The organism is Amycolatopsis sp. La24 (genome assembly GCF_029087445.1).
GTDB lineage: Bacteria > Actinomycetota > Actinomycetes > Mycobacteriales > Pseudonocardiaceae > Amycolatopsis > Amycolatopsis nivea.
The window spans coordinates 1-55,485 of the sequence record NZ_JARACH010000021.1 but is presented as its reverse complement, the minus strand read 5'-3'; the positions used below and the strand labels follow the sequence as shown (position 1 = coordinate 55,485).

Annotated in this window: 62 protein-coding genes; 49 read left to right on the top strand and 13 right to left on the bottom strand. The window is 67.8% G+C overall.

The features are described from left to right. The first annotated feature begins 4 nt into the window (after window positions 1-4). Complete coding sequence (rplA, locus tag PUT80_RS20965) at window positions 5-724, top strand: 50S ribosomal protein L1 (protein ID WP_037816302.1); 720 nt, start codon at window positions 5-7, stop codon at window positions 722-724. A 69-nt stretch (window positions 725-793) separates the two neighbouring features. Continuing rightward, window positions 794-1,603 (top strand): alpha/beta hydrolase, encoded by an 810-nt coding sequence (locus PUT80_RS20960; protein WP_275293178.1) that lies wholly within the window; start codon window positions 794-796, stop codon window positions 1,601-1,603. A gap of 3 nt (window positions 1,604-1,606) precedes the next feature. On the opposite strand, the gene PUT80_RS20955 is transcribed toward PUT80_RS20960, so the two are convergent. Beyond that, on the bottom strand, window positions 1,607-2,590 hold the full coding sequence (locus tag PUT80_RS20955) for a hypothetical protein (RefSeq protein WP_275293177.1): 984 nt from the start codon (window positions 2,588-2,590) through the stop codon (window positions 1,607-1,609). Window positions 2,591-2,909: 319 nt separating this feature from the next. Between PUT80_RS20955 and rplJ the strand changes: the two genes are divergently transcribed. The 13 genes from rplJ (at window position 2,910) to PUT80_RS20890 (ending at window position 15,910) form a co-directional block, all read left to right on the top strand. After that, window positions 2,910-3,464, top strand: coding sequence for a 50S ribosomal protein L10 (gene rplJ / locus PUT80_RS20950; RefSeq protein WP_037816297.1), 555 nt, complete (start codon window positions 2,910-2,912; stop codon window positions 3,462-3,464). Between the two features lie 50 nt (window positions 3,465-3,514). Then, complete coding sequence (gene rplL, locus PUT80_RS20945; protein WP_037816296.1) at window positions 3,515-3,901, top strand: 50S ribosomal protein L7/L12; 387 nt, start codon at window positions 3,515-3,517, stop codon at window positions 3,899-3,901. A gap of 457 nt (window positions 3,902-4,358) precedes the next feature. After that, window positions 4,359-5,540 carry an ABC transporter ATP-binding protein gene (locus tag PUT80_RS20940; protein WP_037816295.1) on the top strand — a complete coding sequence of 394 codons (1,182 nt, stop codon included), beginning with the start codon at window positions 4,359-4,361 and terminating at the stop codon, window positions 5,538-5,540. Window positions 5,541-5,572: 32 nt separating this feature from the next. Beyond that, window positions 5,573-6,325: an ABC transporter permease gene (locus PUT80_RS20935; protein WP_051165981.1), complete on the top strand. Its 753-nt coding sequence runs from the start codon at window positions 5,573-5,575 to the stop codon at window positions 6,323-6,325. A gap of 2 nt (window positions 6,326-6,327) precedes the next feature. Continuing rightward, window positions 6,328-7,164, top strand: a complete 837-nt coding sequence (locus PUT80_RS20930; protein ID WP_037360186.1) for an ABC transporter permease — start codon at window positions 6,328-6,330, stop codon at window positions 7,162-7,164. After that, window positions 7,161-8,492: an MCE family protein gene (locus tag PUT80_RS20925; RefSeq protein ID WP_275293176.1), complete on the top strand. Its 1,332-nt coding sequence runs from the start codon at window positions 7,161-7,163 to the stop codon at window positions 8,490-8,492. The genes PUT80_RS20930 and PUT80_RS20925 overlap by 4 nt, the downstream gene beginning before the upstream one ends. Next, window positions 8,489-9,517, top strand: coding sequence for an MCE family protein (locus PUT80_RS20920; protein WP_037360189.1), 1,029 nt, complete (start codon window positions 8,489-8,491; stop codon window positions 9,515-9,517). The genes PUT80_RS20925 and PUT80_RS20920 overlap by 4 nt, the downstream gene beginning before the upstream one ends. After that, the gene (locus PUT80_RS20915) at window positions 9,514-10,500 is read left to right on the top strand and encodes an MCE family protein (RefSeq protein WP_134733102.1); all 987 of its coding nucleotides are present in this window, start codon (window positions 9,514-9,516) and stop codon (window positions 10,498-10,500) included. Before PUT80_RS20920 ends, PUT80_RS20915 begins: the two co-directional genes overlap by 4 nt. Next, window positions 10,497-11,678: an MCE family protein gene (locus PUT80_RS20910; RefSeq protein WP_037360193.1), complete on the top strand. Its 1,182-nt coding sequence runs from the start codon at window positions 10,497-10,499 to the stop codon at window positions 11,676-11,678. The genes PUT80_RS20915 and PUT80_RS20910 overlap by 4 nt, the downstream gene beginning before the upstream one ends. 10 nt (window positions 11,679-11,688) lie before the next feature. Further along, window positions 11,689-12,909, top strand: coding sequence for an MCE family protein (locus tag PUT80_RS20905; protein ID WP_037360389.1), 1,221 nt, complete (start codon window positions 11,689-11,691; stop codon window positions 12,907-12,909). Next, window positions 12,909-14,171 carry an MlaD family protein gene (locus tag PUT80_RS20900; protein WP_275293175.1) on the top strand — a complete coding sequence of 421 codons (1,263 nt, stop codon included), beginning with the start codon at window positions 12,909-12,911 and terminating at the stop codon, window positions 14,169-14,171. Before PUT80_RS20905 ends, PUT80_RS20900 begins: the two co-directional genes overlap by 1 nt. A gap of 36 nt (window positions 14,172-14,207) precedes the next feature. Next, window positions 14,208-14,816 (top strand): hypothetical protein, encoded by a 609-nt coding sequence (locus tag PUT80_RS20895; RefSeq protein WP_037360197.1) that lies wholly within the window; start codon window positions 14,208-14,210, stop codon window positions 14,814-14,816. A gap of 26 nt (window positions 14,817-14,842) precedes the next feature. Beyond that, complete coding sequence (locus tag PUT80_RS20890; protein ID WP_275293174.1) at window positions 14,843-15,910, top strand: hypothetical protein; 1,068 nt, start codon at window positions 14,843-14,845, stop codon at window positions 15,908-15,910. 16 nt (window positions 15,911-15,926) lie between these two features. On the opposite strand, the gene aroQ is transcribed toward PUT80_RS20890, so the two are convergent. Beyond that, window positions 15,927-16,397, bottom strand: a complete 471-nt coding sequence (gene aroQ / locus PUT80_RS20885) for a gamma subclass chorismate mutase AroQ (protein ID WP_275293173.1) — start codon at window positions 16,395-16,397, stop codon at window positions 15,927-15,929. Window positions 16,398-17,331: 934 nt separating this feature from the next. Here aroQ and PUT80_RS20880 point away from each other — a divergent pair. Together PUT80_RS20880 and PUT80_RS20875 are read left to right on the top strand one after the other, a co-directional pair. Next, window positions 17,332-20,835, top strand: coding sequence for a DNA-directed RNA polymerase subunit beta (locus PUT80_RS20880; protein WP_134733106.1), 3,504 nt, complete (start codon window positions 17,332-17,334; stop codon window positions 20,833-20,835). A gap of 155 nt (window positions 20,836-20,990) precedes the next feature. Further along, a complete protein-coding gene (locus PUT80_RS20875; protein WP_275293172.1) occupies window positions 20,991-24,902 on the top strand; it encodes a DNA-directed RNA polymerase subunit beta' in 3,912 nt (1,303 codons plus the stop codon). Between the two features lie 61 nt (window positions 24,903-24,963). Here the strand turns inward: PUT80_RS20875 and PUT80_RS20870 are convergent, their stop codons facing one another. Genes PUT80_RS20870 through PUT80_RS20855 form a run of 4 tightly spaced genes read right to left on the bottom strand, consistent with a single transcriptional unit; the run spans window position 24,964 to window position 27,769 of the window. Next, window positions 24,964-25,779 (bottom strand): hypothetical protein, encoded by an 816-nt coding sequence (locus PUT80_RS20870; RefSeq protein WP_275293171.1) that lies wholly within the window; start codon window positions 25,777-25,779, stop codon window positions 24,964-24,966. A gap of 3 nt (window positions 25,780-25,782) precedes the next feature. Next, window positions 25,783-26,844: a hypothetical protein gene (locus PUT80_RS20865; protein ID WP_275293170.1), complete on the bottom strand. Its 1,062-nt coding sequence runs from the start codon at window positions 26,842-26,844 to the stop codon at window positions 25,783-25,785. A gap of 8 nt (window positions 26,845-26,852) precedes the next feature. Further along, complete coding sequence (locus tag PUT80_RS20860) at window positions 26,853-27,188, bottom strand: hypothetical protein (protein ID WP_134663737.1); 336 nt, start codon at window positions 27,186-27,188, stop codon at window positions 26,853-26,855. After that, window positions 27,188-27,769 carry a YbaB/EbfC family nucleoid-associated protein gene (locus PUT80_RS20855; RefSeq protein ID WP_037816282.1) on the bottom strand — a complete coding sequence of 194 codons (582 nt, stop codon included), beginning with the start codon at window positions 27,767-27,769 and terminating at the stop codon, window positions 27,188-27,190. The genes PUT80_RS20860 and PUT80_RS20855 overlap by 1 nt, the downstream gene beginning before the upstream one ends. A 196-nt stretch (window positions 27,770-27,965) precedes the next feature. Between PUT80_RS20855 and PUT80_RS20850 the strand changes: the two genes are divergently transcribed. Further along, window positions 27,966-28,604, top strand: coding sequence for a zinc ribbon domain-containing protein (locus tag PUT80_RS20850; protein ID WP_238608650.1), 639 nt, complete (start codon window positions 27,966-27,968; stop codon window positions 28,602-28,604). A gap of 4 nt (window positions 28,605-28,608) precedes the next feature. On the opposite strand, the gene PUT80_RS20845 is transcribed toward PUT80_RS20850, so the two are convergent. The 6 genes from PUT80_RS20845 to PUT80_RS20820 all read right to left on the bottom strand — a co-directional run bounded on the left by PUT80_RS20845 (window position 28,609) and on the right by PUT80_RS20820 (window position 33,824). After that, entirely contained in the window at window positions 28,609-29,619 is a 1,011-nt protein-coding gene (locus PUT80_RS20845; protein ID WP_275293169.1) for a hypothetical protein, read from the bottom strand. Between the two features lie 141 nt (window positions 29,620-29,760). After that, window positions 29,761-30,108: a hypothetical protein gene (locus tag PUT80_RS20840; protein WP_275293168.1), complete on the bottom strand. Its 348-nt coding sequence runs from the start codon at window positions 30,106-30,108 to the stop codon at window positions 29,761-29,763. Between the two features lie 14 nt (window positions 30,109-30,122). After that, the gene (locus PUT80_RS20835; RefSeq protein ID WP_275293167.1) at window positions 30,123-31,601 is read right to left on the bottom strand and encodes a hypothetical protein; all 1,479 of its coding nucleotides are present in this window, start codon (window positions 31,599-31,601) and stop codon (window positions 30,123-30,125) included. Window positions 31,602-31,733: 132 nt separating this feature from the next. After that, complete coding sequence (locus PUT80_RS20830) at window positions 31,734-32,897, bottom strand: hypothetical protein (protein WP_037816278.1); 1,164 nt, start codon at window positions 32,895-32,897, stop codon at window positions 31,734-31,736. A gap of 13 nt (window positions 32,898-32,910) precedes the next feature. After that, complete coding sequence (locus tag PUT80_RS20825; protein WP_043827665.1) at window positions 32,911-33,246, bottom strand: hypothetical protein; 336 nt, start codon at window positions 33,244-33,246, stop codon at window positions 32,911-32,913. After that, a complete protein-coding gene (locus tag PUT80_RS20820) occupies window positions 33,243-33,824 on the bottom strand; it encodes a YbaB/EbfC family nucleoid-associated protein (RefSeq protein ID WP_275293166.1) in 582 nt (193 codons plus the stop codon). The genes PUT80_RS20825 and PUT80_RS20820 overlap by 4 nt, the downstream gene beginning before the upstream one ends. A 619-nt stretch (window positions 33,825-34,443) precedes the next feature. Here PUT80_RS20820 and PUT80_RS20815 point away from each other — a divergent pair. From PUT80_RS20815 to PUT80_RS20795, 5 genes are all read left to right on the top strand, one after another. Beyond that, window positions 34,444-36,306, top strand: coding sequence for a hypothetical protein (locus PUT80_RS20815; protein ID WP_275293165.1), 1,863 nt, complete (start codon window positions 34,444-34,446; stop codon window positions 36,304-36,306). 60 nt (window positions 36,307-36,366) lie between these two features. Beyond that, window positions 36,367-38,127, top strand: a complete 1,761-nt coding sequence (locus tag PUT80_RS20810) for a hypothetical protein (protein WP_275293164.1) — start codon at window positions 36,367-36,369, stop codon at window positions 38,125-38,127. Window positions 38,128-38,168: 41 nt separating this feature from the next. Beyond that, a complete protein-coding gene (locus tag PUT80_RS20805) occupies window positions 38,169-38,558 on the top strand; it encodes a hypothetical protein (protein ID WP_275293163.1) in 390 nt (129 codons plus the stop codon). Window positions 38,559-38,576: 18 nt separating this feature from the next. Further along, entirely contained in the window at window positions 38,577-38,810 is a 234-nt protein-coding gene (locus PUT80_RS20800; RefSeq protein ID WP_043827661.1) for a hypothetical protein, read from the top strand. A gap of 65 nt (window positions 38,811-38,875) precedes the next feature. Beyond that, window positions 38,876-39,361 (top strand): MmpS family transport accessory protein, encoded by a 486-nt coding sequence (locus PUT80_RS20795; RefSeq protein ID WP_275293162.1) that lies wholly within the window; start codon window positions 38,876-38,878, stop codon window positions 39,359-39,361. Here PUT80_RS20795 and PUT80_RS20790 read toward each other — a convergent pair. Further along, window positions 39,354-39,842 (bottom strand): GNAT family N-acetyltransferase, encoded by a 489-nt coding sequence (locus tag PUT80_RS20790; RefSeq protein WP_275293161.1) that lies wholly within the window; start codon window positions 39,840-39,842, stop codon window positions 39,354-39,356. The genes PUT80_RS20795 and PUT80_RS20790 overlap by 8 nt on opposite strands. Window positions 39,843-39,916: 74 nt before the next feature. Here PUT80_RS20790 and PUT80_RS20785 point away from each other — a divergent pair, with 74 nt between their 5' ends. The 26 genes from PUT80_RS20785 (at window position 39,917) to rplO (ending at window position 55,306) form a co-directional block, all read left to right on the top strand. Continuing rightward, a complete protein-coding gene (locus PUT80_RS20785; RefSeq protein ID WP_101436018.1) occupies window positions 39,917-40,069 on the top strand; it encodes a hypothetical protein in 153 nt (50 codons plus the stop codon). 801 nt (window positions 40,070-40,870) lie between these two features. After that, window positions 40,871-41,245 (top strand): 30S ribosomal protein S12, encoded by a 375-nt coding sequence (gene rpsL / locus PUT80_RS20780; protein ID WP_003102113.1) that lies wholly within the window; start codon window positions 40,871-40,873, stop codon window positions 41,243-41,245. Then, on the top strand, window positions 41,245-41,715 hold the full coding sequence (rpsG, locus tag PUT80_RS20775) for a 30S ribosomal protein S7 (RefSeq protein ID WP_007031033.1): 471 nt from the start codon (window positions 41,245-41,247) through the stop codon (window positions 41,713-41,715). Before rpsL ends, rpsG begins: the two co-directional genes overlap by 1 nt. Before the next feature lie 63 nt (window positions 41,716-41,778). After that, on the top strand, window positions 41,779-43,878 hold the full coding sequence (gene fusA, locus PUT80_RS20770) for an elongation factor G (protein WP_043827659.1): 2,100 nt from the start codon (window positions 41,779-41,781) through the stop codon (window positions 43,876-43,878). A 127-nt stretch (window positions 43,879-44,005) separates the two neighbouring features. Continuing rightward, window positions 44,006-45,199, top strand: a complete 1,194-nt coding sequence (gene tuf, locus PUT80_RS20765) for an elongation factor Tu (protein WP_037816270.1) — start codon at window positions 44,006-44,008, stop codon at window positions 45,197-45,199. 401 nt (window positions 45,200-45,600) lie between these two features. Continuing rightward, window positions 45,601-45,906: a 30S ribosomal protein S10 gene (gene rpsJ / locus PUT80_RS20760; RefSeq protein WP_003102098.1), complete on the top strand. Its 306-nt coding sequence runs from the start codon at window positions 45,601-45,603 to the stop codon at window positions 45,904-45,906. Window positions 45,907-45,936: 30 nt separating this feature from the next. Then, the gene (gene rplC, locus PUT80_RS20755) at window positions 45,937-46,587 is read left to right on the top strand and encodes a 50S ribosomal protein L3 (protein WP_037816269.1); all 651 of its coding nucleotides are present in this window, start codon (window positions 45,937-45,939) and stop codon (window positions 46,585-46,587) included. Between the two features lie 2 nt (window positions 46,588-46,589). Further along, a complete protein-coding gene (gene rplD, locus PUT80_RS20750; protein ID WP_037816268.1) occupies window positions 46,590-47,279 on the top strand; it encodes a 50S ribosomal protein L4 in 690 nt (229 codons plus the stop codon). Then, window positions 47,276-47,587, top strand: coding sequence for a 50S ribosomal protein L23 (gene rplW, locus PUT80_RS20745; protein WP_009072304.1), 312 nt, complete (start codon window positions 47,276-47,278; stop codon window positions 47,585-47,587). The genes rplD and rplW overlap by 4 nt, the downstream gene beginning before the upstream one ends. Window positions 47,588-47,602: 15 nt before the next feature. After that, a complete protein-coding gene (rplB, locus tag PUT80_RS20740) occupies window positions 47,603-48,436 on the top strand; it encodes a 50S ribosomal protein L2 (protein ID WP_037816266.1) in 834 nt (277 codons plus the stop codon). Between the two features lie 18 nt (window positions 48,437-48,454). Further along, the gene (gene rpsS / locus PUT80_RS20735) at window positions 48,455-48,736 is read left to right on the top strand and encodes a 30S ribosomal protein S19 (protein ID WP_003102083.1); all 282 of its coding nucleotides are present in this window, start codon (window positions 48,455-48,457) and stop codon (window positions 48,734-48,736) included. A 28-nt stretch (window positions 48,737-48,764) separates the two neighbouring features. Beyond that, complete coding sequence (rplV, locus tag PUT80_RS20730) at window positions 48,765-49,178, top strand: 50S ribosomal protein L22 (RefSeq protein ID WP_037816265.1); 414 nt, start codon at window positions 48,765-48,767, stop codon at window positions 49,176-49,178. After that, window positions 49,178-50,023: a 30S ribosomal protein S3 gene (gene rpsC, locus PUT80_RS20725; protein ID WP_037816264.1), complete on the top strand. Its 846-nt coding sequence runs from the start codon at window positions 49,178-49,180 to the stop codon at window positions 50,021-50,023. Before rplV ends, rpsC begins: the two co-directional genes overlap by 1 nt. Window positions 50,024-50,026: 3 nt before the next feature. Beyond that, entirely contained in the window at window positions 50,027-50,443 is a 417-nt protein-coding gene (gene rplP / locus PUT80_RS20720) for a 50S ribosomal protein L16 (RefSeq protein WP_009072313.1), read from the top strand. Beyond that, window positions 50,443-50,688: a 50S ribosomal protein L29 gene (gene rpmC, locus PUT80_RS20715; RefSeq protein WP_009072314.1), complete on the top strand. Its 246-nt coding sequence runs from the start codon at window positions 50,443-50,445 to the stop codon at window positions 50,686-50,688. Before rplP ends, rpmC begins: the two co-directional genes overlap by 1 nt. Next, complete coding sequence (gene rpsQ, locus PUT80_RS20710) at window positions 50,685-50,963, top strand: 30S ribosomal protein S17 (protein WP_037816263.1); 279 nt, start codon at window positions 50,685-50,687, stop codon at window positions 50,961-50,963. The genes rpmC and rpsQ overlap by 4 nt, the downstream gene beginning before the upstream one ends. Window positions 50,964-51,038: 75 nt before the next feature. Beyond that, window positions 51,039-51,407 (top strand): 50S ribosomal protein L14, encoded by a 369-nt coding sequence (rplN, locus tag PUT80_RS20705; RefSeq protein ID WP_004558867.1) that lies wholly within the window; start codon window positions 51,039-51,041, stop codon window positions 51,405-51,407. A 64-nt stretch (window positions 51,408-51,471) separates the two neighbouring features. Then, window positions 51,472-51,786: a 50S ribosomal protein L24 gene (rplX, locus tag PUT80_RS20700; RefSeq protein ID WP_009072317.1), complete on the top strand. Its 315-nt coding sequence runs from the start codon at window positions 51,472-51,474 to the stop codon at window positions 51,784-51,786. A gap of 1 nt (window position 51,787) precedes the next feature. Then, window positions 51,788-52,351 (top strand): 50S ribosomal protein L5, encoded by a 564-nt coding sequence (gene rplE / locus PUT80_RS20695; RefSeq protein ID WP_037816262.1) that lies wholly within the window; start codon window positions 51,788-51,790, stop codon window positions 52,349-52,351. A gap of 4 nt (window positions 52,352-52,355) precedes the next feature. After that, a complete protein-coding gene (locus tag PUT80_RS20690) occupies window positions 52,356-52,541 on the top strand; it encodes a type Z 30S ribosomal protein S14 (RefSeq protein WP_020662790.1) in 186 nt (61 codons plus the stop codon). Between the two features lie 106 nt (window positions 52,542-52,647). Further along, complete coding sequence (rpsH, locus tag PUT80_RS20685; RefSeq protein WP_020662789.1) at window positions 52,648-53,046, top strand: 30S ribosomal protein S8; 399 nt, start codon at window positions 52,648-52,650, stop codon at window positions 53,044-53,046. 16 nt (window positions 53,047-53,062) lie between these two features. Further along, a complete protein-coding gene (gene rplF / locus PUT80_RS20680) occupies window positions 53,063-53,602 on the top strand; it encodes a 50S ribosomal protein L6 (protein WP_037816261.1) in 540 nt (179 codons plus the stop codon). Next, complete coding sequence (gene rplR, locus PUT80_RS20675) at window positions 53,602-54,003, top strand: 50S ribosomal protein L18 (RefSeq protein ID WP_037816260.1); 402 nt, start codon at window positions 53,602-53,604, stop codon at window positions 54,001-54,003. Before rplF ends, rplR begins: the two co-directional genes overlap by 1 nt. A 31-nt stretch (window positions 54,004-54,034) precedes the next feature. After that, entirely contained in the window at window positions 54,035-54,676 is a 642-nt protein-coding gene (gene rpsE, locus PUT80_RS20670; RefSeq protein ID WP_009072328.1) for a 30S ribosomal protein S5, read from the top strand. A gap of 1 nt (window position 54,677) precedes the next feature. Next, window positions 54,678-54,863, top strand: a complete 186-nt coding sequence (rpmD, locus tag PUT80_RS20665) for a 50S ribosomal protein L30 (RefSeq protein WP_004558875.1) — start codon at window positions 54,678-54,680, stop codon at window positions 54,861-54,863. Further along, window positions 54,860-55,306: a 50S ribosomal protein L15 gene (gene rplO, locus PUT80_RS20660; RefSeq protein ID WP_009072329.1), complete on the top strand. Its 447-nt coding sequence runs from the start codon at window positions 54,860-54,862 to the stop codon at window positions 55,304-55,306. The genes rpmD and rplO overlap by 4 nt, the downstream gene beginning before the upstream one ends. Window positions 55,307-55,485 lie beyond the last annotated feature (179 nt).

The following is a 55,485-nucleotide window of genomic DNA, read 5'->3' as shown; positions in this document are numbered from 1 at the left end:
AAGCATGACCAAGCACAGCAAGGCCTACCGCCAGGCCGCCGAGCTGATCGACAAGGCGCGTCTGTACGCGCCGCTCGAGGCCGTGAAGCTGGCGAAGGAGACCTCCAAGACGAAGATGGACGCGACCGTCGAGGTCGCGATGCGTCTCGGGGTCGACCCGCGCAAGGCCGACCAGATGGTCCGCGGCACCGTGAACCTGCCGCACGGCACCGGTAAGACCGCCCGCGTCATTGTTTTCGCCGTCGGCGACAAGGCCGCTGAGGCCGAAGCCGCCGGCGCGGACGCGGTCGGCACCGACGAACTGATCGAGCGCATCCAGGGTGGCTGGCTCGACTTCGACGCCGCGATCGCGACGCCGGACCAGATGGCCAAGGTGGGCCGCATCGCCCGCATCCTCGGCCCGCGCGGCCTCATGCCGAACCCGAAGACCGGCACGGTGACCCCCGCGGTCGAGAAGGCCGTGAAGGACATCAAGGGCGGCAAGATCAACTTCCGCGTCGACAAGCAGGCGAACCTGCACCTGGTGATCGGCAAGGCGTCGTTCGACACCGAGAAGCTGGTGGAGAACTACGCGGCCGCGCTGGACGAGATCCTGCGCGCCAAGCCGTCGTCGGCGAAGGGCCGCTACGTCAAGAAGATCACCTTCACCACGACGATGGGCCCGGGCATCCCGGTCGACCCGGCGCGGACCCGCAACCTCCTCTCCGAGGAAGCCGCGGTCTGAGTCGCACATCACGCGAAAGGGTGGTCACGCTTCGTGCGTGACCACCCTTTTTTCGTGTCTCATGGACGTATGCCAACGACGTTCCTCGCCCCCGACGGGCTCCAGCTGAGCTACACGGTCTGGGAGGGCGACGGACGGCACCGGCGGCCCGTCGTGCTGCACCACGGTTTCGCCGCCGATTCCCAGGTGAACTGGGTCAATCCCGGAGTCGTGGACGCACTGGTCAAGGCCGGGTTCACGGTGATCGCACTGGACGCGCGCGGACACGGCGAGTCGGAGAAACCGCACGACCCGGTGGCCTACGGCGAGGACATCATGGCCGCGGACCTGACCGCGCTGTTCGACGAACTCGGCCTGGACGAGGTGTGCCTGGCGGGCTATTCGATGGGCGCGATCGTCTCGCTGCTGGTGGCTACGAGTGACCGGCGAGTCCGCTGCCTCGCCGTCGGCGGCGTCGGCGCGGGAATCGTGGACTTCGGCGGGGTGGACGCCCGGGTCATCAACCGCAGCCAGATCGCGGACGGACTGCTGGCCGAGGACCGGTCGCAGGTGCCCCCGGCGGCCCGCCCGTTCCGCCGCCTGGCCCGCCGCGCGGGCGCGGACGTCGAAGCACTGGCCGCGGTCATGCACGCGACCCCGCACGGCCCGATGCGACTCACGAACCTGTCGGCGGCGACGCTGATCCTGGCCGGGGAGTCGGACGAACTGGCGACCCAGCCGGAACGCCTCGCCGCGGGAATCGCGGGCGCGCGGTTGGTGCGGGTGCCGGGGAACCACATGGAAGCGGTGGCACACCCGGCTTTCGCGGCGTCGTTGGTGGACTTCTTCGCGTACTCGGACACGGGGGAGACCCGGTTGCCGATCAGCTCGCCTGCCTGACGGTCAGCCCGGGGTGGAGGTCGCCGTCGGTGGCGTGCACTTTTCGGGTCCGCGTTTATGCCCGACGATCAGCCACTGTCCTTTTTCGACCTGCTTGACGGTGAAGTCGCCGAGAGCCGGGCCGCCGGTGATCGCGAAGTCGCACGACTTGATCACCACGTCCTCGCCCGGCGGCCATCCGGAGCGCTTCGAGATCGACTCGGCGTAGGCGTCGACTGAACCGGGTGCCCGGTCAAGCCGGTCGTGCAGGCCCTGCACCGCGACGGCGCAGTCCGTGAAACCGAGATCGGTCGCGAACTTCTGTTGCGTTGCCTGGTCGAAAAGGCCGCAAACGTGGTCGACCATGCTCTTCGGCCCGGGGCCGTGCTGAGCGATCCCGTCGTAGACGCGGCGCACTGATTCATAGGGCGAGGCCGTCGTGAGGATCTGGTTCGTGTGGTAGGTCCCGCCGCCCTCGGCGGCGATCTGGGCCGAGGTTTTGCCGTCGTCGCTGGGGAAGATCTGGTGGTATCCCCAGTTGACCAGGATCCCGAGGATGACCAAGGCGATCACCCAGCCCAGGATCTTCCCGCCGAGCCGCTTCACCCAGCGCGGGACCGGGCGGCGGTTCTTCGGCGGTTCTTCGTACTCCGTCAGCGCGCCCGGGTGGTTCGGCGGCGCAGGCGGCTGGCCACCGGCCAGCGGTTGCGGCTGGCGGTTTCCGGCCGGGACCAGACCAGCGTCGGGTGCCGGAGTCGGTTCGGCGCCCTGCTGGGACTGGGTGAACCGCAGGTACTCCTGGAACCGCTGGAATTCCTGGAACTGGCGCAGTTGCTCCGGATCCAGCTGAGGCTCGCTCGCCGCTGGTTGCGCGGGAGTGCGCGGCGCGACCTCGGCCCCGCCGGGCTGGGGCAACGCAGGCGGTTGCGCGGGCGGTTGTGTCGAGGATCCGCCCGAACCGGGAGAGGGGGTTTCTTCCGGCTTTCCGTGATCACGCTGTTCCGCCACGTCACCAATGATGCCCGCTCCGGCGCGATTTCCCGAGACTGCCCCGGTTCTCGCAGTTCAGCAAGGGGGTGCCCGCGAACGGCGAACAACCCTCCCGTATGCTGGTCGACGGTTCTACCAAAGACCGCTGGTTCTCTCCGGATTCCCGGGGAGCGAAGGTTCGCCCGCAACGGCGACGGCCCGCGCAGGAGGAACGAGGCTTTCACCCCAGTCTTCATGGCTGGGCAACGCCCCGCGTCTGACTGCGCGTGGGCGTTTTTTCGTTCGGGGGCGCCTCCGCCGAAGCCAGTGGTGACACTAGCCAAGAGAGGAGGCGACCATGGCGAAGCCCGACAAGGTGGCGGCCGTCGCCGAGATCGCGGAGAGTTTCCGCAGCAGCTCGGCCACCGTCGTTACCGAGTACACCGGCCTCTCCGTGACTCAGCTGTCCCAGCTGCGCCGCGCTCTCGGCACCAGTGCCAAGTACCGGGTCGCGAAGAACACCCTCGTCAAGCGTGCCGCTGAGGACGCCGGCCTCGAGGGGATCGAGGACCTGTTCGTCGGCCCGACCGCGATCGCTTTTGTGCACGGCGAGGCAGTCGACGCCGCGAAGGCGCTTCGCGACTTCGCGAAGGAAAACAACGCGCTTGTCATCAAGGGCGGCTACATGGACGGCAAGTCGCTGTCCGTGGACGAGATCACCAAGATCGCCGATCTCGACAGCCGCGAGGTGCTGCTCTCCAAGGCGGCGGGCGCGTTCAAGGCGAAGCTTTCCCAGGCCGCGGCGCTGTTCCAGGCGCCTGCGTCCCAGGTTGCCCGCCTGGCTGCCGCGCTGGAGGAGAAGCAGCGCAACGCCACCGGTACCGAAGCAGCCGAAGCACCCGCCGAGAGCTGAACCACCCCACCCCCCGAACGTCTCGTTCGTTTTTCTGAGAGGAAGCCATCATGGCGAAGCTGAGCACCGCCGAGCTGATCGACGCCTTCAAGGAGCTGACCCTTCTTGAGCTGTCCGAGTTCGTGAAGGAATTCGAAGAGGTCTTCGACGTCACCGCCGCCGCCCCGGCCGCCGTCGTCGCCGCCGCCCCGGGCGCCGCGCCCGCCGAGGCCGCTGCGGAGCAGGACGAGTTCGACGTCATCCTCGACTCGGCCGGCGACAAGAAGATCCAGGTCATCAAGGTCGTCCGCGAGGTCGTCTCCGGTCTGGGCCTGAAGGAGGCCAAGGAGCTGGTCGAGGCCGCTCCGAAGGCGCTCCTGGAGAAGGTCGACAAGGAGGCCGCCGAGGCCGCCAAGGAGAAGCTCGAGGCCGCTGGCGCCAAGATCTCCATCAAGTGATCCCGGGCGCGCAAGCGCCTGTTGCACCACCTCGAAAGGGGCGGACACCCGACACGGGTGCCCGCCCCTTTCGCTGTCCGGACAAAAAAGACGCACAGTCGCCGAGCCGGTCCCGCGACACCCTCGTTCAGGCGAACAAACCGTGCGTCCGGCGACGCCGGGTCACCCCCTGTTTGCCGCGTTTCCGCCGGTTAACCCGTCAGGGTGAGCGGAAGTCGGCCATCTGGATCTGCGCTCGAACGTGACGTGCACTACCGTGCTGCCAGCGGTCGCCGTACTGGATCCCCGTCGCGTGAGGTGTGCACGGGGGCTGGCCAGAGAACAAAACTGGTGAGTAACCTGTTCGCGCTCAGCTCGTTGCACCTGGTTGAAGCGGAGTTCGCCGCGCGAGCTCCGCCGCTGCCAGCGGTGACGGGGCGGCGGTGCGCGACGACGCGGAACAGCTCCTGGAGGTGCGATGGGTGCCGAGGTGGTCATCGAAGGTCTGACGAAGTCCTTCGGAAAGCAGACCATCTGGCGGGACGTGACGCTGACCCTGCCTCCCGGCGAGGTCTCGGCGATGCTCGGCCCGTCCGGAACCGGCAAGTCCGTGTTCCTGAAGTCGATGATCGGCCTGCTCAAGCCGGACCGCGGACGGTGCGTCATCAACGGCGTCGACATCGTCACCTGCTCCGAGCACAAGCTGTACGAGATCCGGAAGCTCTTCGGCGTCCTGTTCCAGGACGGCGCGCTGTTCGGCTCGATGAACCTCTTCGACAACGTGGCTTTCCCGCTGCGGGAGCACACGAAGAAGTCCGAGACCGAGATCCGCCGCATCGTGCTCGAGAAGCTCGAGATCACCGGTCTGGCCGGCGCGGACAAGAAGCTCCCCGGCGAGATCTCCGGCGGTATGCGCAAGCGCGCCGGCCTCGCCCGCGCCCTCGTGCTGGACCCGGAGATCATCCTGGTCGACGAGCCGGACTCCGGTCTCGACCCGGTCCGCACGACCTACATCTCGCAGCTCTTCCTGGACGTCAACGCCCAGATCGACGCGACGTTCCTGATCGTGTCGCACAACATCAACCTCGCCCGCACGGTGCCGGACAACCTCGGCATGCTGTTCCGCAAGGAACTCGTCATGTTCGGCCCGCGCGAGGTGCTGCTGACCAGCGACGAACCGGTGGTCGAGCAGTTCCTCAACGGCCGCAAGCTCGGCCCGATCGGCATGTCCGAGGAGAAGGACAGCGCCCAGATGGCCCGCGAGCAGGCCGAGGCCGAGGCGGGCCACGGCGACGTGCTCAACGAGGACGTGCGCGGCGTGGTGCCGCAGATGCAGGTCAGCCCGGGCGTGCCGGAGCGGGCCGGGGCGAAGCGGCGGATGGACCGCGTCATGCGGATCCTGCACACGCTCCCGCCGAGCGCGCAGGAGGGGATCATCGAATCCCTGACGCCCGAGCAGCAGCGGCACTACAACGTGCGGCCCAACCCCGGTGCCTTCCACCACCAGCCAGGTCCCGAGGACACCCAGCAGCTGCCTCCGGTCAGCTCTCCGGGTCCAGTGCCCAACCAGCACCAGGGACAGCTCCCCGCCGACCAGGTCGCGCGCATCCCCGGCGCCGCCGACCGCCGGTCGCCCCGGCACGGGCAGGGTGGCGCGTGACCACCAGCACGGCCAAGATCCCCGGCTACGGAATGCTGCGGGAGACCGGGAACCTGTTCGCGCTCGGCCTCGACATCATCCGCGGCATCTTCCAGCGCCCGTTCCAGTTCCGCGAGTTCATCCAGCAGGCCTGGTTCGTCGCGAGCGTGACGATCCTGCCGACCGCGCTCGTCGCGATCCCGTTCGGCGCGGTCATCTCGCTGCAGTTCGGCGCGCTCGCCCGCCAGCTCGGCGCGCAGTCCTACACCGGTGCCGGTTCGGTGCTGGCGACCGTGCAGCAGGCCAGTCCGCTGGTCACCGCGCTGCTGGTGGCCGGCGCGGGCGGCAGCGCGGTCTGTGCGGACATCGGCGCGCGGACCATCCGCGAGGAGATCGACGCGATGGAGGTGCTGGGCGTCTCCGCGGTCCAGCGCCTGATCGTGCCCCGCACGCTCGCCATGATGCTCGTCGCGCTCCTGCTCAACGGCATGGTCAGCGTCATCGGCGTGCTCGGCGGCTACTTCTTCAACGTCGTGCTCCAGGGCGGCACCCCTGGCGCGTACCTGTCCAGCTTCTCCGCGCTCGCGCAGCTGCCCGACCTCTGGGTCGGCGAGATCAAGGCGCTGATCTTCGGCTTCATCGCGGCGGTCGTGGCGGCTTACCGCGGCCTGCACCCGAGCGGCGGCCCGAAGGGCGTCGGCGACGCGGTGAACCAGTCGGTGGTCATCACGTTCCTGCTGCTCTTCGTCGTGAACTTCGTGATCACGCTGATCTACCTGCAGCTCGTGCCCGGAAAGCTGGACTGATCATGACGTTCCTCTCGGGGGCGAAGCGGATCGCCAACCGCCCGCTGGAGACCCTGGACACGCTCGGCGACCAGATGTCGTTCTACGGCAGGGCTCTGCTGTGGACGCCGCGCACGCTGCGCCGCTACACCAAGGAAGTGCTGCGGCTGCTGGCCGAGGTGAGCTTCGGTTCCGGCTCGCTCGCGGTCATCGGCGGCACGGTCGGCGTGATGGTCGGCCTGACGCTGTTCACTGGTGTCCTCGTCGGCCTCCAGGGCTACTCGGCGCTGAACTCGATCGGCACGTCGGCCTTCACCGGCTTCCTCACCGCGTTCTTCAACACCCGCGAGATCGCGCCGCTGGTCGCCGGGCTGGCGCTGTCGGCGACGGTCGGCGCGGGCTTCACCGCGCAGCTCGGCGCGATGCGGATCTCCGAGGAGATCGACGCCCTCGAGGTGATGGGCGTGCCGAGCCTCCCGTACCTGGTGACCACGCGGATCATCGCCGGGTTCGTGGCCGTGATCCCGCTGTACGTGATCGGCCTGTTGAGCTCGTACCTCGCCTCGCGGCTGGTCGTTATCTATATCTACGGACAATCCGCGGGTACCTACGACCATTACTTCGACCTGTTCCTACCACCGCAAGACGTGCTCTATTCGTTCATCAAGGTGCTGATCTTCAGCGTTTTGATCATTCTTTCGCACTGCTACTTCGGGTACCGGGCCAGCGGCGGGCCCGCCGGGGTGGGCGTGGCCGTCGGCCGCGCGGTGCGGCTTTCCATCGTCACGGTTTCGGTCGTGAACTTCTTCATCGGTTTCGCGATTTGGGGAACCGACGTCACGGTGAGGATTGCGGGATGACCACACTACGGCGCAGGTTGCTCGGCCTGCTGCTGGTGGCGGTGCTCGTCGGCGGGATCGCGCTCAGCATCGCGATGTACGACAAGGCGTTCAGCAAGTTCGTCACCGTGAAGCTCGACGCGGGCCACATCGGCAACCAGCTGCTCAAGCAGTCGGACGTGAAGGTCCGCGGTTTGATCGTCGGTTCGGTGCAGGACATCAAGGCCACCGAGAACGGCGCGGAACTGACGCTGGCGATGGATCCGGAGTCGGTGAAGCTGATTCCGGAGAACGTGTCCGCGCGATTCCTTCCCAAGACGTTGTTCGGCGAACGCTATGTGTCGCTGCAGATTCCGCAGGACCCGTCGAGCAAGACGCTTTCCCAGGGCGACGTGATCACCCAGGACCGCACTTCCGGCGCGGTCGAACTGGACCAGGCGCTCGAACACCTGATGCCGGTGCTGCAGGCGGTGCAGCCGCAGAAGCTGTCCAGCACGCTCACCGCGATCTCGACCGCGCTGCAGGGCCGCGGCAAGCCGCTCGGCGAAACGCTTTCGCAGCTCGGCCAGTACATCGGCGAGCTGAACCCGCACGAGCCGGAGCTGCAGCACAACCTCCAGGCGCTCGCGGAGTTCTCCGGCCACCTGAGCAACGCGACGCCGGATCTGGTGCAGAGCCTGGACAACCTGAGCACGACCACCCGCACCGTGGTCGCCGAGCAGGCGAACCTGTCGAGCCTCTACGGCAACCTCACCACCGCGTCGCAGGACCTGCAGTCGTTCCTCGAGGCGAACTCGCAGAACCTGATCAGCCTCGCCAGCACCGCGCGCCCGACCGCTGAGCTGCTCGCCAAGTACTCGCCGGAATACCCGTGCGTGCTGAAGCAGATGGCGAAGGTCGTGCCGGTCGCGGACGCGGCGCTGGGCAAGTACAACGGCAAGCCCGGCCTGAACGCGACCATCGAGGTCGTCGTCAACCGCGGGCCGTACAAGCCGGGCGAGGAACCGCGGTTCGAGGACAAGCGCGGCCCGCGCTGCTACGACCTCAACCCCGCGCCGGACCCGTTCCCGCAGCAACCGCCGGACGGCCCGTTCAAGGACGGCACCAAACAGGGCGCGGCTCCGAAGACCGTGGGCGAGGGCGTCAACCCGGCCAACTTCAAGGCAGACGCGGCCGGGGTCAACGGCGGCGGCACGTCGGGCGGCAACCCGGTCAACACCGCGGCCGAGAACAACTTCCTCGCCGCGCTGGTCAGCCCGGAGATGGGGATTTCGCAGAACCAGTTCCCGGGCTGGGGCTCGCTGCTCGTCGGCCCGCTCTACCGGGGCACGGAGGTGACGGTCAAGTGAGGGGACTCGCCGCACCGCTGATCAAGCTGACGATCTTCGTGGTCGTCACGGTGCTGTTCACGACAGTGCTCGGCATCAGCATCGCGAACATCAACACCACCAGCACGAGCGCCTACTCCGCGCGGTTCACCGACGCCACGCTCCTGCTGCCGAACGACGACGTGCGCATCGCCGGCGTCCGCGTCGGCCAGGTCAAGGACGTGAAGATCGTCGACAAGCGCCAGGCGCAGGTGGACTTCGAGGTCGACTCAGGGCGCAAGCTCCCGGCAGGCGTCACCGCGCAGATCAAGTTCCGCAACCTGGTCGGCCAGCGCTACGTCTCGCTCGGCGAGGGCGACGACACCAGCGGCGCGACGCTCAAGCCGGGCGACACCATCCCGCTCGAGCGCACCACGCCCGCGCTGGACCTGACCGAGCTGTTCAACGGTTTCAAGCCGCTGTTCACCGCTCTGAACCCGGCCGACGTCAACAAGCTGTCGTACGAGGTCATCCAGGTGCTGCAGGGCGAGGGCGGCACGGTGGAAAGCCTGCTGTCGCACACCGCTTCGCTGGCCACCACGATCGCCAACAAGGACCAGGTGATCGGCGAGGTCATCGACAACCTCAACTCGGTCCTCGACACGGTCAACCAGCACACCCCGCAGCTCAACGACCTGATCGTGAAGCTGCAGCAGCTGGTGTCCGGCCTCGCCGCGGACCGCAAGCCGATCGGCGACGCGATCGAGGGGCTGGGCAACCTGGCCAACACGACCGCCGGTCTGCTGACCGACGCGCGGGCTCCGCTGAAGGACGACATCGCCGCTCTGGGCAAGCTCACCACGAACCTGAACCAGAACGAGCCGCTCGTCGAGCACTTCATCCAGTTCATGCCGAAGAAGGTCAGTGCGCTCACCCGCACCGGCGACTACGGCTCGTGGTTCAACTTCTACTCCTGCGAGATGACCGGGACGGTGGGCGTGCCAGGGCTGCTGCCGCCGACGGACTTCACGCTCGCGCCGGTGAACCGGGACAGGTGCAAGCCATGAAGTCCTTCCAGAAACGCAACCCGATCCCGATCGCGCTGGTCGGCATCGCGGTCATGGCGCTCGGCCTCGTCGCCGCCATGAATTCCGAGGACCTGCCGGTGATCGGCGGCGGCACCACCTACAGCGCGGACTTCTCCGAAGCGGCCGGGCTGCAGAAGGACAACGACGTGCGGATCGCGGGCGTGAAGGTCGGCAAGGTGTCCGACATCAAGCTCGACGGCCCGAACGTCAAGGTGTCGTTCAAGGTCAAGGACGCCTGGATGGGCGACAAGACCACGGCGGCGATCAAGATCAAGACGCTGCTCGGCCAGAAGTACCTCGCGCTCGACCCGCAGGGCAACGGCAACCTCGACCCCGGTTCGCCGATCCCGCGCGACCGGACGATGTCGCCGTACGACGTGCTCGACGCGTTCCGCGGCCTGTCGCAGACGGTCGACGCGATCGACACGAACCAGCTGTCGAAGAGCTTCGAGGCGATCACCCAGACGTTCTCGAACACGCCGCAGGACGTGAAGGGCGCGCTGTCCGGGCTGTCGAAGCTGTCGGACACGATCGCCAAGCGCGATTCGCAGCTGGCGAACCTGCTGGCCAACACGCGCCAGGTGTCGCAGACCCTGGTCGACCGGGACGCCGAGGTGCAGAAGCTGATCACCGACGGCAACCAGCTGCTGGACGAGATCGGCAAGCGCGAGCAGGCGATCAAGACGCTGCTCGACGGTTCGAAGCAGCTCTCGACGCAGCTGCAGGGCCTGATCGACGACAACGACGGCCAGCTGAACCCGGTGCTCACCCAGCTCGACCAGCTCACGTCGATGCTGCAGCGCAACCAGGACTCGCTGGCGCAGGGGATCCAGAAGTTCGCGCCGTTCATCCGGGTCTTCAACAACACGATCGGCACCGGGCACTGGTTCGACAACTACATCTGCGGCCTGGTGCTTCCTTCGGTCGGCCCGCTCAATCCGGAGGGGTGCAACTCCAAATGACCGACACCCGCTTCGGCCAGTCGCTCACCCGCGGCTTCACGATCGCGATCGTCCTCGCGCTCGTGGTCGCGGGCGCGCTCTGGTGGACGTTGAAGGACGCCGGCCGCAACCACCTGACCGCGTACTTCTCCGGCGCCGTCGGCCTTTACGAGGGCAACAGCGTCCGGATGCTCGGCGTGGACATGGGCACGGTGACCAAGATCCAGCCGATGGGCAACCAGGTCCGGGTCGACCTCGAATACGACCGCTCGGTCGCGGTGCCCGCCGACGCGAAGGCGGTCATCGTGTCGCCGTCGCTGGTCAGCGACCGCTACGTCCAGCTCGCCCCGGCCTACACCGGCGGCCCGCGCATCTCCGACGGCGCGACGATCGGCCTCGACCGCACCGAGGTTCCGCTGGAGGTCGACCAGCTCGCCGCCAGCCTCGCCAAGGTCAGCGAGACGCTCGGACCGAACGGGGCCAACAAGAACGGCTCGCTCTCGGACCTGCTGAACACCGCCGCGAACAACCTCGACGGCAACGGCAAGGCGCTGCACGACACGATCACCAAGCTCGGGCAGGCGTCCGGAACGCTGGCGGACAACAAGGACGACCTCTTCCAGACGGTGCAGAACCTCGGCAAGTTCTCCCAGTCGCTCGCCAACAGCGACGGGCAGGTGCGCCAGTTCGAGAGCCAGCTCGCCGACGTGAGCGGATTCCTCGCCGGGGAGAAGGACAATCTCGCCCAGACCGTGCAGCAGCTCGGCACCACGCTGCAGTCGGTGCAGGGCTTCATCGAACGCAACCGCGGCCGGTTGAAGTCCAATGTGGACAAACTGGCCAGCGTGACCAAGGTGCTGGTGGACCAGCGCAGCTCGCTCGCCGAGATCCTCGACGTCGCGCCGGTCGCGCTGTCCAACATCGTCGGCGTCTACAACGGCTCGTCCGGCACGCTCGACACGCGGCCGAACCTCAACGAGCTGACCCAGCCGCCGCTGGTGATGGTCTGCAGCCTGCTCAAGCAGACCTCGGTGACCAAGCAGCTGCTCGGCAACGCCTGCGACGGCATCGCCAAGGTGGTCGACGGCGTGGTTCCGCTGCCGTCCACCGCGCAGGTCATCCAGGCGATGCAGAACGGCCAGCTGCCGCCGCTGCCGCTCCCGCTGCAGGGCCAGGTCTACGGGACGCAGGGGAGCTGACGTGAAGCGACTGACGAAGTTCGCCGCGGGCGGAGCGCTCGCCACGGTGTCCGCGCTCGTGCTGAGCGGCTGCGCGTTCAACGGCGTCTACGACGTCCCGCTGCCCGGCGGGGCCGACCTCGGCAGCCACCCGTACACGCTGAAGATCCAGTTCAAGGACGTGCTCGACCTCGTCCCGCAGTCCGGGGTGAAGGTCAACGAGGTGCCGGTCGGGCAGGTCAAGTCGATCGGGCTGACGCCGGACGGCTGGCACGCCGAGGTGACCGTCGAGGTCAACGGGGACGTCAAGCTGCCAGCCAACGCGATGGCCAACGTGAAGCAGTCGAGCCTGCTCGGCGAGAAGTACGTCGAGCTGGCTTCGCCGGGCGGCGACGAGGCGACCGGGCAGCTGGCGAACGGGGCGACCATCCCGCTCGCGCGCACCGGCCGCGACGTCCAGGTCGAGGAGGTGCTCGGCGCGCTGTCCCTGCTGCTCAACGGCGGCGGCGTGGAGCAGCTCAACACGATCACCAAGGAACTCAACAACGCCACCGCCGGCCGCGAGCCGGACATCAAGGCGCTGCTGGCCAACGCGAACGAGCTGGTCACCAACCTCGACAACCAGTCGGCCAACATCACCCGCGCGCTCGACGGCCTCAACCGGCTGTCCATGACGCTGCGGGACCAGAAGGACAAGCTGGTCGGCGCGGTCGACAACCTCGGGCCCGGGCTCGGGGTGCTGGAGCAGCAGCGCGGCCAGCTGGTGACCATGCTGAACGCGCTCAACAACCTCTCCGGCGTCGCGACCGACACGGTCAACAAGAGCAAGGCGGACCTGGTCGCCGACCTCAAGGCGCTCACGCCGACGCTGCAGAAGCTCGGCGAGGCGGGCAGCGACCTGCCGAAGGCGCTGGAGATCCTGCTGACCTATCCGTTCACCGACCAGGCCTACAACGACGTCAAGGGCGACTACTTCAACCTGTTCGCCAAGGTCGACCTGAACCTCAAGGACGTCATCGACAACCTCGGCCGCAGCAGGCAGAACGGGCTCAACGGGCTCATTCCCGCGCCGGGGCTGACCGGCGGCGTCGAAGGCTCGCCCGCGAACCAGCCGCCGCCGCTGTCGTTCCCGGGCAGCCAGCCCGCGCAGCAACAGCAGGCTCCGTCCTCGACCGGCGGCCAGGGCGGCGGGCAGCCGTCGCAGAGCGGGTTGTCCGGCCTGTTCGGGGTGCTTTCCGGAGGTGCTGGCTGATGTTGCTGCGCAGGACGAAAATCCAGCTGGTGGCCTTCGCCATCATCTCGGTCGTGGCCATCGTGTACGCGCTGATCCGGTTCGCCGGCCTCGGCACGGTGTTCGGCAGCAACGGGTACACGGTCAAGCTGCAGCTCAACGAATCCGGCGGGATCTTCACCAACGCCGAGGTCACCTACCGCGGCTTCAACGTCGGCCGCGTCGGGCAGCTGCGGCTGACCCAGAGCGGGCTCGAGGCCGACCTGAACATCGACCCGTCGGCCCCGCGCGTGCCCGCCGACCTCGACGCGGTCGTCGCCAACCGGTCCGCGGTCGGCGAGCAGTACGTCGACCTGCGGCCGAAGAACGACCAAGGCCCGTACCTCGCGAGCGGTTCGGTGATCCCGGCCGCCCGCACGAGCACCCCGGTCAGCACCGACCGGCTGCTCGGCGATCTCGACTCGCTGTCGGCCTCGGTGCCGACCGACGCGCTGCGGAAGGTCGTCGACGAGTCCTACGACGCGTTCCGCGGCACCGGCGGCGACCTGCAGAAGCTGCTCGACACCGCGCGCAGCTTCACCACCACCGCGCAGCAGTACCTGCCGCAGACCGTGCAGCTGCTGCAGGCAGGCGGCCAGGTGCTGGACACGCAGAACGACGAGGCGTCGAACTTCGCGTCCTTCTCCAAGAGCCTCAACCAGCTCAGCGGGACGCTCAAGAACTCCGACGGCGACCTGCGCAAGCTGATCGGCGTCACCCCGCAGGTGGCGACCCAGATCAGCCAGGTGCTCAAGGAGACCGGGCCCGGCCTCGGCGCGCTGACCGCGAACCTGCTGACGACGGCCAACCTGACCGTGACCCGGCTGGACGGCCTCGAACAGGGCCTGGTGACCTATCCGGCACTGGCGGCCGCCGCGCCGTCGGTGGCCCCCGGCGACGGGACCGCGCACCTCGGCCTGGTGCTGAACCTGTTCAACCCGCCGTCGTGCACGAAGGGCTATCTGCCCTACAGCCAGTACCGTCCGGGTTCGGACACCTCGCCCCGGCCCGAGGACGACAAGGCCTACTGTGCCGAGCCGAAGGGCAGCCCGATCAACGTCCGGGGTTCCCAGAACGCGCCGTACAACGGCGTGCCGGTGCAGCCGTCGCAGCAGGACATCGCGGCGAACCAGAACCGGCCGGCGCAGCAGCTGCAGGAGCAGCGCGACGCTCAGGTGCCGGGCGTAGTCGGCAGCCCCGGGGTGTCCCTGAACAGCATGGGCTCGCTGCTGGGACTCGGCTGACCGGGATTTGATGACTGTTACCTACTCTGGAGTGTTATGAGTGCCGAGCACGCGGTCGCCGAGGAAGAGGTGACCGCTGATACGCCCGAACCGGCAACGGCGGTGGCGGCGAAGGAAAAGTGGACGCTTCCCGGATCGCCGCGGGTGTGGCTGTTCGGATCCGGGGCGTTCGCTCTCGCCGCGCTGGTGGTGGCGATCGTGTTCGGGATCATGTGGCTGGTCGCGGAGATGGACGGCGACCGGGGTCTGGCTTCGGCGCGCGACGACGTGCTCAAGGACGGCGCCGCCGCGGTGCTGGCCTACACCCAGGTCGACTACCAGCACCTGGACACGTACTTCCAGCAGCAGAAGGACGTCTCCAGCGACGACATGGCCAAGCAGATCGAGCAGGCCCAGCCGAACTACTCGAAGGCGCTGACCGACCAGAAGGTCAAGGTCACCACCACGATCCAGGACATCGCGGTCGAGGAGCTCAACGACCACGACGGCAAGGCCAGCTTCCTGGCCGCGATCAGCACGGACACCTCGGCGGGCGGGAAGAACGCCACCAAGGCGCTGCGGCTCGAGGTCCAGATGACCCGGGTCGACGGCAAGTGGAAGCTGTCCGGGATCGACCAAGTGCCGCTCGTCGCCGCCGGCAAGTAGCTTCACCCGCAGATCGGAGTTCCGCAGTGCCCCCCTCCCGTCGCCAGCCACCGCGCAGCAGCAGCAGCACGCCACCGGCTCGCAAGCCGAAGGTCGCCGGGCTGCGCAAGCCGTCGGACCCGGCGGCGCCGGCGGCCTCGCCCAAGCCGCGCCCCCGGCCGCGGCCGCTCCCCGACGCGGATCCGGCCGAGGTGACCCAGGAGCTGCGGATTCCCCGCGGCGGCCTGGTGCGCCCGGCCGACCCTGAGCCCGCTTCGACCGAGACCGAGCCTGCTTCGGCCGAGGTCGCGGAGACCCCTGTCGAGGAAGACGCCGCCGAGGTCTCCGGGGTAACCAAGGAAGCCCCGGCCGAAGAGGTCGACGCGCTCACCGGCGAGACCGTCGAGGACGAGAAACCGGCCCGGCCGAGCCCGCGGCGCAAGAAGCGCGACACCGGCTCGGAGAAGCCCTCGGACGTCGAGGAAGCCGAGACCAAGGCCCGGGCGGAGGAAGCCGCCGAGGTACCGGCTCAGCGGTCCGTGGTCAGCCGCAACACCGTGCGCGTCGCACTGCTGCTGGTGGTCGGGCTGGCACTGGTCGCCGCGGCGGTCATCTTCCAGGTCAAGGGCTCGGACGCGGCCGATTCGACGAGCAACCGCGCGGTGCTCGACGTGGCGAAGACCGCACAGGTCAAGGACCAGGTCTCGAAGGCTATCGAGACGCTGTTCTCCTACGACTTCAACAACATCAAGAAGACCGAGGACGCGGCCAACCAGCTGCTCGCCACCGACCAGGTCAAGACGAGCTACAACGCGCTGATGGGCCAGGTCAAGAAGCTGGCTCCGGAGCAGAAGGTGGTCGTGACCTGCAAGGTCACCCGCAGCGCGGTGATCCGGCTGAACGGCGACCTCGCCAGGGTGATGCTGTTCATCGACCAGACGTCGACGCGCGCGGACACGAAGCAGACCGCCGCGGGCACGGCGCAGATGCACGTGGACGCCCAGCTGCAGGGCAACACGTGGAAGATCACCGACATGGACACCTACAAGGCCGCCGCACCGGCCGCCGGCGCCCCCGCGCCGTCCGCGCCCGCTTCGGCTCCGCCGTCGAAGTAAGCGTCCTGAGCAGTCGTCACGGCCCGTTCCCGGAACCTCCGGGGGCGGGCCGTTGTCGTGTCAGCGTCCGGAACGCCGTCCGAAGCGGCTCCTTCAGCTCATCCGGGCTCTCCGGCGGCTCTAGGGCCTCCGAGCCGGTCGCAGCCAGCCGGTCCAGCAGAGCGACCGTGAGACCGTCCAATTCGGCCCGCAGCACCGATAGGTCGGGACCGCCCTCGGGCAGGTCGCCGGGATGTGCGCTCCAGCGCGTGAAGAGCCGATGCTGGACCTGCTTGCTGGCGGTGATCTGATCCGAGAGGAACCCGGCGGCGAGATCCGGGTCGAGGCCGATTTCGCGGGCAAGCACCCGGACGTGGGCCAGCTCCCGCTGCTCGCGGACGGGATCGTCGACCGGCCGCCCGGCCCCGAACTTCGCGGCGGCGACCTGTTCGCTGATCGCCAGCCTGCGCAGGACCAGGTCGGGAAGCGACGCGTCGGGTCCGGGCATCGTGCGCACCTCCGGGAGTTCGGGCCCGCCCAGTTGATCACCGTGCCGCGTCCGTTGCCAAGCGTCGCTTCCAGGCGTGCGCAACCCCCAATGCCAGGAACTCAAGGCGGCGTTGCGGGTGCGTTCGAGCCGCGTCCGCCCAGGTCGAAGGTCTCGCCTGGCCTGGGACGCGGGACGTGCGGTCCGTGAGGGCCACCCTGAGGGAATCTGATTCCCTCAGGGTTCCCCTCACGGACCTCAAGACACGGCCAGACGGGGATGAATCGGCGCGGCTTAAGTCCCTGGCATTGGTGCGCAACCCCTGTCCGGGGGACCCGGAATCGGGTGCCGAGCTGCCCGAAGTTCCCCGGTTTTCGTCCGCCGCGAAGCACCCGGCCGCTCGCGGAATGTGATCCATCCCGCGCCCGCCGCGCCGATGCGGAAACCGCCGCCGAAACCGGGCGCAGGCCGCCCACCTGCGTCGCTGTCCGGCCGACCTGCGCGGCCGTCCCGGAGTACCCGGCGGTAACCGGGACCGCGGCCGGATCGGTCACCCTGTGCTGTCCGGGTTCGACGCTGCGCCAACCGGCGGGAGAGCCGCGCGGCATCTTGACTCCAAAGCCGCGTGGGTTCACGCTTACTGCCAACGGTCACGGCCGGGGAACGCGAACCTTGCGGGAGGGGCGCGAAAACCCGGGCGAACCGGGAGCCGGAAGGACGCAGTGAGGCTCAGGGAGACGCACTGCCCCAAGGTGACGCGATGCAGGCTGGGCCCCGTCGGGAGTGCCCCCTGGACAGACCGCGTCATCGGGGCTAGACTGCTTCTTTGCGCTGCCCTCTTTCAGGCTGCCCGGAGCCGGTAGTTAGGATAGTGGGCACACGGCACCCCTGACAGTCCGCGACAGCTGTTGCCATCGCGGCTGCTCACCGCTCATTGTCCCCGGAAGGACGCATCTTGGCAGTCTCTCCCGCGAACCAGGCCACTGCTGCGACCACCTCGGCTGAATCCCGCGCGCAGGCCACGGGAATCCCCGGAGCGCCCAAGCGGGTCTCCTTCGCGAAGATCCGCGAGCCACTCTCCACCCCGAACCTGCTTGACGTCCAGATCCAGTCGTTCCAGTGGTTCACCGGCAACGAGGCGTGGTTCGAGCGCCGCGTCAACGAAGGCGAAGAAAACCCGGTCGGCGGTCTGGAAGAGGTCCTCAACGAGATCTCGCCGATCGAGGACTTCTCGGGCTCGATGTCCCTGTCCTTCTCCGCTCCGCGCTTCGACGAGGTCAAGGCCTCGATCGAGGAGTGCAAGGACAAGGACATGACGTACGCGGCCCCGCTGTTCGTCACCGCCGAGTTCGTCAACAACAACACTGGCGAGATCAAGAGCCAGACGGTCTTCCTGGGCGACTTCCCGGTGATGACCGACAAGGGCACCTTCATCATCAACGGCACCGAGCGGGTCGTCGTGTCCCAGCTGGTGCGTTCTCCGGGCGTGTACTTCGACAGCAGTGTCGACAAGACGACCGACAAGGACGTCTTCAGCGTGCGCGTGATCCCGAGCCGCGGCGCGTGGCTCGAGTTCGACGTGGACAAGCGCGACACCGTCGGCGTCCGCATCGACCGCAAGCGCCGCCAGCCGGTCACCGTGCTGCTGAAGGCGCTCGGCTGGTCCACCGAGGCGATCCGCGAGCGCTTCTCGTTCTCCGAGACGCTGCTGGCCACCCTCGAGAAGGACCACACCGCGGGCACCGACGAGGCGCTGCTCGACATCTACCGCAAGCTGCGCCCGGGCGAACCGCCCACGAAGGAGAGCGCGCAGACGCTGCTGGAGAACCTGTTCTTCAAGCCGAAGCGCTACGACCTGGCCAAGGTCGGCCGCTACAAGGTCAACAAGAAGCTGGGCCTCGACACCCCGTACGAGACCGGCACGCTGACCGAAGAGGACATCGTCTCGGCCATCGAGTACCTGGTCCGGCTGCACGCCGGCGAGGACAAGATGACGAGCTCCGCCGGCGTCGAGGTGCCGGTCGAGACCGACGACATCGACCACTTCGGCAACCGCCGCCTGCGCACCGTCGGCGAGCTGATCCAGAACCAGATCCGGGTCGGCCTCTCCCGCACCGAGCGCGTCGTGCGCGAGCGCATGACCACGCAGGACGTCGAGGCGATCACGCCGCAGACCCTGATCAACATCCGCCCGATCGGCGCGGCGATCAAGGAGTTCTTCGGCACCTCGCAGCTGTCGCAGTTCATGGACCAGAACAACCCGCTGTCGGGCCTGACGCACAAGCGTCGTCTTTCGGCCCTCGGCCCGGGCGGTCTGTCCCGTGAGCGCGCCGGCATGGAGGTCCGCGACGTCCACCCGTCGCACTACGGCCGGATGTGCCCGATCGAGACGCCGGAAGGCCCGAACATCGGCCTGATCGGCTCGCTGTGCTCCTACGCGCGGGTCAACCCGTTCGGCTTCATCGAGACGCCGTACCGCAAAGTCGTCGAGGGCCAGGTCACCGACCAGGTCGACTACCTGACCGCGGACGAGGAAGACCGTTACGTCAAGGCGCAGGCCAACGCGCCGCTGACCGACGACGGGCACTTCGAGGAAGAGAAGGTCCTCGGCCGCCGCAAGGGCGGCGAGGTCGAGCTGATCGACCCGCTCGAGATCGACTACATGGACGTGTCGCCGCGGCAGATGGTCTCCGTCGCCACCGCGATGATCCCGTTCCTGGAGCACGACGACGCGAACCGCGCGCTGATGGGCGCGAACATGCAGCGGCAGGCTGTTCCGCTGCTGCGCAACCAGGCTCCGTACGTGGGCACCGGCGTGGAGCTGCGCGCCGCGGTCGACGCCGGGGACGTCCTGGTCGCCGAGCAGGCCGGCGTGGTCGAGGAGCTGTCCGCGGACATCATCACGATCATGCACGACGACGGCACGCGGAAGAGCTACGGACTGTACAAGTTCCGCCGCTCCAACCACGGCACGTGCTTCAACCACCGGCCGATCGTCAACGAGGGCGACCGGGTCGAGCAGGGCCAGGTCATCGCCGACGGCCCGTCCACCGAGAACGGTGAGATGGCGCTCGGCAAGAACCTCCTCGTCGCGGTCATGCCGTGGGAGGGCCACAACTACGAGGACGCGATCATCCTCTCCGAGCGCCTGGTGCAGGACGACGTGCTGACGTCGATCCACATCGAGGAGCACGAGATCGACGCCCGCGACACCAAGCTGGGCGCCGAGGAGATCACCCGGGACATCCCGAACGTCTCCGAGGAGGTGCTGGCCGACCTCGACGAGCGCGGCATCATCCGCATCGGAGCCGAGGTCCGCGACGGCGACATCCTGGTCGGCAAGGTCACGCCGAAGGGCGAGACCGAGCTGACCCCGGAGGAGCGCCTGCTCCGCGCGATCTTCGGCGAGAAGGCGCGCGAGGTCCGAGACACCTCGCTGAAGGTGCCGCACGGCGAGACCGGCAAGGTCATCGGCATCCGGGTGTTCTCCCGCGAGGACGACGACGAGCTGCCCCCGGGCGTCAACGAGCTGGTCCGCGTCTACGTGGCCCAGAAGCGCAAGATCCAGCCGGGCGACAAGCTCGCCGGCCGGCACGGCAACAAGGGTGTCATCGGCAAGATCCTGCCGGTCGAGGACATGCCGTTCATGGAGGACGGCACCCCGGTCGACATCATCCTGAACACCCACGGTGTGCCGCGACGGATGAACATCGGCCAGATCCTCGAGCTGCACCTCGGCTGGCTGGCTTCGCAGGGCTGGACGATCGAGGGCAACCCGGACTGGGCGAAGAACCTGTCCGAGGAGCTCTACGACGTCGCGCCGAACACGAACACCGCGACCCCGGTGTTCGACGGCGCGAAGGAAGAGGAGCTCACCGGGCTGCTCGGGGCGACCAAGCCGAACCGCGACGGCGAGCGCATGGTCAAGGAGAACGGCAAGGCCACGCTGTTCGACGGCCGCTCCGGCGAGCCGTACCCGTACCCGGTGTCGGTCGGCTACATGTACATCCTGAAGCTGCACCACCTGGTCGACGACAAGATCCACGCCCGCTCCACCGGCCCGTACTCGATGATCACCCAGCAGCCGCTGGGCGGTAAGGCGCAGTTCGGCGGCCAGCGCTTCGGCGAGATGGAGTGCTGGGCGATGCAGGCCTACGGCGCGGCTTACACGCTGCAGGAACTGCTCACGATCAAGTCGGACGACGTGGTCGGCCGCGTCAAGGTGTACGAGGCGATCGTGAAGGGGGAGAACATCCCCGAGCCGGGCATCCCGGAGTCGTTCAAGGTGCTCCTCAAGGAGCTCCAGTCGCTGTGCCTCAACGTCGAGGTGCTCTCCAGCGACGGCGCGGCGATCGAGATGCGCGACTCCGACGACGAGGACCTCGAGCGCGCAGCGGCGAACCTCGGCATCAACCTGTCCCGCAACGAGTCGCCCTCGGTGGACGACGTCGTGCACTAGCCCGCCTCTCCGGCATTTCCAAGTGTGGTCGCGTTTTCGAGGACCGTCGCGCTGGGAGGGGTACCGTGGCCGGCTGCCGTCACGGTACCCCTGAGGTGCGGTTGATCCCGGGGCCACAAAGGCTTTAATCCTCAAGGAAAGAGGGAAGAAAAGACGTGTTGGACGTCAACTTCTTCGACGAACTCCGGATCGGTCTTGCTACTGCCGACGACATCCGTCAGTGGTCCTTCGGCGAGGTCAAGAAGCCGGAGACCATCAACTACCGGACCCTCAAGCCGGAGAAGGACGGGCTCTTCTGCGAGAAGATCTTCGGTCCGACCCGGGACTGGGAGTGCTACTGCGGCAAGTACAAGCGCGTCCGGTTCAAGGGCATCATCTGCGAGCGCTGCGGCGTCGAGGTCACTCGCGCCAAGGTGCGCCGTGAGCGGATGGGCCACATCGAGCTGGCCGCGCCGGTCACCCACATCTGGTACTTCAAGGGCGTTCCGTCGCGCCTCGGCTACCTGCTGGACCTGGCGCCCAAGGACCTCGAGAAGATCATCTACTTCGCGGCCTACGTGATCACCGGCGTGAACACGGAGCTGCGGCACAACGACCTGCCGACCCTCGAGAACGAGATCGGCGTCGAGCGCAAGAACCTCGAGACGAAGCGCGACGCCGACATCGAGGCCCGGGCGCAGAAGCTGGAAGCCGACCTGGCCGAGCTGGAGGCGGAGGGCGCGAAGTCCGACGTGCGCCGCAAGGTCAAGGAGGGCGGCGAGCGCGAGATGCGCCAGCTGCGCGACCGCGCCGGCCGCGAGCTGGACCGCCTCGAGGAGGTCTGGACGACCTTCACGAAGCTCGAGCCGCGTCAGCTGATCGCCGACGAGCTGCTCTACCGCGAGCTGATCGACCGGTACGGCGAGTACTTCACCGGCGGCATGGGCGCGGAAGCGATCCAGAAGCTGGCGACCGAGTTCGACGTCGCCGCGGAGGCCGACAGCCTGCGCGACACCATCCGCAACGGCAAGGGGCAGAAGAAGCTCCGCGCGCTGAAGCGGCTCAAGGTCGTCGCCGCGTTCCAGGCGACCGGCAACGACCCGCGCGGCATGGTGCTCGACGCCGTCCCGGTCATCCCGCCGGACCTGCGCCCGATGGTGCAGCTCGACGGTGGCCGCTTCGCCACGTCGGACCTGAACGACCTGTACCGCCGCGTGATCAACCGGAACAACCGGCTCAAGCGGCTGATCGACCTCGGCGCGCCCGAGATCATCGTCAACAACGAGAAGCGGATGCTGCAGGAGGCCGTCGACGCGCTGTTCGACAACGGCCGCCGCGGGCGTCCGGTCACCGGCCCGGGCAACCGGCCGCTGAAGTCGCTGTCCGACCTGCTGAAGGGCAAGCAGGGCCGGTTCCGCCAGAACCTGCTGGGCAAGCGCGTCGACTACTCGGGCCGTTCGGTCATCATCGTCGGTCCGCAGCTGAAGCTGCACCAGTGCGGTCTGCCGAAGGACATGGCGCTCGAGCTGTTCAAGCCGTTCGTCATGAAGCGGCTGGTCGACCTGAACCACGCGCAGAACATCAAGTCCGCCAAGCGGATGGTGGAGCGGTCGCGGCCGCAGGTGTGGGACGTGCTCGAAGAGGTCATCACCGGCCACCCGGTGATGCTGAACCGTGCGCCGACCCTGCACCGGCTGGGCATCCAGGCCTTCGAACCGCAGCTGGTCGAGGGCAAGGCCATCCAGCTGCACCCGCTGGTCTGCGAAGCGTTCAACGCGGACTTCGACGGCGACCAGATGGCGGTGCACCTGCCGCTGTCGGCCGAGGCGCAGGCCGAGGCCCGGATCCTGATGCTGTCGGCGAACAACATCCTGTCGCCGGCGTCGGGCCGTCCGCTCGCCATGCCGCGGCTGGACATGGTCACCGGTCTGTTCCACCTGACCCGGCTGAACGAGAACGCCGAGGGCGCGGGCAACGCGTACTCGTCGCCCGCCGAGGCGATCATGGCGTTCGACCGCAAGGCCCTGAGCCTGCACGCCCCGGTCAAGATCCGCGTCACCGACCGTCAGCCCGCGAAGGCCGACGAGGCGGCGCTCGCGGAAAAGGGCTGGGAGCCGGGCAAGCCGTGGCTGGCCGAGACGACGCTGGGCCGCGTCCTGTTCAACGACCTGCTGCCGGCGGACTACCCGTTCATCAACGAGCCGATGCCGAAGAAGCGGCAGGCGGCCATCGTGAACGACCTCGCCGAGCGGTACTCGATGACGCAGGTCGCGCAGACGCTGGACAAGCTCAAGGACGCCGGTTTCTACTGGGCGACCCGCTCGGGCGTCACGGTCGCGATCTCGGACGTGCTGACCCCGGTCGGCAAGAAGGCCATTCTCGACGAGTACGAGGGCAAGGCCGACCAGGTCGAGAAGCGGTACCAGCGCGGTCAGCTGTCCCACGCCGAGCGCAACAACGAGCTCGTCAAGGTGTGGACGCAGGCGACCGAAGAGGTCCACAAGATCATGGAGACGGCGCTGCCGGACGACAACCCGATCGCCATGATCGTGAAGTCGGGCGCGGCGGGCAACATGACGCAGGTCCGTTCGCTGGCCGGTATGCGTGGTCTGGTGTCGAACCCGAAGGGCGAGTACATCCCGCGTCCGATCAAGGCGAACTTCCGTGAAGGCCTGTCGGTGGCGGAGTACTTCATCGCTACCCACGGCGCCCGGAAGGGTCTGGCGGACACGGCGCTGCGTACCGCGGACTCGGGTTACCTGACCCGTCGTCTGGTGGACGTTTCGCAGGACGTCATCGTCCGCGAGGTCGACTGCGGCACCACGCGCGGCATCATGATGCCGATCGGCGAGGACCTCGGCGACGGCAAGGTCGTGCGCGACCAGCACGTCGAGACCTCCGTGTACGCGCGGAACCTCGCGACGGACGCGGTGGACGCCAAGGGCAACGTCGTGCTGAACGCGGGCGACGACATCGGCGACCCGGCCATCGAGAAGCTGCTCTCCAGCGGCATCTCGAAGGTGAAGGTCCGCTCGGTGCTCACCTGCGAGTCGGCGGTCGGTGTGTGCGCGACCTGCTACGGCCGTTCGATGGCGACGGGCCAGCTCGTCGACGTCGGCGAGGCGGTCGGCATTGTCGCCGCCCAGTCGATCGGTGAGCCGGGCACGCAGCTGACGATGCGTACGTTCCACCAGGGTGGTGTCGCCGGTGACGACATCACGACCGGTCTGCCCCGTGTCACCGAGCTTTTCGAGGCTCGGGTGCCGAAGGGCAAGGCTCCGATCGCGGATGTCGACGGCCGCGTGCGGATCGAGGAGAGCGAGCGGTTCTGGAAGATCACCCTGATCCCGGACGACGGGTCGGAGGAGATCGTCTTCGACAAGCTGTCCAAGCGGCAGCGGCTCGCGAACACCCCGAACGGCCCGCTGGGCGACGGCGACCACGTCCACGTCGGCCAGCAGCTGCTCGAGGGCACGCCGGACCCGCACGAGGTCCTGCGCGTCATGGGCCCGCGCGAAGCGCAGATGCACCTCACGGACGAGGTCCAGAAGGTGTACCGGGCGCAGGGTGTGTCGATCCACGACAAGCACATCGAGGTCATCGTGCGGCAGATGCTGCGCCGCGTGACGATCATCGACTCCGGAGCCACGGACTTCCTGCCGGGCGAGCTGCCCGAGCGGACGAAGTTCGAGGCGACGAACCGGGCCGCGGTCGCCGAGGGCGGCGAGCCGGCTTCGGGCCGTCCGGTGCTGATGGGCATCACGAAGGCGTCGCTGACCACGGACTCGTGGCTGTCGGCGGCCTCGTTCCAGGAGACCACGCGCGTCCTGACCGACGCGGCCATCAACGGCCGCTCGGACAAGCTCGTGGGCCTCAAGGAGAACGTCATCATCGGTAAGCTCATCCCGGCCGGTACGGGCATCAACAAGTACCGGAACATCCAGGTGCAGCCGACCGAGGAGGCGCGGGTCGCGGCGTACGCGATCCCGTCCTACGACGACGGTTACTACACCCCGGACGTGTTCGGTTCGGGCACCGGCGCCGCGGTTCCGCTGGACGACTACGACTTCGGTCGCGACTTCCGCTGATCCGCTCCGCTTGAACGAAACGCCCCCGGGTTCGGCCGGGGGCGTTTCGCTGTATGCGGGGTCAGACCGCGGCGGGCACGTTGATCCGGTCGAGGAAGTCGGCGATCAGGTCGATTCTGGCGACCAGGGTCGCCGGGTCGATCTCGTCCCGGTACACCGCGTAGCACCACCCGTGCTCGAGGCCGATGAGGTCCGGAAGCAGTTCATGGTTGCCGCGCAGCCAGTCCATGGTCTCCGGGGCGATGACCTGGGCCGAGAGGTCCTGATCGCTGGCGTATCCGGTGAACTCGTTCTCGGCCGGCGTGAATTGCTCCCAGCGGGCGGCCGAGGGCGACGTTTGCGCCTCCGCTTCGAACAGCCTTTGCTGGTAGTTGAGATACGCCATGGTCCGCCCGAACATCCGCACCGGTTCGGTCGGGTACGCCTTGGCGATCTTCATGCTCGGCGTCGGCCCGACCTTGGTTTCGATGGTGTACTCGTAGATCCTTCTGGAGCTGTTGGCCCCGACCCGGAGCGAGCACCAGTACGCGCTGACCCGGAATTGCCGGTCCCGCCGCGGCAGGTCAGCCGCGAACTCGACGGTCGGCGGACTGCTGGGGAAGGTCATGCCCTCCGAGATGGTCTTCGGCCGGTACAGCTCGCCAAGAGGCTTCCGGCGCTGCGCGGACCGGGGCCGCCCGTATTTCAGATCGGCGACCATGGATCCGCCCAGTTCCTCGGGCACCGCGTGCAATGCGGCCTGCCGGGCTTGTCTCGCTCGTTTCTTCTTCAGATGCCAGCGGAAGCCGAGATAACTCGGGAGCACGACCATGACCAGGAGTCCGAGGATCGGCCTGAGCCAGTACCAAGCGTCGTGCTCTGCGAGGGCGAGATCCACGGTTCAGAACTCCAGATCTTTTTTGGTCTCGTCTTCCGAAGTTCCGTCCCCGGTCGCCGCGTACTCGACGGCCTTGCGCGCGTTCTCCAGGTGTCCCAACGGTTTCCCCGGCTTGACCGGCAGGTCGGTTTCGTTCTTGTCGTGGCTTCGGAGCCCGACCTGCGACCGTGCCTCGTCCAGCAGCTTCCCGCCGACGGTTTTCCCGAAACCGTCCTTGGCCCGCTTGGCGGTGGTCTTGCCGCCTGCCTCGGCCATCTTGGCCACCTCGTCCTTGGCCGCTTTGAAGAACGTCTGGAATCGGGCGATCAAGTCCTTGATCATGTCCAGCAGCTTCTGCAGCTTGCTGACCTGCTTGGTCGCCTTGCCCGCGGTAGCCGCCGCGCGCACCCCGGTCGCCGTGCCCGCCGCCGCAGTGGATGCTCCGAACGACGGGACCGCGGCGGCCAATGCCGGGATCCAGATCATGATCAGCCAGGTGATCAGCTCGGTCAGCAATGCCTTGATGAAGTCCTCGATGACGGTCATCGCCATGCTGCACACCTGCAGCATCGTCGCGATGTCGCCGGCCTGGTCGGCGGTGCCGGTGATCCCGGTCGAGAACTTGGCGAGCTTCTCCGCCGCGGTTTCGGCCGCGCCGCCTTCCCACTGAGAGAGCGAGCTCTTCGCCTGCTCGCTGAACTGGTGCGCGAACTGCTCCAGCCCGCGCCCGATCGCCGTGAAGTTCTCGGCTGCTTTGGACAGTGCCGGGCCGTCGCCGCTGACGAAGTGGATCGCGTCCTGGAGCGGGTCGCAGACGGCCAGCAGGAAGTTCAGTCCCTGGCCGACCAGCCAGCCGATCGGGTCGGAGCTGATGCTCATCGCGGTTTCCGCGCACGACTGGACGAAGTTGGTCGTCTCGGAAACCACCCCGCTCAGCCCGGTCGCGGTGTCGCCTGCCTTGATCGCGTCGCTGGTGCCCGCGTCGTAGATCTTCACCGCGCCGCCTACCACCGGCAGCGCGTTGACGATCTTCTTGCCGGTGCCGTCCTCCGGCTTGATCTCGATCTTGCCCAACGGATCAGACATCCCGCCCCCTACTTCCGTCCGCTGCCGAGGTTGTCGATCTTGCCCATGACGTCTTTCCAGCTGCGGCAGTGGTCCTCTTCGGTCTGGTCGTAGAACTGGCCGGCGCGGTTGATCTTGTCGGACGCGGACTGCAGGCCGGTTTCCATCGAGGTCAGCAGGTCTTTCAGGTCGTTGACCATGTCCGTGTACATGTGCTTGACGAGGATGCCGATGACGCCCCAGGACTCGTCGCCGACGTCGGCCTGCGCCACCTTGCCCTTGACCCCGGCGACCGCGGTCTTGTTGCCCGCCAGCTGGCGGGAGTAGTCGTAGAGCTTCGCCGTCTGCACCTGGTAGCCGGCCATCAGCGGTGGTCCTCGTCGTCGAACAGGTTCTTCAGGAAGTCGTCCCCGGCGGACCCGGCCGAGGACGGCGGTGGCGGCGGGGGAGGGGTCTTCTCCGCGGGGTCGGCCAGCAGTTCGCGCTCGGAATAGTCCTCGTGCTGTTCTTCCTCGACGCTCCGCTGCGGCGCGGGCGCGCCCCGTTCCATCGCGGCACGCAATTCCTCGACGTCGGTGCCCAGCAGTTCGGCCTGGGTTTCCAGCACCTGCTCGGTGAGCTGCATCGAGTTGCCCGTGTGCTGGTCCACCAGCACGGCCTGCTGCCGCGCGGACTCGGCGACCGCCTGCTGCAGGGTCGCCATCACCATCCCGGACAACTCCGTCCCGCCGTGACGCAGCGCGGCATCGGTGATCCGGATGTCCTTGATCGACCCGCCCGGGCCGGAGACGACGGTGACCGACTGGTCGGGCGACGTCGCGGTCGCTTCGAGCGCGCCCAGTTCCTCCTGCATCTGGGCGATGCCGGCGAACTGGTCGTCCACCCGCTGCAGCCTCGATTGGAACCGGTCGAATTCAGCGACCAGCCGGTCGAACTCGTCGGACATGCCGTCTCCCCTTGTGTTCTGTTGCCATACCGTCATGGCCCAATCCGGCATCTTACGGTCGGTATCCGACTAAACACGGCGAAACCGCCAAATAGGCCCGCCGCGCGCTCTCTGGTCCCGGTCGCGCTGCGTAGCGGGTTCGGAGACGGTACTTGTACGGTCGCGGCCCGGATCCGGCTGGCATAGCTTCGCGCGCGTGGCTGATGTCGTGCCGTTCACGGACAACTTCTCGGATCTCTCCAACGCGCAGGGGTACCAGTTCGAATTCCGTTGCGAGCGCTGCGGAAACGGGTACCGGTCGGCGTTCCAGCGGGACGCGATGGAGACCGGGCGCAGCATGTTGCGCGCGGTGGGCTCGTTCTTCGGCGGGACGCTGCAGCAGTTGAGCAGCTCCGCGGACCAGTGGAAGTACGACCGGGCGACGAACTCGTCAGCGAAGGACCGCGCGCTGACCGCGGCCGTCGAGGAGATCACCCCGCGCTTCCGCCAGTGCCGCGGCTGCAGCGACTGGATGTGCGCGGATCAGTGCTGGAACGAGGAAATCGGCCAGTGCCTGCGCTGTTCGCCCAGCGTGGCGGAGGAGGTCTCGCGCGCGCAGGCGGCGGCGCAGCGGGACCAGATCTGGGACAAGGCGCGCGAGAAGAACTGGACCAAGGACCTGGACCTGGGCACCCGCGCGAAGCTCACGTGCCCGGACTGCGGCCTGAAGGTGGACGGCGGGAAGTTCTGCACCGGATGCGGAAGCTCGCTGGCCCCGACTGTCCACTGTGGAGAGTGCGGCAAGGAGTCCAAGGCGGGCGCGGTGTTCTGCGCGGATTGCGGGCACCGGCTCTGAGGTCTCAGACCTTGGCGAGGGTTTCGCGCCGCTTCTTCACCCGGCGAGGGACGCTGGGCAAGTAGGTGCGCTTGAGCAGCAGGACACCAGGCACGAGCCAGATCAGCGAGCCGAGAAGATCGACGGCCGAGAACGCCGAGCCGACCTGATACCCCGGATGTCCCCAGAACGGACCCACCGCGACCTCGACGACGGTGCCCGGCGCGGGGAGCTCGCTCTTGTTCCAGTCGGCGGTGATTTCGCGGGTGCTGCCGTCCTGCTCGTAAGTTCCGTCGATCTCGGCCCGGTCGGCGGTGCACGACATGCCGCCGCTGGTGGTCACGCAGTGGCGGGTGCCGCCCTCGCTGACCCGGGTAACTGTCACTTGCACCTGGGGAGCCAGCCTCGTCAGCACGGCGATCGAGTTGCCCGCCGGCGCCGCGCCGATGATGATCATGGCGAGCGCGATGAGAGTCCGCGCGGTCAGCGAAACCGAAGTGACCGGCTGCCGGTCCCGGGCGTCCCGTCGGTGGTTCAGCGGTGTGCGGACAAACCCGCCGCGTTTGCCGATCCATGCGTCGTACGCGGTGTCGGCACTGGTCGCGACTGAACGGAATTGCCGGTCGTTCGCCCACCTCGCCCAGATCGCTGAGGGGACAGCGGCGGCGAGCATCGCGAGTTTGCGGGAGTTGTCGAACATCCGGTCTTCGGTCAGCCCGCCGGTGTCGGTGGTCCAGATCGCGTCCTCGCGGAAGGCGACCTGGTGCACGCGGAACCACCGGTCGTTCAGGAGCAGCTCGCGGACCTCGCCGGTCAGCATCTCCCGGGCGAAGTCCGGATCCGGGGCGTAGACGGAGAACCGGCGGTCGAATTCGGGGTCGGTCTCGAATTCGTGCAGGGTGGTGTCGGGCCGCAGCCAGCTGAACTGGTTGCGGGTGATCCGCATGTCTTCGAGCGGAGTGAAGTGCTCTGGGGCGAAGGCTTTGATCTTCGGCGAGATGGTCAGCGCGGGCACGTTCGGGACGCGCAGCTCCACGACCGAGCAGATCGAACCGAGCGCCTCGGCCAGCTTCGACTTCCGGCGGAAATTGCTGTCCCGGTAAGGAGATTCGGTCGAATACTCGATGCCGAGCAGCCGATGCCCGTGATGGGTGAACTCGACCGTGGCCCGGCTCGGTCAGGGGTCGGGATGGTCGCGCGGGACAGCAAGCCCTTGCCGGGGAAGGAAACCGAAGCTGGGCTCATCGCTTGAATCGACGCGCTTCGCCCAGTGCTGCGAGCGCCAGCCCCGCCAGGCAAGCAGGGCGGCGACGACCAGCGGCACGCCGTACCAAGCCAGCGGCGGCACGGTCAAGCTGGCGGAGAACCAGTACAGCGTGGCGAGGGAGACGGTGATTCCGCTGAGCACATGGAAAACCGCCGCCAGGACCGCGCTGCGACGCTCGGCCCAGGCGGCGATCCAGAGCAACGCGAAGGCCAGTGCGTAGCCGCCGAAGAAGTAGCCGGGGACAACCAGCTCGTCCATCACACGCTGCCAGGTCAGGCCGTGGCCAGGGCTTCACGCGTCTTCCGGACCCGGCGCGACGCCCTCGGCCAGTAGGTCACCTTGACGATCAGCAAACCGAACAGCAACGGGAACAAGCAGGTGAAAATGACTCCCTGCGCGGCCCTGCCGCTCTCGAAGATCGGGCTCCACCACAACGGTCCGAGCTGAACCTTGACGACGTCGCCCACTTCCGGCATTTCTTCGGACCAGCGCGTGGTCGAGGTATGGGTGGAGCCGTCGAGCACGTAGGTGCCGCGGACCCGAGCGGCGGAGCCCCCGGTGCATTTCCCGGAACTTCCCCGGCAGACCGGCGCGGCACCGCGGTCGATCCAGGTCACCTTCAAGTCCACCTCGGTGCCCTGTCCGTTCATGACGAGAACCGAATTGCTCATCGCGAGGACGGCGCTGACGATCATGACCGCCGCGATCAGCGAGCGCATCGCCAGCGAGGTGGAGGTGACCGGCTGCCTGTCCAGCGCTTCCCGGCGGCGGTTCAGCTTGGTCCGGATGAGCCCGGCCCGTTTGCCGTACCACGCGTCGTAGCTCGTTTCGGCGCGCGCGGTCACCCGGCGAAATTCCGCTGCTTCGGCGCTGTTCCACAAGCTGGGCGACAGCACCGCGGCGAGCATGGCGAGCCGCCGCCCGTTGCCGAGCATCCGCTCTTCGGTCAGCCCGCCCGCTTCCGCGGTCCACATCGAATCGCGGTCGAACACGACCTCGTGCACCCGGAACCACAGATCGGTCATGATCATCTCGCGGACCTCGCCGGTGAGCACCTGCCGCGCGAACTCCGGGTCGCTGGTGGTCACGGAGAACCGCCGGTCGAAATCCGGATCCAGTTCGAACGCTGCCAGCTCCTCGCCGGGCTTGGGCGAACCGGCCTGGTTGCGGGTGATCTTGGCGTCTTCGAGCGGGGTGAAGTGTTCCGGCTCGAAGGCCTTGGTCCGCGGGCTGATCACCAGCGTCGGCCCGGCGGGGACCCGCATTTCGACGAGGGTGTAGATCCCGTCGACCTGGTTGGCGACCGAATCGAGCACGCCGTCCGGCGCGCCGGACGAGTACTCGACGCCAAGCAGTTGGTGCCCCTGGTGGTCGAACTCGGCAGTGCGCCGGGTCCGCGGACGATCGGGCTCGGTGATCGCGACCGTGCGGCCTTGCCGGGGAAGCACGCCGAAGGTCGGTTCCTCGACCGCACCCAGCCGCCGGATCCAGAATCGCTGCCGGAGAACTCTCCAGGCCGCGAACCCGGCCATCGCGATCGGGATGCACACCCAGCCGATGGCGGGACCGCTGCTCTCGGTCCCCGCGGTCAGCCAGTACAGCGTGGTCCCGAACAGGGCGGCGATGCTGAGCGCTTCGCATACGGCGGTCTTGACCACGCTGCGGTTCTCGAACCGGCTGGCGAGCATCAGCAGGAGCAGGGTCAGGACGTAGCCGCCGACGATGTACCAGGGTTCGAGCAGTGCTGCCATTTTCGCGGCTCCTGTGGGCTGCTCTTCGGCACCCGGGTGAAGAGGTTTGTGCTCCGGCAGGGCGAGGGTAGTGCGCGTCGAACCGGATCGCCGTCGCGGGCGAGGCAGCGCCGGCGATTTCAGCCCCGCCGGTCAGATGTCGAGGTCGTCCTTCGTTTCTTCGACGCTCTGGCCGTTGCCGGGATGATCCTGCTTCAGGTTCGTGATCGCCTTGTCGGTCGCCTTGTACGCGGACTTGGTGGTGTAGGCGGAGCCCTTCGACAAGTCGCCAGGGGCGATGCCGGTGGTCGCCTTGACTGTCTCGTCGAAAACTTTGCGCGGAACGCTGGTGAAAACGTCCTTCGCCGCTTGGCTGTATGCGGCGCCCTGAGCGTTCAGGCCCTTGGCGAAGGCTCCGGTGATCGCCTTCTCCTGGCCGGGGGTCATGCCGACCTTGCCCGCCTTGGTGAGCTTCGAGCCCTGCTTGACCAGGTCGTCGCTCCACTTCATGAGGAAGCCCATGAATTTGTCGAGCAGCTTGCCAAGCTTGCCGAGGTGTTTGGTGATCTTGCCGAGCGCGCTCGCCGCCTTCGCGACCGACGCGGCCATCGCACCCGCGACCGATGAGCCGAAGCTCACGATCGACGCCGCCAGCGCGGGCAGCCAGATGTAGATGAGCCAGCTGACCAGTTCCGAGATAATCGCCTTGACGACCTCCTCGATGACGGTCATGACCATCGACCACATCTTCAGGGTGTCGGACACCGACCCCGCGGCCGAGCCGATGCCGTTGATGCCCTGGGCGAACTCGGCCAGAGCCTTCTTGGCTGCCTCGCCGCCTTCGCCTTCCCAGTCCTTGAGGGCCTCGTCTCCGGTCTTGACGAAATCGTCGGCCAGCTTGACGAAACCCGTGCCGATCGACACGAAGTCCCCTGCCGCCTTCTCCAGCGCGGGCCCGTCGCCGGTCACGAAGTGCAGCGCGTCGTTGAGCGGCTGGATCAGATCCAGCAGCATGTTCAGGCCGTTGCTGACCAGCCAGCCCACCGGGTCGAGCGCGAAGCTCGCCATGTCCATCGTTGCCCCGGCGACGAAACCCGCTCCGTCCTGCAGCAACTGGCCACTCGCAGCGGCGACGTCACCGACACTGTCTGCTTTGGAGAACTTGTCGTAGGCGTTGGAGATGGTGCTGACGCCTTTGCCGACGACGGGCGTGTGCGTCGTCGCCTCCTTGGCCACATGCAGGCCGTGCTGAAACCCGTTTTCGCCGCGGTGGTCGTCGTGGAGCTTCACCCCGTCGGCGATGCTGTCCTGTCCCATGGTTTCCCCCTGCTCAGCGTGGCCCGTCGATCTTCGTCTCGAATTTGCCGAACGTCATGACAGTGTCTTGTTCGTGGCCGTCGTAGATCTCGGCGGCCTTGCTGACCTTGCCTTGGAAGGATTCGACGCCGCTCTTGAGAAGTTCGAGCAGCTCTTTGAGGTCGTCGAGTTTGCCGGTGTAGGTCTGCTTGACCGCCAGCCCGATCAGTCCCCAGGACTTGTCCGTCACGTCGGCGTGGTTGATGAGGTCGCCGAACTTCCCGGCCTCGCCTTTGTACCGGTCGAGCCCCGTGGAGTACTTGGTCAGGGCTGCGGTGTCGACCTTGTGACCGCCGTTCGTCGGGCTCATCGGTGGTCCTCCTCGTCGTTGAACAAGTTCTTGAGGAACTGGTCGCCCGCCGATGCCGAGGGCGGCGCCGACGGAGGCGCCTGGGGCGTCCGGCGGTCGTCGCGAAGCAGGTCGTTGTTCGCGAAGTCCTCGTCGTCCCTGACCGGTGCGGCCTGCTGCGGCTGCTCCTCCGGCAGGTTGGACTCCAGTTCTTCGACAGTGGTTCCCAAACCAGCGGCCTGTGCCTCGAGGACCTGGTCGGAGACGTTCAGCCCGAAGGCGGTGCCCACGTGCTCGTCGACGATGCCCGCCTGCTTGCGGGCGGATTCGGCGACCGCCTTGTGCAGGGTCGCCAGGATCGAGGTCGCCAGCTGGTCCGGTTGCTGCCGGAGCGCGTCCGGGGTGAGCCGGAGGTCTTTGATCGATCCGCTCGGACCCGCGACAACGGTGACCGCCCGGTCCGGCGACGTCACTTCGGCCTCGAGTGCGGTGAGCTCCTCCTGCATGTCGCCGACTTTCGCGAACTGCGCTTCGGCTTGCTTGAGCTTGGCCTGGAACTTGTCGAACTCCGCGACGAGCCGGTCCATCTCTGCCGACACCGACAGTCACCCCTTCCCCTGATCCCTCACGTGATGTGCGGATTATGCCGCTTCTGTCAGGTTCGCGCCGCAGGGTCAGGGAATCCAGGGTGGGTGATTCACCGCAGGCAGGCGGGTGAGTTCCCGGGATTCGATCACGAAAAGGTAACGAACATATCGGGCGAACAGCCCCGCCTCGGACGCCGAAGCGCCGAACATACTTTGGGCCGAACGGAGCATCGCAGGTCAGCGCCGCCGCTTCAGCCGGATGTCGGGGCGAGGGGCGGGCAAGTCGGCCCAGTTCGTGGGATATTCACCCCTTCGGTCGACGTTCCCACGATTGATCACCGCATTGACAGTGCGTGCGGTTCGCCAGAGTATTTCGCGCATGTCCATTCCGGTTGCCCTCGTGTGGCGCCTGCACGTTGATCTGCGTCAGCAGGCCAGCGCGCTGTGTAGGAATTCCTGACCTTTTCTTCCGGCCGCGTTCGGCTGGCTGATTTCTCTTGCCCCGCAACGGGTTTCTGTGGCCCGAGGGGATAACCGCTTTTCCCGTTCCGGGTGGGTTTCATGCTGCCCGGAGAACGGGGAAAGAAGTGCCTTCGCGGGCGCTTCACGGGAACACGAACAGGGAGACACAATGCGATTCAGCTCCTCCTCGGGCGCCCCGCCCCGATGGCGGAAAGCGCTGACCGTCGCGGGCGCGGTCGCGCTCGCGATCGGTGCGGTGACCTACACCGGGTCCAGCACCAGCGCCTACGCCGACGTCCAGGTGGTCACCGACGCCAAGACCGCGTCCGACGGCAAGCAGTACTGGGTGCAGAACCACCTGGTGAGCAAAGACCTTGCCGCGCAAGCGCGTTCCGCGGACGGCACGCCGAAGAAGTGGCTGCTGGTCTGGGCGGGCGACGAGAACATCGCCGACACCGCGGTGAAGGACGTCAAAAACCTGCCGGGATCGCTTGGCGGCGGTCTCGGCAAAGTCAAGAATGCCTTGCCTGGTCCCGATTTCCTCGCGGTGATCGACGCGACGCAGGGCTCGCCGACGTACGGCAAGGTGGTGAACACCGCGACCGTCGGGCCGCTTGTCGAGAACGAGCCGCACCACATGCAGTACGTGTGGCACAAGGGCGACACGATCTACGCCGGTGCGTTGTTTGCCGCGGCGACGTACGCGTTCGACGTCAGTGCGTTGCCGCAGCTGAAGCTCAAGGGCATCAGCCTGCCGACGCAGACGCTCGGCGGTTCCGTGCCGGACGCGTACTGGGTGTTGAAGGACGGCACCGCGTACGGCACGTACATGGGCGGGCCGGTCGTGCCCGGTCCGTACGCGTACCAGGACGGTTCCACACAGATCGGCAACGGCTTCGCCGGCAGTCCGGGCGAGGTCGTGCACTTCGACCAGAACGCGCAGGTGCTGTCGCAGAATCCGGCGGCGACCCCGCAGGGCGACAACGCGAAGCTGTGCGACAACCTGCCGCAGCTGGGCAAACCGTCCTGCGCGAACCCGCACGGCGTGCAGGCGCGCGAGGACCTCAACACCCTCGTCACCAGTGACTACGCCGAACCGCGCAACATCATTCTCGACCCGGTGAAGCAGCCGTCGCCGTATCTGCGCCGTCCGACGATCCGCACCTGGGACATCTCCGACCGCAACCACCCGAAGCTGAAAGCAGTGTCCTATCTGCAAGACGGCCCGCGGGCGAATCCGGCGGACCCGCTGCACTCGGAAAGCCGCGCGGTCATGGAGACCACGGTGACGCACCTGCCCGGCCACAAGGGCGCGTTCGCCGAGACGATGCAGGGCGGCGCGATCTTCTACACGCCGGACATCACCGCGAAGGACCCGCACTGGATCGAGGTGTTCGACGACGGCACCGCGGGCAAGCCGATCTACTCGCAGAACGACTCCAACGGGGCCAGCTCCAACGGCGGCTGGCTGCAGACCAGCCCGGACGACCGGTTCCTGTACCACGCGGTGCAGGGCAGGCAGAAGGGCGCGCTCGGCCCGGACGACCCTGGCACCACCGGCGGCGTGTACGTGCTCGACATCCAGAAGCTGGTCGCGGCGGGCGACAAGGTCGAGGACATCAAGGGCCGCGTCGACACCGTGGAGAAGGCGCAGCAGGGCGGCGGGGGAGACCTGCCGACCGTCGTCGGCTCCGCGCCGATCAACCCGGGCGTGCCCGGGGCAGGCCCGCACTGGGGCGCGTACGACAACTTCGCGCTCGGCCAGGACGGTTTCTACCACGAAACCCAGCAGCCGCAGCACATCGCGGTGTCGAACTACTTCGTCGCCCGGTCCGGTTTGGACGGTGACCACAAGGTCAACCTGCTGAACCTGTCGCCGGACGGGAAGGTCGCGGTCGACGCGAACTTCCGCGACGAGTTCACCGGCCAGGTCGGCATCAACTTCAACCGGAAGTCGTGGCCGCACGGGGACTTCGGCAACGCCAAGCCGCACTCCGAGCTGTTCGTGGTCGCCGACCAGAACGTGAAGTAACTCGTTCCCGGCGCGCGGGCGCCCGTCCGCGCGCCGGGACTCTCCCCGAAGAAGGTCTCCATGGATCACCACGTCACTCCGGCCGCCACCGGATCGTCCGGGGTGGACAGTGCCGCGCTGGTGCTGCGGCTGATACTGCTGCTGGCGACGGCATTCCTCGCCGGTACCGGGATTCTGCGTCCGCTCGTCGGCCCGCTGCCGCGCAAGCTGTGGCTCACCACCGGCGCGCTGGGGGTCGGCTCGGCGGTGCTGGCCGCGGTGTCGGCGGCGACGGTCGACGTCAACCTCGTCGCGCTGATCGTGCACATCGTGCTCGCGCTGGCGGTGCCGGTGTTGCTTCGGTGGCCCTCGGCGGGTCGTTGGGCTTCGCTCGCGCTGGTCGTACTCGTGGTGTTGGAGACCTCCGTCGACGGCACGGGTATCTCCTTCGCCATCGACACTGTGTACGTCACCGCGGCTGCACTGTGGTTCGGCGTGACGCTGCTGTCGGCGTGGGTGCCGGTGGAGGAGTGGCGCTCGACGCCGTTGCGCGTCGGCCCGCTGTCGGTCAGCCTCGCCGGACTGTTGACGCTCGCGGGCGTCGTGCAGCTCGGCGTCTCCGGAGTCGCCTTCGACCGACGGCTGTACGAAACGCTCTTCGGCATCTCGCTGCTCGTGGTGGTCCTGCTGCCCGCCGCGGTCACCGTCGTGTCGGCAATCTTGTTGTCTTGCAACGCTTCCATTCGCGGTTACCGCTACGGCGTCGCCGGGGTCGCGCTCGGTTTCGTCGCGTGGAGTGCGCTCGCCGCGGTGCCGCAGCCAGTGCCGTTGCCGGTGCCCGGAGCGCCGCTGCTGGCGGACGCGACCGTCGGCGGTGCGAGCGTGCCGGTGCTGGTCAGTCCGCAACGGCCCGGACGCAACCTCGTGCACTTCCCGGCGAGCGCGGGCACGGACCTGTCCGCTGGCGTCGAGGGCGGGACCGTGACCACCGCGGCGGCGCGCGCCGGTGCGGAAGGCAGCTGGGCCGAGGTCGAACTTCCGCCCGGACGCAGCACTCTCGTCGTGCACAAGGGCGACGCGACCACCACGGTCGACGTCGACGCGGGCACGGAGGCAGGCCCGGCGGTGTCGGACGCTGACGCGCCGGAATGCGCGGAAGCCGCACTCGGCGGTCTGGTGGCGGAGAAACGCGACGTGCTCACCAGCTGCCCGGCGGACGCGTTGTCGCCGGAGGACCGCGGTTCGCTGGTGAAGCTGGTCGAATTCCTCGCCTCGCGGAAACCGTCGGCGATCACGCTGATCGAGGACAAGTCGCCACGTGGGGTGCAAGCCGCCCAGCTCGTCCGCGAAACCGCCGCTCGCGCCGGGCTGCCGGTGCGCCCGGACGCGGCAGCGGACACCGCACTGGTGGTCGTCTCCGGCTGGAGCGACGGGTACCTCGCGATGAGCCGCGCCGCCGAGTCACAGCGGCTCAAACCGACGCATCAGTTCGGCCTCCATCTCGCGCCGTGGCTGCTCAACGGACCCATCGTCAACACCGTGGCCAGCGCGGCCATGCCGCTGCGCTTCGACCCGCGCGACCAGCTCGCGGTGAGCTACGCGGTGGCGGTCGGCAACAGCTTCGGCGGAGAAAGCCCGTCACTGGGCGGTTTCCGGACCTGGCTCGGTCCACAGTGGACAGCGGTGAACGGCGAGGTGCAGCTGTTCGCGGCCGCGCAGGTCAACGCGATGCCGATGTACCCGAACGAACCGCACGCGCCCGGCATGCAGGCCGCGCGCGACTACGCCGGGCAGTGGATCCCCGACGGAACCATCGTCCCGATCAGCGGCGCGCTCCGCTGACTCGCAGTTCCCCGAAGTACCCCGAAGAAAGGAAACCCCTGATGAAACGCACTGCCGCCCGGATCCTGCTGCCGCTCGCCGCGGCCGGGGCGTTCGCCGGATTCGGCGGGGGAGCGGCCAGCGCCGCCACCCCGGACGCGTCCGCTCCCGCCCAGCCCGCGGTCGCCGCTGGCCAGGCCGCCGCTCCGGGATCCTCCGTTCCCGGTCTCCCCGCTGGCCTGCCTTCCCTGCCGACCGGCGGCCTGCCCGCGCTTCCCGCCGGCGGTCTGCCCACCCCGAGCCTCCCCGGCCTCCCGGGCGCACCGACCGGCGGCAACCCGTCGATCTGGGTCGTCCCGGGCCTCGACGCGGGCAGCCTCCTCGGCCCCACGACCCAAGCCCCGGCGCAGCTCCTCGCGCCGGTGTTCAACCTCGTCACCGCCGTTTCCTGAGCACTGAAGGAGAAAGCCATGAAGAAGACAGTCGTCCGCGCCGCGGCAGCCACCGCGCTCGCCGGAGCCGCGGTGCTCGGCGCCGCCGCTCCCGCGCTGGCCGCCGCGCAGGACCAGCCCGGTGTCGTCGTGGTCGACGAGCCGGACACGTCGAACCTGAACAACATCTGGACGTTCGCGCCGCTCGGCGTGCCGGTGCTGGGCCTGATCCAGTCGCTGAACGGCGTCCCCGGCCGGATCCTGCCCGGCTGACCCGACCCCGCCGGTGGTTCCCCTCGTCCCCGGGAACCGCCGGCGGACCCCCGGAAAGAAGGACCATGGACAGACAGCTGATCGGCCGGCTCGCGATCGCCGGGATCGCGGTGGCCGCCGTCTCCGCGGCAGTAGTGATCGTCGTCGACGACACCGCGCCCGCCCCGGTCGCCGTCTCGACGCCGACCGCCGCCGTGCCGCAGCGCGCCCCGGACCGCACCGTCACGCGCACCCTGGCCCCGACGACGTCCACCGCGCCGGCCGCGCCCGCTCCGTCCAGCTGGCAGATCACCTACGAACTCGCCGGCTCCGGCACCGCCACCGTCGTTTACGACGACAACGGCCTCGGCCTGGTGCACCAGGAACTGTCCGTGCCGCTGCCCTGGCGCAAGACCCTGACATGGCCGAAGTCCGCCGTTGCGCCGACCGTGCAGCTGATGGGCCAGTCGAGCGGCGCGGTCGAATGCCGGATCTCGGTGAACGGCGTGCTGGCGCGGTCCGCGAAAGCCGCCGACGGCGAGGTCGCCAGCTGCGCGGGACGGCTCAGCTGAGGTCTTTCGAGAACCAGTGCTCGGCGTACTTGTCGTCGTTGAACGCCTCGACCTCCGCGTAGCCCATCGACGCGTACAGCGCGCGTGCTTCGACCAGATCGTCCCGGGTGTCGAGCCGCATCCGGACCGAGCCCAGCCGCTTCGCCGCTTCTTCGGCCGCCGTGACGATCAGCTTCCCGCCGCCGTGCCCGCGGTGCTCCGGGCGCACGTACACCTTCGTCAACGCGCTCAGCCCCGGCTCGACCACGCGGACCCCGACGCAACCGGCCGGTTTCCCGTCCCGATAGGCCATCAGGAAGGCCCCGGTCGGCGCGACGAGGCCGTCGGCGGGCTCGTCGGCCAGCGCCTCGTCCACCTCGGCGGGCGTGGCCGGACGGCCGTAATACCGCGACGCCACCTCGTCCATGTACTCGCGCAGGATCGCCGTCGCGTCGGGGTGTTCGGCCGGGATTTCGCTGATCTTCCAGTCCACGTCCCTCATCTTGGGGACTCCGTCCACCGATTTCCCCGGCAGGTACCGTGCAGTCCGGCAGGGGAACCGAACGAGGAGGCGACATGGACGGCAGCGAGAACGTCGACCAGCCGGGGGACAAGAAGACCGGCGGCAGCCATGCCGCGCCGGAGGGGGCTGGAGTGCACCCGCTGATCGATCTGTCGCGCGACCCGAACCCGGGCAAGCCCGACCACGCGAAGCCGGACGAGGACTGACCCGCGGCTGGCCGGACGGGGACTGATCTCCGGCCCGGCCTGGGCGAGGATTGACCCGGCCGGGCGAGGACTGACCCTCGGCTCGGCCCGGACGAGGACTAACCCGCGGCCCGGTCCGGACGAAGATTGGCCGCGGCCCGGTCCGACGAGGTTTGACCCCGGCCCGGCGGGTGCACACCGCCGGGCCGGGTTTCGCGGCTCCGCCCAGCCCTGAGGCGGGCGCCGTCTCCGGTGAGGTGCTTGTCACCCCGGGCGAGGTCCATTGTGGAACACCCGGCGGCTCTTCTTCTTGCCGCTGAAGAATTTCTCTCGCGTTCTTAACGCCGCCGCAAGCCTCGGCGCGGCCGTCGGCGAGCGATGCCCCGGTGCGCGTCCATTCATTGGTCGCCCCGTCCCGGCATGCGAACCGAAGTGCGCTCTGACCGCGGGAACCCGTCCGGGAATAGCGTCGCCGAGCCCCGCGTTCTGCATCTCGGGAAGTCCCGCGCGGCGCCGTCCCAAGGCCCCGATCTGGGGTTACGATGACCGGTCGGCGACCGTAGCGACCCCCCGCCCGGACCGCTCCGCGAGTGGACGGGTATCTTTGGAGACCGTGCCCGGCAGGCGTCGGGCCGCTCCGCGTGCCGTTGGGCATGAGCGGGGTGCTTTTGCACCCGGTTCACCGGCCTCGCCACGTGGGGTTCCGACGGAAAATCCCTCCGGGAAGTTACCGGTCGCGAGACCGTGACGCGGGCCGACACGCCCGACCGCGGGGACCGGTGAAGACACGAAGAAGCAAGATCACGACAGGAAGCTGGTCCATTGCCCACGATCCAGCAGCTGGTCCGCAAGGGCCGCCAGGACAAGGCTGCCAAGCAGAAGACCGCGGCCCTCAAGGGGAGCCCGCAGCGTCGTGGCGTGTGCACCCGCGTGTACACCACGACCCCGAAGAAGCCGAACTCGGCCCTGCGCAAGGTTGCTCGTGTGAAGCTGACCAGCGGTATCGAGGTCACCGCGTACATCCCGGGCGAAGGCCACAACCTGCAGGAGCACTCGATGGTGCTCGTGCGCGGTGGCCGGGTCAAGGACCTGCCGGGTGTTCGCTACAAGATCATCCGCGGTTCGCTCGACACCCAGGGTGTGAAGAACCGTAAGCAGGCGCGCAGCCGGTACGGCGCGAAGAAGGAGAAGAGCTAATGCCTCGCAAGGGTCCGGCGCCGAAGCGGCCGCTGATCTCCGACCCCGTCTACGCCTCCCCGCTGGTCACCCAGCTGGTGAACAAGGTGCTGAAGGACGGCAAGCGGTCCCTGGCCGAGCGCATTGTCTACGGCGCTCTCGAAGGCGCTCGCGAGAAGACCGGCACCGACCCGGTCGTCACGCTGAAGCGCGCGCTCGACAACGTGAAGCCCACCATCGAGGTGAAGAGCCGCCGCGTCGGTGGCGCCACCTACCAGGTGCCGATCGAGGTCAAGCCCGGCCGCTCCACCACGCTGGCGCTGCGCTGGCTGGTCTCCTTCTCGCAGGCCCGCCGCGAGAAGACGATGATCGAGCGGCTGCAGAACGAGCTGCTGGACGCGAGCAACGGCCTTGGCGCCAGCGTCAAGCGTCGCGAAGACACGCACAAGATGGCCGAGTCCAACAAGGCCTTCGCGCACTACCGCTGGTGATGACCGCCCGGCTGCCGATAGAAGCCATGCCGGGCCCCACGTTCGAGACAGGGGAACATTCTCGTGGCACGTGAAGTGCTGACCGACCTCAACAAGGTCCGCAACATCGGCATCATGGCGCACATCGACGCCGGTAAGACCACCACCACCGAGCGGATCCTGTTCTACACCGGGATCAACTACAAGCTCGGCGAAGTCCACGACGGCGCCGCCACGATGGACTGGATGGAGGAGGAGCAGAAGCGAGGCATCACCATCACCTCGGCTGCCACCACCACCTTCTGGAACGACTACCAGATCAACCTGATCGACACCCCCGGGCACGTCGACTTCACCGTCGAGGTGGAGCGCAACCTGCGGGTGCTCGACGGCGCGGTCGCCGTCTTCGACGGCAAGGAAGGCGTCGAGCCGCAGTCCGAGCAGGTCTGGCGGCAGGCGGACAAGTACGACGTCCCGCGCATCTGCTTCGTCAACAAGATGGACAAGCTGGGTGCGGACTTCTACTACACCCTGCAGACCATCTCGGACCGTCTCGGCGTCCGGCCGCTGGCCATCCAGCTGCCGATCGGCGCGGAGAACGAGTTCGAGGGCGTCATCGACCTGGTCCGGATGAAGGCCCTGGTCTGGCGCGGCGAGGTGCAGAAGGGCGACGACTACTCCGTCGAGGACATCCCGGCCGAGCTGGCCGACCGCGCGGCCGAGTACCGCGAGAAGCTGATCGAGGCCGTCGCCGAGACCGACGACGCGCTGATGGAGAAGTTCCTCGAGGGCGAAGAGCTGACCCAGGACGAGATCAAGGGCGGCATCCGCAAGCTGGTCGTCACCCGCGAGGCGTTCCCGGTGCTCGCCGGCTCCGCGTTCAAGAACAAGGGCGTGCAGCCGATGCTGGACGCGGTCATCGACTACCTGCCGTCGCCGCTGGACGTGCCGCCGGTCGAGGGTCTGCTGCCCGACGGCGAGACCCCGGTCACCCGGCACGCGACGACCGAGGAGCCGTTCTCCGCGCTCGCGTTCAAGATCGCCGCGCACCCGTTCTTCGGCAAGCTGACCTACATCCGGGTCTACTCGGGCAAGGTCGCCTCCGGCGCCCAGGTCGTCAACGCGACCAAGGAGCGCAAGGAGCGCATCGGGAAGATCTTCCAGATGCACTCCAACAAGGAGAACCCGGTCGACGAGGCTCTGGCCGGCCACATCTACGCGGTCATCGGCCTGAAGGACACCACCACCGGTGACACCCTTGCCGACGCGCAGAACCCGGTCGTGCTCGAGTCCATGACCTTCCCGGACCCGGTCATCAAGGTGGCCATCGAGCCGAAGACCAAGGCCGACCAGGAGAAGCTCTCCCTGGCGATCCAGAAGCTCGCCGAGGAAGACCCCACGTTCCAGGTCAACCTGGACGAGGACACCGGTCAGACGATCATCGCGGGCATGGGCGAGCTGCACCTCGAGGTGCTGGTCAACCGGATGAAGTCCGACTACAAGGTCGAGGCGAACATCGGCAAGCCGCAGGTCGCCTACCGCGAGACCATCAAGAAGACCGTGGACAAGCTCGACTACGTCCACAAGAAGCAGACCGGTGGTTCCGGCCAGTTCGCGAAGGTCATCGTGAAGCTGGAGCCGCTCGAGCGCACCGACGGTGCTCTCTACGAGTTCGACAACAAGGTGACCGGTGGCCGCGTGCCGCGGGAGTACATCCCGTCGGTCGACGCGGGCGCCCAGGACGCGATGCAGTACGGCGTGCTGGCCGGCTACCCGCTCGTCGGGTTGAAGTTCACCTTGTTGGATGGCGCGTACCACGAGGTCGACTCTTCCGAAATGGCGTTCAAGATCGCCGGTTCCATGGCGATGAAGGAAGCCGCGAAGAAGGCCGGCCCGGTCATCCTCGAGCCGATGATGGCCGTCGAGGTCACGACTCCCGAGGACTACATGGGTGACGTGATCGGCGACCTCAACTCCCGCCGTGGCCAGATCCAGGCCATGGAGGAGCGCGCCGGTACCCGTGTCGTGAAGGCACTGGTCCCGCTGTCGGAGATGTTCGGCTACGTCGGCGACCTGCGGTCCCGTACCCAGGGCCGGGCGAACTACTCCATGGTGTTCGACTCCTACGCCGAGGTTCCCGCGAACGTCGCGAAGGAAATCATCGCGAAGGCGACGGGGGAGTAATCCCCTCCGCTCGCGGGCATTAAGGGACTCTCCTGAACGTCCGCAGCAACGACGAAGGAACATTCGCGGGGCGGCAGCCACGCTGCCCCGCGAGCACAAAGCAAATCCAGTCCAGGAGGACATTCCAGTGGCGAAGGCGAAGTTCGAGCGGAGCAAGCCGCACGTCAACATCGGCACCATCGGTCACGTCGACCACGGCAAGACCACGCTGACCGCGGCGATCACCAAGGTTCTGCACGACGCGTACCCGGAGCTGAACGAAGCCCGTGCGTTCGACCAGATCGACAACGCGCCGGAAGAGAAGCAGCGCGGTATCACGATCAACATCTCGCACGTCGAGTACCAGACCGAGAAGCGTCACTACGCGCACGTGGACGCCCCCGGTCACGCTGACTACATCAAGAACATGATCACCGGTGCCGCGCAGATGGACGGCGCGATCCTGGTGGTCGCGGCCACCGACGGCCCGATGCCGCAGACCCGCGAGCACGTGCTGCTGGCCCGCCAGGTCGGCGTGCCCTACATCGTCGTGGCGCTGAACAAGGCCGACATGGTCGACGACGAGGAGATCCTCGAGCTCGTCGAGCTGGAGGTCCGCGAGCTGCTGTCCTCGCAGGAGTTCCCGGGCGACGACGCGCCGGTCGTGCGCGTCTCCGGCCTCAAGGCCCTCGAGGGCGACCAGAAGTGGGCCGACGCCGTGCTCGAGCTGATGCACGCCGTCGACGACAACGTGCCGGACCCGGTGCGCGAGCTCGAGAAGCCCTTCCTGATGCCGATCGAGGACGTCTTCACGATCACCGGCCGCGGCACCGTCGTGACCGGTCGCGTGGAGCGCGGCCAGGTCAACGTCAACGAAGAGGTCGAGATCGTGGGTATCCGCGAGAAGTCGACCAAGACCACCGTCACCGGTGTCGAGATGTTCCGCAAGCTGCTCGACTCGGGCCAGGCGGGCGACAACGTCGGCCTCCTGCTGCGCGGCATCAAGCGCGAGGACGTCGAGCGCGGCCAGGTCGTCGTGAAGCCGGGCACCACCACCCCGCACACCGAGTTCGAGGGCCGGGTCTACATCCTGTCCAAGGACGAGGGCGGACGGCACACCCCGTTCTTCAACAACTACCGCCCGCAGTTCTACTTCCGCACCACGGACGTGACCGGCGTCGTGACCCTCCCCGAGGGCACCGAGATGGTCATGCCGGGCGACAACACGGACATCAGCGTCGTGCTGATCCAGCCGGTCGCCATGGACGAGGGTCTGCGCTTCGCCATCCGCGAGGGTGGCCGGACCGTCGGCGCGGGCCAGGTTACCAAGATCAACAAGTGACGTCGGCGCCCTGAATTCGGGTCAATACACCCCCGAGTTCAGGGCGTCAACTCACGTGTGCGACACTATTCAGGTTGCTCGTCCTGGGGCGGCCGAATCCTGATCGGTTTTCAATCGACTGGGTTCCGGCCGCCCTGGTATGAGCGGCCACGGTCCGTGGAGCTCGTCCTTCGGGTGAGGCTAGCGGGCAAGGCCAGTAGGGACGACCCCGTGTCGGCCCGCGGCCTCCTCACGTAGAGGAAGACCAGGCAAGACGACGATCCTTAGGGATCCGTCTGTGCGGCGGGCGCGACACGCCCGACCGCGTGGACCGGGGACAGGGCCGTTGAACTGCTGAAACCCGGGCTCCGGCCCAGGTTGACGAGACAAAGCGGCACGAGACGACAAGGAACGCAGCCACCATGGCGGGACAGAAGATCCGCATCCGGCTCAAGGCCTACGACCACGAGGCGATCGACACCTCGGCGCGCAAGATCGTGGAAACGGTCACGCGCACCGGCGCCCGTGTTGTCGGGCCGGTGCCGCTGCCTACCGAGAAGAACGTTTACTGCGTCATCCGCTCGCCGCACAAGTACAAGGACTCGCGCGAGCACTTCGAGATGCGCACGCACAAGCGTCTGATCGACATCCTCGACCCGACGCCGAAGACGGTCGACGCGCTCATGCGCATCGACCTCCCGGCGAGCGTCGACGTCAACATCCAGTAAGCGTTGGGCGAGCGGCGGAGATAAGAACTCATGTCTGACAGGCAAATGAAGGGCATCCTGGGCACCAAGCTCGGCATGACCCAGGTCTTCGACGAGCAGAACCGGGTCGTCCCGGTCACTGTCGTCAAGGCCGGTCCGAACGTGGTGACCCAGGTCCGGACCACCGACAAAGACGGCTACGCGGCCGTGCAGCTGGCGTTCGGCGCGGTCGACCCGCGCAAGGTGAACAAGCCGCGCACCGGCCACTTCGACAAGGCTGGCGTGACGCCGCGCCGGCACCTCGCCGAGCTGCGCACCACCGACGCCGAGACCTACGAGGTCGGCCAGGAGATCACCGCTGAGGTGTTCGAGGCAGGCACTTCGGTCGACGTGACCGGTACCAGCAAGGGCAAGGGCTACGCCGGTGTCATGAAGCGCCACGGCTTCAAGGGCCAGGGCGCGAGCCACGGTGCGCAGGCCGTGCACCGCAAGCCGGGTTCGATCGGCGGCTGCGCCACGCCGGGCCGCGTGTTCAAGGGCCTGCGCATGGCGGGCCGGATGGGTAGCGACCGGGTCACCACGCAGGGCCTGACCGTGCACGCCGTGCGCGCCGAGGACGGCCTGCTGCTGATCAAGGGCGCGGTGCCCGGTCCCAAGGGCGGCCTGCTGTTCGTGCGCAGCGCCGCGAAGGGTGGAAACTGACGATGACGAGCGTCGAGCTGAAGACTCCGGCCGGTAAAGCCGACGGCACCGTCGAGCTCCCCGGGGAGATCTTCGACGTGCAGGCCAACGTCGCGCTGATGCACCAGGTCGTGGTGGGCCAGCTGGCCGCCGCGCGCCAGGGCACGCACGACACGAAGACCCGCGGTGAGGTCTCCGGTGGCGGCAAGAAGCCGTACCGGCAGAAGGGCACCGGGCGCGCCCGCCAGGGTTCGACCCGTGCGCCGCAGTTCGCCGGCGGTGGCGTCGTGCACGGCCCCACGCCGCGCGACTACACCCAGCGCACCCCGAAGAAGATGAAGGCCGCCGCTCTGCGTGGCGCCCTCTCCGACCGGGCCCGCGCCGGCCAGCTGCACGTCGTGACGGAACTGGTCACCGGCGAGAAGCCGTCGACCAAGACCGCGAAGTCGGCGATCGCCGCCGCGACCCAGGCCAAGCGCGTTCTCGTGGTCCTGCACCGCGACGAGGAGCTCGCCTGGGTGTCCGCGCGGAACCTGCCGTACGTGCACCTGATCTGGGCTGACCAGCTCAACACCTACGACGTCCTGGTCAACGACGACGTCGTGTTCACCAAGGCCGCCTACGACGCGTTCGTGGCAGGTCCCGTCCGCGGGAAGGTCGTCAAGGCCCTCGCGCGTTCGAGCGAGGTTTCGGAAGGGAGTGACGAGAAGTGAGCTCGGTCGCCATCCCGGACCCCCGCGACATCCTGCTCGCGCCGGTGATCTCCGAGAAGTCCTACGGACTGCTCGAGGACCACAAGTACACGTTCATCGTCCGTCCGGACGCCAACAAGACCCAGATCAAGATCGCGGTCGAGAAGGTGTTCGGCGTGAAGGTCGTCAGTGTCAACACGGCCAACCGCCAGGGCAAGCGGAAGCGGACTCGTACCGGCTTCGGCAAGCGCAAGGACACCAAGCGCGCCATCGTGACTCTTTCGCCTGAGAGCAAGGCGATCGAGATCTTCGGCGGACCCACCGCGTAAAGGACTGAGCTGACAATGGGCATCCGCAAGTACAAGCCGACGACCCCGGGTCGTCGCGGTTCGAGCGTCTCGGACTTCGCCGAGATCACCCGGTCCACGCCGGAGAAGTCGCTGCTGCGTCCGCTGAGCAAGACCGGCGGCCGGAACGCTTCGGGCAAGATCACCACCCGGCACAAGGGCGGTGGCCACAAGCGCGCCTACCGCGTGATCGACTTCCGTCGTCACGACAAGGACGGCGTGCCGGCCAAGGTCGCGCACATCGAGTACGACCCCAACCGCACCGCGCGCATCGCGCTGCTGCACTACGCCGACGGCGAGAAGCGCTACATCATCGCGCCGGAGAAGCTGAAGCAGGGCGACACGGTCGAGAACGGCCCCCGCGCCGACATCAAGCCGGGCAACAACCTGCCGCTGCGCAACATCCCGGTCGGCACCGTGATCCACGCGATCGAGCTCCGCCCCGGCGGCGGCGCGAAGATGGCCCGGTCCGCCGGCGCCCGCGTGCAGCTCGTCGCCAAGGACGGTCCCTACGCCCAGCTGCGTCTCCCCTCGGGCGAGATCCGCAACGTGGACGTGCGCAACCGCGCGACCGTCGGCGAGGTCGGCAACTCGGAGCACTCGAACATCAACTGGGGCAAGGCGGGCCGCAACCGCTGGCGCGGCAAGCGCCCGACTGTCCGCGGTGTCGTGATGAACCCGGTCGACCACCCGCACGGCGGTGGTGAGGGCAAGACGTCCGGTGGTCGCCACCCGGTGAACCCGAACGGCAAGCCCGAAGGCCGCACTCGCAAGAGCAAGCCGTCCGACAAATTGATCGTCCGCCGCCGGCGCACCGGCAAGAAGCGCTGAGCAGGGAGGTAGAAGCACATGCCACGCAGCCTTAAGAAGGGCCCGTTCGTGGACGACCACCTGCTCAAGAAGGTGGACGCTCTCAACGAATCGGGCAAGAAGACCGTGATCAAGACTTGGTCGCGGCGCTCCACGATCATCCCGGACTTCCTGGGTCACACGATCGCGGTGCACGACGGCCGCAAGCACGTCCCGGTGTTCGTCACCGAGGCGATGGTGGGTCACAAGCTGGGCGAGTTCGCCCCGACGCGGACCTTCAAGGGCCACATCAAGGACGACCGCAAGTCGCGCCGCCGCTGAGCGGGCCAGAGAAAGTTAAGGGAAGCAGATGAACGCCCAGTCAAACGCCACGGCCGCAGCCGAAGAGCTGCCTACGGCCGTCGCGCGGGCTCGTTTCGTCCGGGACGCCCCGATGAAGGTGCGCCGGGTGATCGAGCTCGTCAAGGGTCGTAGCGTCAGCGAGGCCTTGGCCGTGCTCCGGTTCGCGCCGCAGGCGGCCAGCACGCCGCTCGCGAAGGTCATCGCCAGCGCGGCGGCCAACGCCGAGAACAACCTCCAGCTGGACCCGGAGACGCTCTGGATCAAGTCCGCGACCGCCGACGAGGGCCCGACCCTCAAGCGCATCCGTCCGCGTGCCCAGGGCCGTGCGTACCGGATCCGCAAGCGCACCAGCCACATCACCGTGGTGGTCGAGTCGCGGCCTGCGGAGAAGAAGAGCAACAAGAAGGCAGGTGGCCGGTAGTGGGCCAGAAGATCAACCCGCACGGCTTCCGCCTGGGTATCACCACTGACTGGAAGTCGCGCTGGTACGCCGACAAGCAGTACGCGGAGTACGTGGCCGAGGACGTCAAGATCCGCAAGCTGCTCTCCACCGGCATGGAGCGCGCCGGCATCTCCAAGGTCGAGATCGAGCGCACCCGTGACCGCGTCCGCGTCGACATCCACACCGCCCGGCCGGGCATCGTCATCGGCCGCCGCGGCGCGGAGGCCGACCGGATCCGCGGCGCGCTGGAGAAGCTGACCAAGAAGCAGGTCCAGCTGAACATCCTCGAGGTGAAGAACCCCGAGGCCGACGCGCAGCTGGTCGCGCAGGGTGTCGCGGAGCAGCTGAGCAACCGCGTGGCGTTCCGCCGCGCGATGCGCAAGGCGATCCAGACCTCCATGCGCTCGCCGCAGGTCAAGGGCATCCGCGTGCAGTGCGGCGGTCGTCTCGGCGGCGCCGAGATGTCCCGTTCCGAGCACTACCGCGACGGCCGGGTCCCGCTGCACACGCTGCGCGCTGACATCGACTACGGCTTCTTCGAGGCCAAGACGACGTTCGGCCGCATCGGCGTGAAGGTGTGGATCTACAAGGGCGAGCTGGTCGGCGGCCTGAAGGCGCGCGCCGAGCGCGACGCCGCCGCGTCGGCCGCGGACCGCGCGCCGCGCCGCGACCGCGGCGACCGGCCGTCCCGCCCGCGCCGTTCCGGCGCGTCGGGCACGACCGCGACGTCGACCGAGGCTGGTCGCGCCGCTGCCGCCGCGAAGAGCGACAACGCGACCGAAGCGGCTCCGGCCGCCGAGACCGCAGAAAAGACGGAGGGCTGAGACGTGCTCATCCCGCGCAGGGTCAAGCACCGCAAGCAGCACTCCCCGAAGCGCCACGGCGCCGCCAAGGGCGGTACCAAGGTCAACTTCGGCGAGTACGGCATCCAGGCGCTTGAGCACAGCTACGTGACGAACCGGCAGATCGAGTCCGCTCGTATCGCCATGACCCGTCACATCAAGCGTGGCGGCAAGGTGTGGACGACGATCTACCCGGACCGCCCGCTGACCAAGAAGCCGGCGGAAACCCGCATGGGTTCCGGCAAGGGTTCGCCCGAGTGGTGGATCGCCAACGTGAAGCCGGGCCGCGTGATGTTCGAGATCAGCTTCCCGAACGAGGAGACCGCCCGCGAGGCGCTCCGCCGCGCGATCCACAAGCTGCCCATGAAGTGCCGCATCGTGACCCGGGAAGGTGAGTTCTGATGGCTAACGGAGCCGCACAGGCATCCGAGCTGCGTGAGCTCACCGCCGAAGAGCTCGTGCTGCGTCTGAAGGAATACAAGGAGGAGCTCTTCAACCTCCGCTTCCAGATGGCGACCGGGCAGCTGGACAACAACCGTCGGCTGCGCACCGTCCGCACGGACATCGCGCGGATCTACACGGTCATGCGCGAGCGCGAGCTCGGCCTGTCCGTGGCTCCCGACGCCGAAAGTGAAGGTGCCGCATGAGCGAGGCTGCCACCGAGAAGACCGCCCGGAACTACCGCAAGGTCCGCGAGGGTTACGTCGTCTCGGACAAGATGGACAAGACGATCGTGGTCGAGCTCGAGGACCGCAAGAAGCACCCGCGCTACTCGAAGGTCGTCCGCACCACCTCCAAGGTGAAGGTGCACGACGAGAACAACGAGGCGGGCGTGGGCGACCGGGTCACCCTGATGGAGACCCGTCCGCTGTCGGCGACCAAGCGCTGGCGTCTGGTGCAGGTCGTGGAGAAGGCCAAGTAAGCAGGGCTCTTTCGGGAGTCCTTGGTTCCGCAAGGCTCGCGACAGCGAGAACCAGCGCGACATACAGGAGTTGACGTGATCCAGCAGGAGTCGCGGCTTCGGGTTGCCGACAACACGGGCGCGAAGGAAATCCTTTGCATCCGCGTGCTCGGCGGATCCGGGCGGCGCTACGCCGGCATCGGCGACATCATCGTCGCCACCGTGAAGGACGCCATCCCGGCCGCCGGGGTGAAGAAGGGCGATGTCGTCAAGGCTGTCATCGTTCGCACGGTGAAGGAGCGCCGTCGTCCGGACGGTTCCTACATCCGGTTCGACGAGAACGCCGCCGTGCTCATCAAGAACGACAACGAGCCCCGGGGCACCCGCATCTTCGGCCCGGTGGGCCGCGAGCTGCGCGACCGAAAGTTCATGAAGATCATTTCGCTCGCGCCGGAGGTGCTGTGATGAAGGTGCAAGCAACACGGCGCGACACGGTCGTCGCACTTCCGAGCCGGGAGGTACGGGACTGATGAAGGTGAAGAAGGGCGACACGGTCGTCGTTATCGCCGGCAAGGACAAGGGTGCCAAGGGCAAGGTCATCCAGGCCTACCCGGACCGCGAGCGCGTTCTGGTCGAGGGTGTCAACCGGATCAAGAAGCACACCCGGATCACCCAGACCCAGCGCGGCGCGCAGTCCGGCGGCATCGTGACCCAGGAAGCGCCCATCCACGTCTCGAACGTGATGGTCGTGGACTCGGACGGCAAGCCGACCCGGGTGGGCTACCGCATCGGCGAGGACGGCAAGAAGGTCCGGGTCTCGCGCCGGAACGGCAAGGACATCTGACATGACCACCGCAGAGAAGATCGTGCCGCGTCTCAAGACCCGGTACCGCGAAGAGATCAAGGGCGAGCTCCAGAAGGAGTTCTCCATCCCCAACGTGCACCAGATTCCCGGCGTCGTGAAGATCGTCGTGAACATGGGTGTCGGGGACGCCGCCCGGGACAGCAAGCTGATCGACGGCGCGGTCCGCGACCTCGCCCTGATCACCGGGCAGAAGCCGGAAATCCGCAAGGCCCGCAAGTCGATCGCGCAGTTCAAGCTGCGCGAGGGCCAGCCGATCGGCGCGCGCGTCACGCTGCGCGGCGACCGGATGTGGGAGTTCCTCGACCGGCTGCTGACCATCGCGCTGCCCCGTATCCGCGACTTCCGCGGGCTTTCGCCCAAGCAGTTCGACGGCAACGGCAACTACACGTTCGGTCTCAACGAGCAGTCGATGTTCCACGAGATCAACCCGGACGACATCGACCGCCCTCGCGGCATGGACGTCACCGTCGTCACGACCGCCACCACCGACGACGAGGGCCGGGCGTTGCTGCGCAAGCTCGGTTTCCCGTTCAAGGAGAACTGAGCCGATGGCCAAGAAAGCGCTAGTCAGCAAGGCTTCGAAGAAGCCGAAGTTCGCGGTGCGCGCCTACACCCGTTGCAACCGGTGCGGTCGCCCGCACTCGGTGTACCGCAAGTTCGGCCTGTGCCGGATCTGCCTCCGGGAGATGGCGCACGCGGGCGAACTGCCCGGTGTCCACAAGTCCAGCTGGTAAGGCTCGAAACTCTATTCCCAGTTCGCCACAGGCCCCGCCGACCCGGCCGGAGACCGCTCCGGCCGGGCGAGGCGGGGAACCAGGCGAGAAAGGTTGACAGGTCACCATGACGATGACCGACCCCATCGCAGACTTCTTGACCCGTCTGCGCAACGCGAACTCGGCTTACCACGACGAGGTCGTGCTTCCGCACTCGAAGATCAAGGCGAACATCGCCGAGATCCTCAAGCGCGAGGGCTACATCGCGAGCTACCGCGACGAGCCGGGCGAGAAGCACAAGAACCTGGTCGTCGAGCTGAAGTACGGCCCCAACCGCGAGCGGAGCATCGCCGGCCTTCGCCGCGTCTCCAAGCCGGGTCTGCGGGTCTACGCAAAATCGACCGAACTGCCGTCCGTTCTCGGCGGCCTCGGCGTCGCGATCATCTCGACGTCCGGCGGCCTGCAGACCGACCGGCAGGCCAAGCGCAACAACGTGGGCGGCGAAGTCCTCGCCTACGTCTGGTAAGGAAGGGGGCACAGACATGTCACGCATCGGAAAGCTGCCGGTCGCCGTCCCCTCCGGGGTCGAGGTGACCATCGACGGCCAGAACGTCAAGGTCAAGGGGCCGAAGGGCACCCTGGAGCACACCGTCGCCGAGCCGATCGTCGTCGAGCGCGACGAGGACGGCGCCCTCCTGGTGAAGCGCCCGGACGACGAGCGCACGAGCCGCGCCCTGCACGGCCTCACCCGCACGCTGGTGAACAACCTCGTGGTGGGCGTGACCGAGGGCTACGAGAAGAAGCTCGAGATCCACGGCGTCGGTTACCGCGTGCAGGCCAAGGGCTCGGACCTCGAGTTCGCCCTCGGCTACAGCCACCCGGTCAAGATCGAGGCTCCGGAAGGCATCACCTTCAAGGTGGAGTCGCCGACCCGGTTCTCGGTCTCCGGCATCGACAAGCAGAAGGTCGGCCAGACCGCCGCGGTCATCCGCAAGCTGCGCCGCCCGGACCCGTACAAGGGCAAGGGCCTGCGGTACGAGGGTGAGAAGATCCGCCGCAAGGTCGGAAAGACGGGTAAGTGATGAGCGACACGACTACCACGAAGCGCAAGCCGGTCGGCAAGGACATCTCGACCCGCCGCCGCGTCGCCAAGACCCGTCGGCACTTCCGCCTCCGCAAGAAGATCAGCGGCACGCCGGTGCGTCCGCGCATGGTCGTCAAGCGGTCCTCGCGGCACATCACCGTGCAGGTGATCGACGACCTCGCCGGTCACACGCTGGCGTCGGCGTCCACCCTCGAGTCGGACCTGCGGTCCTTCGAGGGCGACAAGAAGGCCAAGGCGGCCAAGGTCGGCGAACTGGTCGCTTCGCGCGCCAAGGACGCCGGCATCGAAGCCGTGGTGTTCGACCGTGGCGGCAACGCCTACCACGGCCGCATCGCCGCGCTCGCCGACGCCGCCCGCGAGGCGGGGTTGAAGTTCTGATGCACATGCTCGTGAATGGAAGGAAAGCCTGATGCCGGGACGTACACGGCAATTCGGCGGCGGCCAGGGCGGACCGGGTCAGGGCGGCAACGACCGCGGTGACCGTCGGGACCGTCGCGACCGGCGCGACGGCGGCCGTGGCGGGGCGGCCCAGGACAAGACCCCGCACCTTGAGAAGGTCGTGACGATCAACCGCGTCGCCAAGGTCGTCAAGGGCGGTCGTCGCTTCAGCTTCACCGCTCTGGTGGTCGTCGGCGACGGCGACGGTCAGGTCGGCGTCGGCTACGGCAAGGCCAAGGAAGTTCCCGCGGCCATCGCCAAGGGCGTCGAGGAAGCGAAGAAGAACTTCTTCCGCGTTCCGCGCGTCGCCGGCACCATTCCGCACCCGATCCAGGGTGAGGAAGCCGCCGGGGTCGTGCTGCTCCGTCCCGCGTCCGCTGGTACCGGTGTCATCGCCGGCGGCCCGGTGCGCGCGGTGCTGGAGTGCGCGGGCGTCCACGACGTGCTGTCGAAGTCGCTCGGCTCCGACAACGCCATCAACATCGTGCACGCGACCGTGGCGGCTCTGAAGGGTCTGCAGCGTCCGGAGGAGGTGGCCGCTCGCCGCGGTCTGCCGCTCGAGGACGTCGCCCCGGCCCGGATGCTGCGCCAGCGTGCCGGCCAGGGGGTCTGACATGGCTCAGCTCAAGGTCACTCAGGTCAAGAGCAAGATCGGCACGAAGCACGCTCACCGCGAGTCGCTGCGCACCCTCGGGCTGCGCAAGATCCGCCAGAGCGTCGTGCGTGAGGACACCCCCCAGGTGCGCGGCCTGATCCACACCGTCCGCCACCTGGTGGAGGTCGAGGAGGTCCAGGCATGACCGCCATCAAGATCCACCACCTTCGTCCGGCTCCTGGCGCCAAGCGCGACAAGATCCGCGTCGGCCGTGGTGAGGGTTCGAAGGGCAAGACCGCCGGTCGCGGCACGAAGGGCACCAAGGCCCGGAAGAACGTGCCCGCCGGTTTCGAGGGTGGGCAGATGCCCATCCACATGCGGCTGCCGAAGCTGCGTGGGTTCAAGAACCGGTTCCGCACCGAGTACCAGCCGGTGAACGTGGGCGACATCGCCCGCGTGTTCGCCGACGGTGGCAAGGTCGGGCCGGAGGAGCTGGCTGCCAACGGGCTTGTTCGCAAGGGCAAGCTGGTTAAGGTTCTCGGGAACGGGGACCTGAACGGGGTCAAGCTTGAGCTGACCGCGCACGCTTTCTCCGGTTCTGCCAAGGAGAAGATCGAGGCTGCTGGTGGTTCGGCCACCGTTAGCTGATCTGGCTGCGTTTTAGGCGGGCCCGTCCGGTTTTCCGGGCGGGCCCGTTTTTTTGTTTTGGTCTCGTCGCCTGGCGGCGACATTGGCCTGGTGGTTGCGTGGGGCACCCCGAAGCTTGATTGTGCTGACGGTTCGGGGGTGCTTGTCAAGGCGGGAAAGATGCCTTGACAAGCACCCCC

Bases quoted from the DNA above. Each gene is read 5' to 3' on its own strand.
- PUT80_RS20930 (WP_037360186.1), top strand. From the start codon at position 6,328: ATGACGTTCCTCTCGGGGGCGAAGCGGATCGCCAACCGCCCGCTGGAG.
- rpsH (WP_020662789.1), top strand. From the start codon at position 52,648: ATGACGATGACCGACCCCATCGCAGACTTCTTGACCCGTCTGCGCAAC.
- rplO (WP_009072329.1), top strand. From the start codon at position 54,860: ATGACCGCCATCAAGATCCACCACCTTCGTCCGGCTCCTGGCGCCAAG.
- PUT80_RS20800 (WP_043827661.1), top strand. From the start codon at position 38,577: ATGAAGAAGACAGTCGTCCGCGCCGCGGCAGCCACCGCGCTCGCCGGA.
- PUT80_RS20825 (WP_043827665.1), bottom strand. From the start codon at position 33,246: ATGAGCCCGACGAACGGCGGTCACAAGGTCGACACCGCAGCCCTGACC.
- PUT80_RS20790 (WP_275293161.1), bottom strand. From the start codon at position 39,842: ATGAGGGACGTGGACTGGAAGATCAGCGAAATCCCGGCCGAACACCCC.
- PUT80_RS20815 (WP_275293165.1), top strand. From the start codon at position 34,444: ATGCGATTCAGCTCCTCCTCGGGCGCCCCGCCCCGATGGCGGAAAGCG.
- PUT80_RS20860 (WP_134663737.1), bottom strand. From the start codon at position 27,188: ATGGCCGGCTACCAGGTGCAGACGGCGAAGCTCTACGACTACTCCCGC.
- rplA (WP_037816302.1), top strand. From the start codon at position 5: ATGACCAAGCACAGCAAGGCCTACCGCCAGGCCGCCGAGCTGATCGAC.
- PUT80_RS20840 (WP_275293168.1), bottom strand. From the start codon at position 30,108: ATGGACGAGCTGGTTGTCCCCGGCTACTTCTTCGGCGGCTACGCACTG.
- PUT80_RS20940 (WP_037816295.1), top strand. From the start codon at position 4,359: ATGGGTGCCGAGGTGGTCATCGAAGGTCTGACGAAGTCCTTCGGAAAG.
- PUT80_RS20795 (WP_275293162.1), top strand. From the start codon at position 38,876: ATGGACAGACAGCTGATCGGCCGGCTCGCGATCGCCGGGATCGCGGTG.
- PUT80_RS20805 (WP_275293163.1), top strand. From the start codon at position 38,169: ATGAAACGCACTGCCGCCCGGATCCTGCTGCCGCTCGCCGCGGCCGGG.
- rplV (WP_037816265.1), top strand. From the start codon at position 48,765: ATGAACGCCCAGTCAAACGCCACGGCCGCAGCCGAAGAGCTGCCTACG.
- rplR (WP_037816260.1), top strand. From the start codon at position 53,602: ATGAGCGACACGACTACCACGAAGCGCAAGCCGGTCGGCAAGGACATC.
- PUT80_RS20925 (WP_275293176.1), top strand. From the start codon at position 7,161: ATGACCACACTACGGCGCAGGTTGCTCGGCCTGCTGCTGGTGGCGGTG.
- rplX (WP_009072317.1), top strand. From the start codon at position 51,472: ATGAAGGTGAAGAAGGGCGACACGGTCGTCGTTATCGCCGGCAAGGAC.
- rpmC (WP_009072314.1), top strand. From the start codon at position 50,443: ATGGCTAACGGAGCCGCACAGGCATCCGAGCTGCGTGAGCTCACCGCC.
- rplF (WP_037816261.1), top strand. From the start codon at position 53,063: ATGTCACGCATCGGAAAGCTGCCGGTCGCCGTCCCCTCCGGGGTCGAG.
- PUT80_RS20785 (WP_101436018.1), top strand. From the start codon at position 39,917: ATGGACGGCAGCGAGAACGTCGACCAGCCGGGGGACAAGAAGACCGGC.
- PUT80_RS20830 (WP_037816278.1), bottom strand. From the start codon at position 32,897: ATGGGACAGGACAGCATCGCCGACGGGGTGAAGCTCCACGACGACCAC.
- PUT80_RS20915 (WP_134733102.1), top strand. From the start codon at position 9,514: ATGAAGTCCTTCCAGAAACGCAACCCGATCCCGATCGCGCTGGTCGGC.
- PUT80_RS20895 (WP_037360197.1), top strand. From the start codon at position 14,208: ATGAGTGCCGAGCACGCGGTCGCCGAGGAAGAGGTGACCGCTGATACG.
- PUT80_RS20935 (WP_051165981.1), top strand. From the start codon at position 5,573: ATGCTGCGGGAGACCGGGAACCTGTTCGCGCTCGGCCTCGACATCATC.
- PUT80_RS20960 (WP_275293178.1), top strand. From the start codon at position 794: ATGCCAACGACGTTCCTCGCCCCCGACGGGCTCCAGCTGAGCTACACG.
- rplB (WP_037816266.1), top strand. From the start codon at position 47,603: ATGGGCATCCGCAAGTACAAGCCGACGACCCCGGGTCGTCGCGGTTCG.
- rplE (WP_037816262.1), top strand. From the start codon at position 51,788: ATGACCACCGCAGAGAAGATCGTGCCGCGTCTCAAGACCCGGTACCGC.
- PUT80_RS20835 (WP_275293167.1), bottom strand. From the start codon at position 31,601: ATGGCAGCACTGCTCGAACCCTGGTACATCGTCGGCGGCTACGTCCTG.
- rpsS (WP_003102083.1), top strand. From the start codon at position 48,455: ATGCCACGCAGCCTTAAGAAGGGCCCGTTCGTGGACGACCACCTGCTC.
- rplC (WP_037816269.1), top strand. From the start codon at position 45,937: ATGTCTGACAGGCAAATGAAGGGCATCCTGGGCACCAAGCTCGGCATG.
- rplD (WP_037816268.1), top strand. From the start codon at position 46,590: ATGACGAGCGTCGAGCTGAAGACTCCGGCCGGTAAAGCCGACGGCACC.
- rplL (WP_037816296.1), top strand. From the start codon at position 3,515: ATGGCGAAGCTGAGCACCGCCGAGCTGATCGACGCCTTCAAGGAGCTG.
- PUT80_RS20810 (WP_275293164.1), top strand. From the start codon at position 36,367: ATGGATCACCACGTCACTCCGGCCGCCACCGGATCGTCCGGGGTGGAC.
- rpsE (WP_009072328.1), top strand. From the start codon at position 54,035: ATGCCGGGACGTACACGGCAATTCGGCGGCGGCCAGGGCGGACCGGGT.
- PUT80_RS20690 (WP_020662790.1), top strand. From the start codon at position 52,356: ATGGCCAAGAAAGCGCTAGTCAGCAAGGCTTCGAAGAAGCCGAAGTTC.
- rpsJ (WP_003102098.1), top strand. From the start codon at position 45,601: ATGGCGGGACAGAAGATCCGCATCCGGCTCAAGGCCTACGACCACGAG.
- rpmD (WP_004558875.1), top strand. From the start codon at position 54,678: ATGGCTCAGCTCAAGGTCACTCAGGTCAAGAGCAAGATCGGCACGAAG.
- PUT80_RS20900 (WP_275293175.1), top strand. From the start codon at position 12,909: ATGTTGCTGCGCAGGACGAAAATCCAGCTGGTGGCCTTCGCCATCATC.
- rpsG (WP_007031033.1), top strand. From the start codon at position 41,245: ATGCCTCGCAAGGGTCCGGCGCCGAAGCGGCCGCTGATCTCCGACCCC.
- aroQ (WP_275293173.1), bottom strand. From the start codon at position 16,397: ATGCCCGGACCCGACGCGTCGCTTCCCGACCTGGTCCTGCGCAGGCTG.
- PUT80_RS20855 (WP_037816282.1), bottom strand. From the start codon at position 27,769: ATGTCCGACGAGTTCGACCGGCTGGTCGCTGAATTCGACCGGTTCCAA.
- PUT80_RS20865 (WP_275293170.1), bottom strand. From the start codon at position 26,844: ATGTCTGATCCGTTGGGCAAGATCGAGATCAAGCCGGAGGACGGCACC.
- rplJ (WP_037816297.1), top strand. From the start codon at position 2,910: ATGGCGAAGCCCGACAAGGTGGCGGCCGTCGCCGAGATCGCGGAGAGT.
- PUT80_RS20910 (WP_037360193.1), top strand. From the start codon at position 10,497: ATGACCGACACCCGCTTCGGCCAGTCGCTCACCCGCGGCTTCACGATC.
- rpsQ (WP_037816263.1), top strand. From the start codon at position 50,685: ATGAGCGAGGCTGCCACCGAGAAGACCGCCCGGAACTACCGCAAGGTC.